Origin of the sequence: Pseudomonas sp. Z1-29 (assembly GCF_051131995.1) — a bacterium.
Taxonomy (GTDB): Bacteria; Pseudomonadota; Gammaproteobacteria; order Pseudomonadales; family Pseudomonadaceae; genus Aquipseudomonas.
Window position 1 is genome coordinate 3,606,561 of sequence record NZ_CP071645.1, and the last position, 56,257, is coordinate 3,662,817.

Sequence of the window (56,257 nt, forward strand, 5' to 3'; positions counted from 1 at the left end):
GAATGGCGTTCAGCTCCGCGTTGCGGGCGCTTGAAGCAGGGGCAGCGGGTTGATCGGAGTCAGCTTGTGTTTCAAGGTGAGCCTCGAAATGGTTATGAAGCCGCGTGCGCATTGCTACCCCGATATCGCCGAGGACCGGAGAGTGAGAGGCCCGCAGTGTTGTTTCCTGCTGTATCTCATCAGGTGCACGGGTCAGCCCGCGGCTTGCACCTACATTAATCGTATCCATGGCTTTGTCCTCTTGGCATCGGCAGATAGATGAATGCGAATGACCCCGGTATGAGCGGCGACATCCTCACACCTGAGTGGCCGTGCCGGAAGAAGCGTTCCAAGGATGTAATAAATTTGAAAAACCGACGGCCACAACTGAAAGGCTGACCGTTCTATTTTTTTCATCGTAGAAGGCGATGCGAAGGCCAGGCCGGTCCTTGGAAACAAGAATGTCGATGCGATAGCTAAAAGTCGCTGAGCAATGGAGCTACTGATAAGAAAGAACCCGTGGCTTTCCCCCAAGACGGGCCCTTCTCATCTGAAAATCTTGCATTCCATGCGCGATGCACACATATTTAGGCCATGAAAGATATGAAACTCGAAAACATAGTTGGGGCGCTGTCGCTGGCGATTTCTGACTCTATCCACCAAGGCACTCAAGACCAAGCTCCGGAAGTTGGTCCGGCAGCTGCGGCTATTGCCTTGCTCGGTCACGAGCCAGGCATGTCCATAGAGCGCTTGAGGCGAGCCTTGGGATTGTCTCATCCTGGAGCTGTGCGCCTGGTTGATAGGCTTGTCACCCAGGGTGTAGTGGAACGTAGACAAGCAGACGCTGATCGGCGTGCCGTTGCGCTCCACCTTACTACCGCAGGAAATGCGAACTGTGCTGCCGTGCTAGCGGTCCGCCATGAACGTATAGCTCGTGTATTGGAAGTGCTTGATCCGGATGAGCGCGAACTTCTCGGACGGATAACCGAAAAGCTACTCAACGGCCTGGTGAATGATCTCGATCAAGGCTATTCAGTGTGTAGACTGTGCGACCCTGCGTCTTGCACGAATTGTCCAGTCGCAGATGCGTTGAATGAAAATCCCTGCACTGGCCATCTCTAAGACTGGAAGGGCAAGTTGGTCTGTGATGATTCTGGTGGCTACAAAGCCAGCTTCGAACTCGGGGTGACCGACATCGGCTGTGTGGCCCATGCGCGGCGCAAGTTCTTCGAGTTGCACGCTGCCAACAAGAGCACGCTCGCCGAGCAGGCCTTGCGCTATATCCAAACAATTGGGCTGAAAACCAAAGCAGACCCTGGGTTCTTGGGCGCAAGAACTGGCATGCGCTCCGATTGACCGAAAGAATAAATATCGGCGGTGTCTATGAAGTTGATCCCTTGCGCCAGAGCGTGGGCGATCAACCTGTTGGCTTCGCCCTGTTCAACCGCGCCGATTGCAGCCCACATACCCGCGTTGGCATTACCACCGAGCGTCATCGTGCCCAGGCACAGCTCGGATACATACAGGCCCGTACGGCCAAGTCGCTTGTATTTCATGACTTCTCCTTCGAGATCGATGGATGAAAATGAGCACAGCAGCGGGCCAGTATCGTCGACGCGAGTGGACATCAGACAGACTGAGATTTACCGGCTCGGAACTGTCCGGCAATCAATGCGACGCGCGCGCCATACAGACGCGCGGTCTCCAGATCTCCCGATGACATCTCGTCAGGAGAGGCATCCGCCGGCGTCTGCGCCATAGGCGCGATATAAGAACCCATGCGGTTCAAATCGTCGCGTTTCGACGCCTTGACGTTCGCTGGTTTGATGTCCAGACCAACCCAGATCCCGGCGTGCTGCCCAGAGAGCAGGAAGAAATACTCAAGAGTATTGAGCTTGTCGCCGTTGATGCTCGCGCTATTGGTGAAGCCGCCAAAGATCTTGTTTTGCCATGCGCCTTCGAACCAGGGCTTGGAAGAGGCGTCCGCGAATTTCTTGAACTGCCAGCTAGGGCCGCCCATGTACGTAGGCGAACCGAAGACGATTGCGTCTGCGTCTGCGAGTGTTTGCCAGGCATCCTCGGGAATATTGCCCTCGGGGTCGATTGCAACCAATACAGAGTCGGTGCCAGCGCCTTCAGCGACGGCAGCTGCCATTCGTACGGTGTGGCCATAGCCTGAGTGATAAATGATGACCGTTCGGATTGGCGTGGAAGTTGAGTTCATGAGTGCTCCCTTACAAGTTCTGGAGTTGTGGACAACCTGAGAGTTACTCTACTGAGTCAAAAATGAGTTATAAATCACCCAAATCCGAACGCACTGTTATCCAATCGGTGAACAATGCCCAATCTTCAGGCACTTTTGATTTTTGCCCGCGTTGCGGAAATGATGAGTTTCACGCGTGCCGCTGAAAGCTTGGGAATCCAGAAGGGACGGGTGTCGACGGTGATTCGTGAGCTGGAACGGGACATGGGCGCGACCCTCCTGCACAGAACAACACGCAGCGTGCAATTGACCGAAGACGGTCGTAGTTTTTATGCCCGTGCGCGTGACCTGCTGGCCGAAGCTCAGGACGTGCAGTCCATGTTCGCGAACAACGGCGCCCCCCTGAGGGGGAGATTGCGCGTAGATATGCCGACTGAGTTGGCAAAGACCGTCGTGATTCCCGCTCTACCGCAACTACTCAAGGCCAATCCTGAGTTGGAGCTGGAACTATCCAGCACGGATCGCCGTGTCGATCTGGTTCAAGAAGGGTTTGATTGCGTGATTCGTCTCGGGCCGATCATGGACGACAGACTGATCGCCCGCTCGCTCGGCAAACTGCGCATGATGAACGTGGCGAGTCCAGGCTATCTGGCAAAGTACGGCATACCGCAAACACTCGACGACCTCCTCATCCAGGGTCACCAGATGGTTCACTACACGCCGACACTCGGCGCCCGACTCGCTGGTTGGGAATATCCGGAGGGAGACAGCTACGCATCACTTGCATTGCCAGGGGCGATGCAAGTGAATAACGTGCAGACCTATCATGCTGCGGGCCTGGCGGGGATTGGACTGATTCAGGCCGGCTATTTGGCCCTTGCGCACCACATCAAAAGCGGCGATCTGGTGGAAATTCTGCCGGATCTACGACCAGAGCCGCTGTCGGCGTCGCTCGTAGTCGCGCATCGGCGCAACCTTTCCCAACGCGTCCGGGCCTTCATGACTTGGATTGAGAGTGTTTTGGAACCCTATTTTGATTAGCCGCTAGAGTGGGCAACATACGCTGCAGCCCCTCGGTGAGGATCACCAGGCTCACCCCTAACAACGCAACGTCTTTTATCAGGAACGTGCCCAGGAAGTTCAGCCATGGAAAACCTCCCGATCCGGCCTCCCATATCGGCAATACCAACATCATGGAAATGGTCGTAAAGAAGGTCAGCGATGCTAACAACCCACCTGCGATAGCTGCTCGAGCAGACCAGGGTGAAGCGATGAGCAGCAGTGCAGTCAGTATCTCGACTACACCCAATAAGTACGAGGTACCGGCTTCGCCAAGAACTGGATAAAGCCAGGCCAGCCATGGGGTGCCACTGATCAGGGGTATGAGTACCTGCACCTCGATCTGCGTGAACTTGAGTAGACCAATCATTAGCAGGGGAAGAACAACGCCGGACAAGACAATTGCCCGATTTACGTTCTCGACTCTCGAAATACTGGAAGTGAGAGCAGTCTGGCTGCTGGTGACGCTCGTGATGTGCTGCATGGGATTCTCCGATTGCCGATATGTGCTCGAAGCATATATCAGCGATTGGCAAAATGCATGCGTCACGCATATAATATTTCGCTATGAAGCCTAAGCATGTCGTAGATACAGCCGGTACTGGCTATTGAGCGGCTAAGGCGTACGAGGTGTCTCACACTGAACGCGCTTTATCTACCTTTATCCCAGCGATCACCGATGGTCACACTCACAAAGGTACTCATCATGCATAACCACGAGCGGTTCCATCTTGCGGCCCTACTGACAGCCGCCCTAGTCACGGGTGCAACCTACTCACCGTCGCCCACCGCCGCGCAAGCGTCACAGACGTCGACCGCAACGACGGCACCGCCCCATAAACCTGCACTCGCAGGCATCTACGCCTTCGCTCTGGGCAAGTTCCGCATCACCGCACTGAGCGACGGGACGCTGCCCCTCGATCTACATCCGCTGCTTAGAGGCATCAGTCCAAAGCAGATCGACGCAATGCTGCAACGCGGATTTGCTCGCAACCCGCTGGAGACGTCTATCAATGCCTACCTCGTCGATACTGGCTCACATCTAGTACTGATCGATACCGGTGCCGGTGAATTGTTTGGTAACGTTGGCGGCAAGCTACCCGAAAGCCTGGCGGCTGCGGGCTACCAGCCGGCACAGATCACCGATGTGCTGATTACCCACATCCATACCGATCATTCCGGTGGCCTGACACGCGGCGGCCAGATGATGTTTCCCAATGCGACCATCCACGTCGGCCAGGCCGACGTCGACTTCTTCCTGGACCGCGCCAACCTGGACAAGGGGTTAACGCCGGCTTATCTGGAGCAAGCGCTGAATACGGTTGGCCCGTACCAGCGCGAAGGCAAGCTGAAGCCATTCGCAGCCGAATCCGAAATCCTCCCGGGTATCACCGCCATTCCCACGCCGGGACATACGCCGGGCCACAGCTTTTTTCGGGTCACAAGCGAAGGCGAGAGCATCGATTTCTGGGGCGACATCATGCATGTCGGCCTCATCCAGTTCTCGCGGCCGGAGGTGACAATAACCTTCGACGTCAATCAGAACGCCGCTCGCGCCCAGCGATTACGACAATTCGAGGCTGCCGCGAGTGAGCAACGGTTGTCAGCAGTCGCTCACTTGCCATTTCCGGGCATAGGCCACATCAGGCGCGAAGCCGGCAGGTATGAGTGGGTACCCGTCCAATACCGCAATCGCGACTGAAGGCCTTACACGCCTGCTTACCAGTTGTAACTCACTTTGGCGGTAATCTCGCGACCCGGGTTGTAGAAGTTCGCTGTGCCGGAACCGACCACGTGCTGCTCATCCAGCAGGTTGCTGACGTTCACCGCAAGGTCGGTGCCCTTGGCGATCTCGTAGTTGAAGGCGGCGTCGAACAGTGTGGTGCCATCGCTTTTGCCGGAGTTGGCTGCATCGAAGTAATAAGAGCCGACGTAGCGCGCACCCAAGCCAACGCTGACATCAGTACCGGGCACGTCGTAATAACTCCAGAGCGAAGCGGAATGCTTGGGCGCCGTGGAGAACTCATTACCTTTCAGGGAGCTGCCGTCGTACAACGAACCGCGCAGTACCTCGGACTCCATATAGGAATAGCCGCCTATCAGGCTGATGTTCTGCGTCACCTGCGCCTTGGCCTCCAGGTCGAGGCCACGCGCCCGCGATTCGCCCACCGTCTGTTGCTCGATGATGCCGCTCGGCAGCACCACGGCGATGGTGACGTTTTCCTGGGTCAAGTCATAAACGGCTGCGGAGAACAGTGCGTCCATCCCCATCGGCGCATACTTCACGCCCACTTCGTACTGCCTGCCCGTCTGCGGTGTTACGCCAACCTGAGGCGGCGAGACGGATTCCACCATACTCACATAGGTGGACACCTCGTCGTTGACGATATAAGTCAACGCACCTCGGTAGGAGGTTTCGGAGAAGTTGTCCTTCTCAGTGGATTGCAAGCCTTTGCTGGTAAGGTCCATCGAGTCGTTGCGCATACCCGCAGTGACGATGAAACGCTCGTAGAACGACAGGTTCTGCTGAAGGAAAACAGCCTTGGTGGTCGCGTCTCGCTTGTTGACGGCATACGGCGTGATTGAGCCTGGGACGCCCGTAAACACGGGATTTTTAATGTCAATCGGGGTCGTCATGGCGTAGACCGAGCTTTCCTTGGTGGTCGAGTCGAGGTACTCCACGCCCACCAGGCTGCTGCTGTCGATGTTCTCGAAGCGGGCATCGTATTGCAGCATCAGATTGCCGTTGAACTGGTCGGCCTCAGTGTCCGTTCCAAACAGATACCGGTCAACGGTGGTACCGACACGTCCGGCGCTGTCGCTGAGGTAAACGTAGCCGAAGTCATCGGTCAATTTGCTGTAACGCAGATTGCTGCGCAGTACAAAGCCGTTGTCGAAGTCATGGGTGACGTTACCGCTGAGGCTGGTGCGCTCGACATCGTGGAAGTTGTAGCTGGGCTCTCCATAAAACTTGCTGCGGTCGTACTCTTTGTCCAGCGGATAGCCGCCACTGTTGGGCGAACTTTCAGTTTTCAGATAGTCCAGAATCACGGTGGCTGACGTGTAATCCGTGGGTGCCCAGGTGAGGCCACCCATCACCAACCGGTTGTCGTCCTGTGAGTGGTCGTATTCGCGGTCGCTGTTCTGGCCTTTGGCAGTAAAGCGGCCAGCCACGGTTTTCTCGTCGTTCAGCGCATCCCCCACATCGATGCCTGTCTCCACATGGTCAAACGAACCGTAGGTCACATAGCCTTGGCCAAACTGTTCGAAGCGCGGCTGTTTGGTCACGAAATTCACCGAACCGCCCGGGTCCGCTGGGCCAAACAGCGTGGAGTTGGCGCCACGCAGAATCTCTATGCGTTCATAAGCGAACGGATCTTCGCGTACGCCGCGCATCGAACTCAGGGTCAAGCCGTCACGGTAGGTGGTGGCCTGGAAGCCCCGGATCTGGAAATAGTCGTTGCGGTCATCCGTACCATAGAAATCACTGATCACGCCCGGCGTGTATTGCAGCGCCTCTTCCGTGGTGCTGACGCTGCGTTGTTCCATTTCCTTGTTGGTAACAACCGACACCGATGCCGGCGTATTGAGAATGCTGGTTGCCACCTTGCCGCCAACCCAGAGCTCCTTGGCAACTACCGAGTTGGCGTCGTCGTCGGCACTGACCCTGACCTTGGCATTGATGATGAGGGGTGCAAGGCGGTATTCCTCGACGTCCGTTGCGTCGAGCTCCAGCGGGCCGGCGGGCTTTGGTTGAGGGAGCAGTAGATAGGCATTCGGGCCCTGCTGTTCGATTTGCAATTCACTCCCCTGCAGCAACGATGACAGCGCTGCCGACGTATCGAGCGTGCCATCCACGCCAGCAGTGGTGCGGTTCGCGACACTCGACGCGTCGAATGAAAGACTGATGCCAGCCTCGCGCGCAAAGCGGTCAAGCGCCGGCGCCAGTGGGCCGGCAGCGATGTTCCACTGCTTGACTGGGTTGCTGTGGTCAGCGCTCGATGTTTGCGCCAGCGATGGCAATGCATAGCTGCTTACGATCAAACCCAAAATCGCAGCGTGCAAGGCACGATTTAATGGATGGCGCTGTGAAACAGGGGACGAACTCATTTTCTCGCTCCAAGAAAGGACATCGGCAGGCTGGCCTGTATTCCGGCCTTCCTTAGAGGTCGAACGAGAATGAGAAGCTACCTCATTATTTTTCAGCTAGCACAACTTTTTTGATGGGCTCAGGTGGCAGCGGTCACGGTGACCCAATAACGGGTTCGATAATCAATGTTCAAGTGCAGTGACTGCGCGACCAATGCCAGGACCTGATCGTTGTCGGCGAGCTGGAAGGTGCCGGAAACGCGACGATCAGCAACCTCTTCGGCGCACCGCAGTACCCCAGGGCGATAACGCGACAACTCCACGATGAAATCATTGAGGCGCATATTGCGCGCACTGATCACCCCGTCCCCCCAGCTCCATAGATCCAGGCCGTTGTCCCTGAACATTCGGGTGCCACTTGATGAGAACAGCAGCTGGCTTCCTGCCTGGACGCTGCGGCTCGCAGGAGTTTGACTGGAGCCGGGGAAAACCGTGACTGACCCTTCCTGAGCCGCGACCAGAGTGCCATCATCCAGCTCCCGTGCCAGGAAGCGGGAACTCTGAGCGCGCATGATCCCGTCACGTGATTGCACCCAGAACGGTCGCGCTCGAGGCGAGTGTTGATCCGCGCCGACATTCACGATGATTTCACCACGCCGCAGGATTATCAGGCGGCGCTGGGCGTCGAAATCGCTGTCGACGGCGCTATCGCTATTAAGCTGGATAAGGCTGCCATCATCGAGTTGGAAGCGTCGTTGCTCGCCGGTACTGCTGCGCTGCTGCGCAAGCATGGCAGGTACGGGCGTATAGTCCCGGCCGAGCCAGGCTGCGGTGCTAACAGTAGCCAATAGGCCCAGTAGCTTCAGGCTTTCCCGCCGCCGCATTCCATGATGGGTACCCTCAAGGGTTTGTCGGGCCAATTGAGCTGGCACGCCCGCAAATTCATCCCCAAGCGTTTCCACACGCTGCCACGCCAACACATGCTCCGGGCACTGCTGCAGCCAGTGCTCGAAAGTGCGCTGTGTTTGTTCATCAGCTTGATTGAAGCGAAGGCGCACCAGCCATTGGATCGCCTGCTCGACAATGGCCGGATCGAGCGCCTGCGGCTCATGCCTCGACATAACGCAAGCGATAGCAGTGCTGCAGGGCCGTGGCCAGGTCGCGTTCCACCGTCGCACGGGAAACCCCCAGCTTTTCGGCTATTTGCGCGCAGGTCAGACCGTCGAGTCGGGCAAATAAAAATGCCTGGCGAACTCTGGGTTTCAGCATACCGAGCATGCGGTCTATGCGCTCGAGCGCATCGAGAATCAACAGCCGGCTTTCTTCCGAGGGGACCTCGTGCTGAGGCAGCAACGTGACGCTTTCCAGGTAGGCACGTTCGAGTTCACGACGACGATACTGATCGATCATCAGTCCGCGGGCGATACTGCTCAAATAGGCGCGTGGTTCGCGCAAGGGGCTGGACTGACGGGATTTAAGCAGACGTACGAAGGTGTCCTGCGCCAAATCTGCTGCGTTATCGCGACATCCGATGCGTCGGACAAGCCAGCCGTGTAACCACGAGTGGTGGGTTCGATAGAGCAGCCCTAGATCTGCATTACCTAGCGTTTCATCGCTGCGCATCGGAATCCCGGCAAGTACATGATTGATAATTAATCGCATTCTACTCACGCGATAGGCCTTAGGCAAACTTGGCTCATCAAGCCTTTAACAAACATCAACTCACATCGAACGCTTCTCCACCCAACGCCGATACTGACGCGTGCGAAATGCCAGGGCGAGCTGCTGCAGGATCAGCGCACGAAACGGCGACACGCTCGGATCGGGCTGTTTGGCCCGACTCAGTTTGTGCAATTGAAACTTCACCACCGCCATGTTCGCCAAGGCCGCAAGGGTCTTGTTTTTCCAAGTGATCGGCGGCAATTGCGGGGCGTTGTCTTTGCCCTGCAGCCAGTCACGCGGCAGGTAAGGATCAATGGCCAACGCCGTACCGATGCCCACCATGTCCACACCGCTTTGCACGACGCTTTCGGCAACCGGACGTCGACGTATGCCACCGGTGACCATCACCGGCATTTTGGCGACGGTCTGGATCTCACGGGCAAACTCGAGAAAATAAGCCTCGCGGGCCAAGGTACGCCCATCACGCGCCTCACCCTGCATGGCGGGGACTTCGTAACTGCCGCCAGATAATTCCACCAGGTCCACCCCCAGGTCGTTGAGCAGCCCAACCACTCTTTTGGCGTCATCGGCCGTGAACCCTCCGCGCTGGAAATCGGCGGAATTGAGTTTGACTGCTACTGCGAATCCCGCCGAAACCACAGCCCTGACCGCCTTGACGACTTCGAGTAACAACCGCGCCCGGTTTTCCAGAGAGCCGCCCCACTCGTCCGTCCTTTGATTGGTCAGCGGCGAAAGGAACTGACTCAACAAATAACCATGGGCGGCGTGGATTTCCACGCCGGTGAATCCGGCTTGTTCGCCAAGGCGTGCAGTGTTCGCGAAGCGCTGGATGACCTCTTCAATCAAACCAGGGGGCATGGCGTGAGGCGTGGCGAAACGCTTGGACATGTTGCCCAGTGCCAACGGCACAGCTGACGGCGCCCAGGTTTTTTGCCCAAGGTTGGCCTGCATCTGTCGACCTGGGTGGTTGATCTGCAACCAGAACTGCGCACCGCCGGATCGGCCAATACGCGCCCAGTGCTTGAACTTGTCCAGCGGCTGATCATCCTGCAACACCACGCCACCCGGTCCGGTCATGGCGCGGCCGTCAACCATCACGTTGCCGGTGATGAGCAGGCCGGCACCGCCGTCGGCCCACGCCTGGTAAAGACGCATCAGTTCCTCGGAGGGCGCCTGGTCGGCGTCCGCCATGTTTTCTTCCATGGCGGCTTTGGCGATTCGGTTCTTGATGGTCGAACCGTTGGGGAGCATCAGGGTGTCGAACACATTCATGGAGCGGTCCTCAGCTGGGTATGAGGCACCTTAAGATTGAAGTCGACTTTAAGGTCAATCGCTTTTTTTTTGCGTGCTTTTGACGGGATCGAAATTTTTACGCCCGTCAGGCCCCGGAAGCCTGACGGGTATTTTTTCTCTTGGAGGACGCTGTCGCACGCTTGCCTGCTGAATAGACAACGCCTTCTTCGCGCAGTCGATTGATCAGCAACTGCGCGTTGTCCGCACACGCCATGCCTTCGGGCTTACCCTCGATGCCCTTGATGACGAGCAAAAGTTGCGCCTTGTTCTGGGCCAGCCGTTGCTGCAGTACGCCGATCTCCTCAACCTTCTGCTTGAGTCCACTGAGCAACTCGTCGTGTTGCCAACCGCCGGCATTCATCGGCATCAGTTGGCGGATTTCCTCCAATGAGAAACCGGCCGCCTGTGCGCCGGTAATGAGCTCCAGAACCCACTCGGTATCAGGTGCGTAATCCCGATAGCCATTGGCTTTGCGGCCGACGGACTTGATCAGACCGCTGGCTTCGTAGAACCGGATGCGTGACGGCGCCAACCCGCTTATTTTCGCCAGTTCGCCTATTCTCATAACACCCCCTGAAAAATCCGTTGCCCTTGAAGTCGACTTTAAGCCTAAAGCCAACCTCAAGGTCAAGCCGCTGCGATGCGAGGTATGCAAACTGCCCCACCGCTATCGCGAGCGCTCCCACAGGGGTGCGTCAGTGACCGAAAAACTTCGACCAGAAGCAATCAATGCCCAGCTGTCTCACCTTTGCGATATTCGCTGAAGCTCGCTGCATTTTGCTCCAGCGGCAATGCGAGGCCATTCGCAATGTAGGAAACCGTACGGTAAAAGCCCGCGAGCATCAGAACCTCCAGGATCTGATCGTCGTCGAAGTGTTTTCTGAGGTTAAAGAACGCTTCATCGCTTAAAGTCGCTCGATCATGAAGCGCATCGACCGCGGTCAGTAGCGCGGTTTCTTCCTCCTTCCACTGCCCGGGGCGAAGCGGATATTCCAACGTGCCGGCAAGCTCTTCCTTGGAGAGCCCGGCGGCCTGCGCGAAGGCCATCACATGCACCCCCCACTCGTACTCACACCCTGTGCGAGCACACACCCTATCGATGACCAGTTCTCTCTGGCGAAGTGTCAGCAACGCGCCATCCAGCAACGAACCTGCCTTGAATTTCCGCCATGCGCGATCGCTGCTTGCGATGGTCGAGAAAAGAGCGAGTGGCGGTACTCCTACGCCCATTATCTTGTCGAAATCCGCCCTGACGTCGGCTGGGTAGGGTTCATTGAGTGCTTTGATTCGTGGCATCGCGTATCCTCCGCTATTAAATATGTAGCAAGGATAGTCGCTACTGAATGTGTAGCAAGCAAAGGCGATAACGATGAGTGATGATCAGGGGTGCGTTTCATCAATACTCAGGGCACGCCGGCCAATCATGGCGCTCCTGGACTTGCTCGGACAAAAATGGGCGCTGAGGGTCCTGTGGGAACTGCGCCATGGCGCGATGAGTTCCAGGGCCCTGAGAAGTGCGGCGGGAGACATCTCTCCCACCGTGCTGCAAAGCAGAATCCACGAGCTGCGCGACGCGGGCATTGTCGAGCGAGTCGACGGCGGCTACAGCCTCACGCCACTTGGCTTGGAGCTATCGGAAGCATTCATGCCCCTCTACCGGTTTGCGGGCAAATGGGTGGACTGCCTGGAAACTCGACTCATCGAACAACCCGGTTCGTTGCATCAATGAGCTCTGCCTTACCGCCAGCAAGCGAAGGCGCTGAAGCAGCCACCTTATCGTGCGGGAATCCAAGGGGCATGGCGCTGGCAGCGTCCAGTTGTGCCAGTTGATCCGCCGTCAGCTGAACCTCGACTGACGCCAGGTTATCGGCCATCTGCTCCGGCGTGCGTGGACCAATGATTGGCAGTGTTCCCTTGGCCAGCACCCAGGCGATTGCGATCTGACCCGGTGTGTGGCCGGTCTCTTCGGCGATCGCTAACACGGCATCAACCGTCGAGGTCTTGCGCTCGCTGTCCTCATCGTGGATCACCGCCCCCAAACCCTGGGCGCGACCTGTTTCTCCTTTGCGGTATTTACCGGTCAGCAAACCACCGCCTAGCGGCGACCATCCGACGGTTCCGAGATTGAATGCCGCGGCCATCGGCAGGAGTTCGCGTTCGGCCGAGCGCTCCACCAGGCTGTGCTCCAATTGCAACGCCGATATCGCCGACCAGCCTCGAAGATCGGCCAGGGTGGCGGCCGTTGCCACACGCCAAGCCGGGAAGTTCGACAGTCCGCTGTAGAGCACTTTGCCAGAGCGGATCAGGTCGTCCAGCCCCCGCACAATTTCGTCGATAGGCGTTACGCCATCGGGCATGTGCACCCACAAAAGATCAATGTGATCCGTCTTGAGGCGCTTAAGGCTGGCTTCCACCGAGCTGCGCATGGCTTTGCGGCTGTTACCGGCGCGCAGGACGCCGGCACCGGGTGAATCACCCAGCGAGAATTTGGTCGCCAGCACCACTTCATCGCGCTCGGTCGCCGTGAAATCGCCGAGCATGGATTCCGATTGGCCAAATTGGTATTGATCGGCCGTATCGATGAAATTGCCCCCAGCTTCACGGTAACCGTCGTAGATTTTACGGGCCTCGTCCACCTCGGCCCCGTAACCCCATCCTTTACCGAAATTGCCAGTACCCAGCGCGAGCGAAGAGACCCGCAGGCCGGTATTGCCGAAAATGCGATATCGCATGGCGGACTCCTTCAAGGCAGGAGGCTTCGGCGACCTGCGCTGGGTTGAGAGTGAATGAGTGCGCATGGAGTCTAGACGGCTTATTGAGGACTTGCTGCGATGGGCTGGCTATTGGTAGTGAATGGCTACAATCGGCCAAAAGCAGCCAGTCGACATGAATGCCGGCATTTCTCAGGCACAAAAAAAACCACTCATCTGAGTGGCTTTTTCTGAATCTTGGAGCGGGAAACGAGACTCGAACTCGCGACCCCGACCTTGGCAAGGTCGTGCTCTACCAACTGAGCTATTCCCGCGTCTTGGTGTGGCGCATTCTATAGATTCATAACACGCCGTCAACCCTTTGATTCAAAAAAGTTTTATTTCGGATCAACGTCAGTCCGCAGGTGCGGCCAGGCGGCGCGCAGGTATTGGACCATCGACCACAATGTCAGGCCTGCGGACACCAGCAGCAATGCGTAACCCAACAGCACCCAGAAGCTGAAGTCCGAGGGGTTCGCCAGCAGGATAACCAACGCCAGCATCTGGGCGGCGGTTTTCCATTTGCCCAGGTTCGATACCGCGACCTGGGCACGGGCGCCCAGTTCGGCCATCCATTCGCGGAGGGCCGATACGACTATTTCGCGTCCGATGATCACCGCCGCCGGCAAGGTCAGCCAGAGGTTGCCGTGTTCCTGCACCAGCAGCACCAGCGCCACCGCGACCATCAGCTTGTCGGCCACCGGATCGAGGAACGCGCCGAACGGCGTGCTCTGCTCCAGGCGGCGGGCCAGGTAGCCGTCGAGCCAGTCTGTTGCGGCGGCGAAGGCGAAGACCGAGGCGGAAGCCACGTAGCTCCAGTGGTACGGCAAATAGAACAGCAATATGAAGATCGGGATGAGCAGGACGCGTAGAACGGTAATCAGGTTTGGGATATTCATCGGCACAACTGGCTACGAGGTTGACGGGCATTCTACTCGCTATGCAGGTTCGCATAAATCGACTCTGCGAGCTTTTTACTGATACCGGGTGCTTTGGCTATCTCTTCGATGCTGGCACGAGACAGCTCCTGCAAGCCACCAAAATGTTTCAACAGGTCGCGCCGGCGCGTCGGCCCAACCCCCGCCACGCCTTCCAGCGTAGACGTACGGCGGGTCTTGCCACGCCGGGCGCGGTGGCCGGTGATCGCGAAGCGGTGGGCTTCGTCGCGGATCTGCTGGATCAGGTGCAGCGCCGGCGAGTCTCCCTTCAGGGTGAATTCGTGGGCCGCGTCGTTCAGGTAAAGGGTCTCGAAACCGGCCTTGCGCGTGGCGCCCTTGGCAACCCCCAGCAGAATCAGATCCGGGACCGACAACTCATTGAGCACGTCGCGGGCCATGGACAACTGGCCCTTGCCACCGTCCACCAGCAGGATGTCCGGCAACTTGCCCTCGCCGTCCTTCAGCTTGCCGAAGCGCCGCATCAGCGCCTGGTGCATCGCCGCATAATCATCGCCCGGGGTAACGCCCTCGATGTTATAGCGTCGGTAATCGGACTTGATTGGCCCTTCCGGACCGAACACCACGCAAGAGGCTACCGTCGCCTCGCCGCTGGAGTGACTGATGTCGTAGCATTCCAGTCGCTGCGGTGGTTCATCCAGGTTGAGGACATCGGCAAGGGCTTCGAACCGCGCCGCCACATGCTGGCGGTTGGCCAAGCGCGCGCCTAGCGCCTGTTCGGCGTTGGTCACGGCCAGTTGCTGCCAGCGCGCCCGAGTGCCGCGCACACGGTGACTGATGGTCAGTTCGCGACCGCGGAGCTTGTCGATGGCCTCGATCAGGGTCGGGAAGTCTTCATGCACCACGTTGACAATCAACTCGCTGGGCAAATCGCGCTCCGGGCTGCTGACGTAGTACTGGCCGAGAAAAGCCGCCATGACTTCGGCCACGTCTTCCTCGATACCCACCTGGGGGAAGAAATTCTTGCTGCCCAAAACGCGACCGCCGCGCACGCTGATCAGGTGGACGCAGGCGCCGCCGGGGTTGATGAACGCCGCAACGACATCGACATCGCCGCTGCCGCCTTCCATGCTCTGCTGGTCCTGCACCCGGCGCAGCAGCCCGATCTGGTCGCGCAGCTCCGCGGCGCGTTCGAATTCGAGGTTGATCGATGCCTCTTCCATCGCTGCTGACAACTCGTCGGTCAGCGCATTGCTGCGCCCCTCCAGGAACATCACCGAGTGACGTACGTCTTCAGCGTAGATCTCGGGCTCGACAAGCCCGACGCACGGGGCCTTGCAGCGCTTGATCTGGTATTGCAGGCACGGCCGGGTGCGGTTCTTGTAGTAGCTGTCCTCGCACTGGCGAACGAAGAAGGTTTTCTGTAGCAGGCTCAGGCTTTCACGAATGGCCCCAGCGCTGGGGTAAGGACCGAAATACCGCCCCTTGGCCTTCTTGGCCCCGCGATGAATGCTCAGGCGCGGAAACGCTCCGTCCGACAGGAACACGTACGGGTAGGACTTGTCGTCGCGCAGCAGGATGTTATAGGGCGGGCGCCATTCCTTGATCAGCGTCTGCTCAAGCAGCAGTGCTTCCGTTTCGTTGGCCGTGATGGTGGTTTCGATCTGCGCGATGCGCCCCACCAGGGCCGCAGTCTTCGGCGCGAGGCCGGTCTTGCGGAAATAACTGGCCAGGCGCTTCTTGAGATTCTTGGCCTTGCCGACATAAAGCAGGCGCGCGTCGCTGTCGAACATGCGGTACACGCCAGGGCGACCGCTGCAGGTGGACAGAAAAGCACTGGGATCAAACTGTTCGGTCATTTTCAGGCGCTGGCATCGACCATGCCGTGGCGCACCGCCAGCAGCGTCAACTCGACATCACTGCTGATCGAAAGCTTTTCGAAGATACGGTAACGGTAGGTATTGACGGTCTTGGGTGACAGGCAAAGCTTGTCGGAGATGATCTGGACCTTCTGGCAGCCGACGATCATCAGCGCGATCTGGATTTCCCGCTCGGACAACGCATCGAAGGGCGAGTCGTTGGTCGGCTGGAAAGACTTGATCGCCAGTTGCTGGGCGATCTGCGGGCTGATGTAGCGCTGGCCGGCAAACACCAGGCGAATGGCCTGGACCATCTCGTTCAAGCCGGCGCCCTTGGTCAGGTAACCCGCCGCGCCCGCTTGCAGCAGCCGCGTCGGAAACGGGTCTTCTTCACAGACGGTCACCGCGACAACCTTGATGTCCGGATGGCTGCGCAGCAGTTTACGCGTGGCTTCGAGGCCGCCGATGCCCGGCATCTTGACGTCCATCAGCACCACATCGGGTTTCAACTCCCGCGCCTTGATCAGGGATTCTTCCCCGGACTCGGCCTGGCCAACCACTTGCAGGCCATCGATGTCAGCCAGCATCCGTGTAATGCCCGTACGGACGAGATCATGGTCGTCGACCACTAACACCCTAATCAAGCAGACACCTCACGATTTGGTCTTGTATGGGTTGCCTCACACCTTAGCAAAAAGCATTCGGCAGACCTAGCGCAAAGGGGCAGATAAAAGTTACAACGCATCTTCATGAAATCCGACATCCGCAGCCTCAAGCGGCAACGTCCCGCTGCATTCTCAGGAAACATTCATCCTCGCCGACGACCCGCAGCCCCATGCGTTCGTAGAGCTGCCTGGCCGGATTATCCTTGAACACGGTCAGGCGCAACGCGGGGCGACGCTCCACCGCCACCATCCCCCAGACCTGTCCGATCGCCCAGGTTCCGGCCCCCTGCCCATGAAACGCCTTGTCAATCTGCAACTCCCGGATATACAGCGCACGGGCGTCGCGGCTGAGGCTGACGAAACCCAGCGCCTGGTCACCTCGATGGATAATCCAGTTCTGGCGAATCACCCAGGCCAGGTCAAACGCTTCGTCCTGCCACAGCAAATCATGACGCAGATAATAGGGAAGCATATTGCTGCACGTCAGTTGTCGGGCGAATTCGATATCATCGACTTCAGCCGAGCGCCATTCGAACATCATTTTAGACCTCGTCAAAGCGGCACCACCTGCCCTACCCAGCCGCTGCCCCGGGGACGAGCCATGACCAGAAGCTCGCCGACGCCTGGCGCAGCGGCAATCAGCGAACCATCGGCCGCCCAGATCGCGCTGCGACCGGCCGACTCCCACCCTCCGGTAGCGCCACCGTGATTGGCCATCAGGACCGTCATGGCGTGCTGTCGGGCGTAACCTTGCAGCAACGTCGTGTCCGCTACATAGCCTCCCTCGGTTATCAACACGCCGGCTGCATATAGCGTCGCGCCCTGCTCCGCGGCTGCCGCCGCATGGCTGGCCTGGGAAAAATCGGCGCACACCGCCAACGCCACGCGATCCGCGCCCATCGCCAGGATCGAACCGCCGTGACCGGGCGCGAAAGCGATTTCTTCTCCCGCGTGCAGATGCTGTTTGCTGTAGACCCCAAGGGAGCCATCCGCACCGAGCACCAATGCGCCGATCAGCACCGGGGCGTCGGTCGCGAGGCGAATCGGCATGCCGACCACCGCAGTCAGGCCGAGCTCCCGCGCCAGGTCGCGCAGCGGCTGCAACACAAAATCCTCCGGCAAGATAGCCAGTTCTGCGGCCAGCCCTCGCTCGTACCCGGTGAGCGACAGTTCTGGAAACACCAGCAACCCCACATTCCGATCGGCGGCGGACTCCATGAAGCGCTGATGATGGATAAGGTTGCCGGCAATGTCCCCCGGAATGGAAATCGATTGGGCGGCAGCAAAGGCTCGGCTCATGGTGCGTCCTTGATGGAGGGGACAAAGCGCTGAGTTTGTCACAAAGCCCGCCGGACTCAAGCGGCGTGGACGGCGTCATCAATCCGATAGGATTTTCTTATTGAACCGGCGCGCCTCGCTCTAGTAAGCTGCGGGTCATTCATCGGAGACAGACCATGTTCAACGCCCTTGCACAGCTTCACACCGCCAGCGCCCTGCGCTCGGTTGCGGCTGCCCGGGTGAACAGCGTCCAGACTCCGGTCAGCTTTTATTTTGGGTATTGGTTTAGCCACTGGCGCGCCTGATACCCAACCGGCGCCCCATTTCAAACGGGTCGCCTACCAGAGTTTTCCAAACCCCCGGTCGGCCTCCCGACCGGGGGTTTTGTTTTTCAGGCCCCACACAATTGCAGCACCAGACAACTTGAGGATCGAACCATGAACTACGCCACTTATTACCGTTACGACAGTTTTGCCGCCTGGCGATTTACCAGCCACCGCTCGGGACAGCCTGCCGCCTCCGATCGGTCACCTACCGGTGGCATGCCTTCATTGCCGGCCATCACGGCCAATTGTCGAACACCCCAATAGGGCCGGCGCGCGGGAACGAACCCGCTGCTCGCCCAGGAAGCCAGATCATGAATTCGTCCGTTTCTGCTTTGCCACTGTCCACCCTCACGCCTGCCAATGAAGCGCTGACCCTGCGTCTGCCAAGCGCTCTGCAGCTCAAACAGCAATTGCCGCTCGCCACTGCGCTGAGCCAACAGGTCGACACCCATCGCCAAGCGGTGCGTGCGATCCTCGACGGCGAGGACTCGCGCCTGCTGGTCATCGTTGGCCCCTGCTCGATCCACGATCCTGAGTCTGCGCTTGAATACGCCGCCAACCTGGCGCGCCTCGCCCGCGAAGTGAGCGACAGCATGCTGCTGGTCATGCGCGCCTATGTCGAAAAGCCGCGCACCACCGTCGGCTGGAAAGGCCTGGCCTACGACCCCGATCTGGACGGCAGTGACGACATGGCTGCCGGCTTGAACCTGTCCCGGGAACTGATGCGTGAGATGCTGCGACTCGGCCTGCCGATCGCCACTGAATTGCTGCAGCCCATGGCCGCTGGCTACTTCGACGACCTGCTCAGCTGGGTCGCCATCGGTGCCCGGACCACGGAATCGCAGATCCACCGGGAAATGGCCAGCGGCCTCGGCATGCCGGTCGGTTTCAAGAATGGCACGGACGGCGGGGTCGGCATCGCCTGCGACGCCATGCGCTCCGCCGCCCACCCTCACCGGCATTTCGGCGTCGACAGCCAGGGACACCCGGCGATCATCCAGACCCAGGGCAACCCCGACACTCACCTGGTGCTGCGCGGCGGCCATCGCGGGCCGAATTATGATCGCCAGAGCGTGGCGCAGATACACGACGACCTCACCCGCCTCAAAATCCCGGCCCGGATCATGGTCGATTGCAGCCATGCCAACAGCGGCAAGGACCCGTTGCGCCAGCCGCAGGTGTTCAATGACGTATTGGAACAGCGTCTGCTAGGAAACCGCGCCCTCATTGGCATGATGCTGGAAAGCCATCTGTTTGAGGGTTGCCAACCATTGGGGCCGACGATGCGCTACGGCGTGTCGGTGACCGATGGATGCCTTGGCTGGGAGGCCACCGAGCAACTGCTGCGCCAGGCCGATCACTCGTTGCGATTGCAGGCCTGACGCACCCGACAGGCCCTCCGTGAAGGGAGGGCCTCGCTCAACCAGGCGTCCGGGTACGCACCTCGATAGTGATCTCCACAGACCGCTGGCTGACATCGTCCAGTCGTTCCACCTGATAAAACAGTTGCACCGACCTGTTTCGCTGTTCATGCCAATAGGCGGCCGGCACCTCGAAGACAAGCGGTTGGCCAACCATCGCCTCGGTGATTTCCCGCTCCTGCACATGGGTATAGGTCCCGTTGCATTGCAGGCCGACCCATTCGCCCGCCGCCAGTCCGGTGCCATCGATGACCACCGTCACCGGGCCTTGCAGCGTTTCGATGTCGAGCCCTCCTTCGTCCAGTCCCGTTACCCGGGGCGCCTTCAGCGCAGGGCGCACCAAGGGGCCGATATGCACCGACAAAGACTCGGCCTGGCGTGCCGAGCGGCCATGCCTGACAACATAGCCCAGGCTCAACCGGTGGCCCGTATACGGGGCCAGGTGCGAATAATCGACCCAGAATGACACTTCACGCCCCAATACATGTTCCTCGATGTGCAGCACGTCATGCCAAAGCGCCTTGGAATCCTGGCTGACACTCAAGGCCAGCCGATCACCGACCGCCATCCTCGAATAAGGCCGGACGGTCACCCGCGTTCCTTCCGGCACCCGGGCGGGATCGAGGCTGCCACCCACCGCATCATTGGCAATCGGTGGCAACAGCAGCTCGGGCCTGTCGCCGACTTCAAGTTGCAGGGCTTGCGACCTCAGCACGCCGGGGATCCACTTTCCGGCTACCTGATAGGAGATCTCCAGCGAACCTCCGTCGAGCTCGGCGATATGCGGTTCACGAACAACAAAAACCACGTCCCGTCCGACCTGCCGCTCGGTGATAAACCTGCTGGTTTCATGCCGGTAGGGGTCGCCTTCGTTATTGAGCCCATGCCAACGCAGCCGCACTTCATCACCACTCGTCATCGTCGGATACGGCTTGATCGTGATCACGGCCTTGTTCCAGGCCGGATCCACAACGCCTCCCTTGGCCTTAGCCAGGGAAGGCGCTGGCAGTCTTGCGCAGCACGGGTCGCTACTGTCCTGCGGCGATGGGTAAGTCTTCATTTTCACGTTCCAGTCCTTTGGAAAAGGCGCCATGCACATCACGGCGCCGCTGAAGTCATTTGAACCTGCCCGAGGCAAATGCGCAGTCAGACAAATCGGCCATGATCGGTGGGCTGTTGCGCCGAGCGTTGTAGCTGCCAGCCGCGACGGCTATCGGAAGTATCCCGGACCTTCGGCATCGTCCGTCTATCAAGTGAATCTTCCTGCTTTTTCTATTCCAGTTTCCCTGGCTTACCGCGGCTTGGTCCTACACCGCTCGCTTGTCGCCTGCATTAGAGTGGTGCCGGCAAATCCAGGTGAACCTCTTCGAAAAAGGTACGAACATGCAACGGAATGCAAACACTCACTTTCCTATCCTGCTGGTCCATGGGTTGTTCGGGTTCGACAAGATCGGCGCCTTCGGGCTCTTTCAGAACGTCAAACAGGCTTTGCGCACCGCCGGCGCGCGGGTCTTCATCCCGTATCTGTCGGCTACCCATTGCAATGAAGCCCGTGGTGAACAACTGCTGACGCAGATCGACCGGGTCCTGGAAGGAACCGGCTCCACCCGGGTCAACCTGATCGGGCATGGCCAAGGTGCGCTGGCGGCACGTTATGCCGGGGCAACCGCCCCCGAACGAGTCGCCTCGGTCACCTCGGTCAGCGGCCCCAACCAGGGCTCGGAACTGGCCGACTTCCTGCGCAAGGCCCTGACCCCCGGGCGATTGCCGGAGCATGTGGCGAACCGGGTCGCAACACTCTTCGCCGACTTCATCTCGGCACTCAGCGGCCAGGCTCGGCTTCCACAGAACGCCATCGCGGCGCTGGCGGCACTGACGACTGAAGGCGTGGGCGCGTTCAACGACCGATACCCCCAGGGCCTGCCCCGAAACTGGGGCGGCAACGGGCCGCAGCTGGTCAACGGCGTTCGCTACTACTCCTGGAGCGGCACGCTGCAAGACGCCCCTGGCGAAGCCTGCGGTGCAGCAGGTCCGCTGCATGATTTCTGCCGGGCCTTTTCCGAATACTTCATTACCGAAGCCGGACAGAACGATGGCATCGTCGGGCGCTTCAGTTCCCACCTGGGCAAGGTCATTCGCTCCGATTACCCACTGGACCACTTGCACGCCATCAACCACGCGAACGCCGGCGGGCACCGCAAGGGAACCGACCCGCTAGCGCTCTATATAAGGCACGCCGAGCGTTTGCGAATCGTCGGACTCTGATCGACACGTCGCATTTTTGACAACAAAGCCCTACTGATTCCGGTAGGCTGGACGTTTTGAAAACACTGAAGGAGATTTCCCATGGCCAAAGCCACTGCCCGCCACATCCTGGTATCCAGCGAAGACAAGTGCAACGAACTCAAGGCCCAGATCGAAGGCGGCGCTGATTTTGCCGAAGTCGCCAAGGCAAACTCCACTTGCCCGTCCAGCCGTCAGGGCGGTGACCTGGGCTCGTTCGGTCCAGGCCAGATGGTCAAGGAGTTCGACACCGTGGTGTTCAGCGCCCCGATCAATGTGGTCCAGGGCCCGGTCAAGACCCAGTTTGGCTATCACCTGCTGGAAGTCACCAGCCGCCAGGACTGATCCCGGTTTATCGACATGACGGCCCGCCCTTTGGTGGGCCGTCATGTTTGCGTGATGCGAGGGGCTGGCGATGAGCGCGCCGCTCGCGTACAAATCATGGTCATCGATCACCCGGCTCTAAGGCTGACAATGCGACTGGCGTTTCCCTCCTGGCTACTCACTGCCGTGGTCCTGCTGACAGGCGCCGCAGGTGTGAGCGCCGCCCCCCAACATGCCCTGACTGTTTATGGCGAGCCGGCCAAATACGCCGAAGGCTTCGGCCACTTTGCCTATGCCAATCCCCAGGCCCCCAAGGGCGGCACGATGCGCCGCTCGGCCATCGAGATCGGTCATTTCGACCATATCCTGCCCTATATCGACAAAGGCATCGGTGTCAGCCAGGTCGACGGCATGCTCTATTCGCCGCTGGCCCAGCGTTCGCTGGACGAGCCCTACACCGTCTACGGCCTGGTGGCCGAGAAAATGGAGCGTGCCGAGGATGGTCTGTCGCTGCGCTTCTACCTGAACGCCAAAGCCCGCTTCGCCGACGGCAAGCCCATTACCGCCGAGGACGTGCGCTACAGCTTCGAGCTGCTGATGACCCAGGGCAGCCTGCGCTACCGCACCCAGTTCGCCGCAGTCAAAGGCGTCGTGGTGGAATCGCCTCGCAGCGTTCGTTTTGATTTCAAGAACAACGAAAACCGCACGCTACCATTGGATATTGCCACCCTGCCGGTGTTTCCCGAGCATTGGTGGAAAACCCGCGACTTCGCCAATGGCGGCGGCTACGAAGCCCCGCTGGGCAGTGGTCCGTACCGGGTGAGCAAAGTCGACTCGGGTCGCAGCATCACTTTCGAACGCAATGCAGACTGGTGGGGCAAGGATCTGCCGGTCAGTCGCGGCTTGTATAATTTCGACCATTTCAGCATTGAATATTTCGGCGATACCGATGTGGCCCGACAGGTCCTGCGTGGCGGCGCCTACGACTACAACCGCGAGTTTTCCGCGACCGGTTTTGCCATCGGCTACGACAGCCCGGCCCTGCGCGACGGTCGCCTGCAAAAGGCCCACCTCGCCACCGAAGCGCCGCAGCCGGCACAGGGCTTCGTGTTCAACCTGCAACGCCCGCAGTTCCAGGACCGCCGCGTACGCCAGGCGCTGGCCATGCTCTGGGATTTCGAATGGAGCAATCGCCAGATGATGCGCAATGCCTATGTGCGTCAGCAGAGTTTCTTTTCCAACACCGACCTCGCCGCCCGGCAACTCCCCGATGCGGCGGAACTGGCGATCCTCGAACCGTTGCGCGGCAAAGTCCCGGATGAGGTGTTCATGCAGGTATTCGAGGCGCCGAAAACCGACGGCAGCGGCGTGATCCGTGACAAACAGCTGCAAGCCCTGGCGCTGCTCGAACAGGCCGGCTGGAAGCCCCACGGCGACCGGTTGGTGAATGCCGAAGGCGAGCCCCTGAGCTTCACGTTCCTGAATACCCAGAACGGTATCGACCGTCTGTTGCTGCCCTACAAGCGGACCCTGGCCCAAATCGGCATCGACATGAGCATCCGGCGCATCGACTCGTCCCAGTACGTCAACCGCCTGATGAGTCGCGACTACGACATGATCATCACCGGTTACCCCGTGAGCACCTCGCCCGGCATGGAACTCTATAATTATTTCGGCTCGGCGGCCGCCAATGACCCGGGCGCAAACAACTACATGGCCCTGCAGAACCCAGCCGTGGATGCCCTCATCGACGGCCTGGTCAAGGCCACCACCCAGAGCGACATGCTCCGCCATGCCCACGCCCTGGACCGGGTACTGCAATGGAATTACTACTGGATCCCCAACTATTACCCACCCGGCAGCTCGACCGTGTGGTGGAATCGCTTCGGCATGCCGAAGGTCCAGGCCAGCAATGACGAAGCCATCGAAAGCTGGTGGGAAGTCAGCACCACGCCGTTGACCAACGAACAGATGACCGCCGAACGCATCAAGCGCAGCGCACCAGGAGGACATCACTGATGTGGGCTTATATTGCACGGCGCCTGCTGCTGATCATCCCGACGCTGATGATCATTCTGCTGGTGAACTTCGTGATCGTGCAGGCGGCACCGGGCGGGCCGGTCGAACAGGCCATCGCCCACCTGCAGGGTATCGGCGGCGCCAGCGTCGGCAGTTCGGGCAATGCCATGGCCGGCAGCTCGCGCGCCAGCCGTGGCCTGGACCCGCAACTGATCAAGGACATCGAGAAACAGTACGGTTTCGACAAGCCCGCCCACGAACGCCTGTGGCTGATGCTCACCAGCTATGCCCGCCTGGATTTCGGCAAGAGCTTTTTCCGCGGCGCCACGGTCACCGACCTGATCCTGGAAAAGATGCCGGTGACCATTTCCCTAGGGCTGTGGGCGACGCTGATCACTTACCTGGTGTCGATTCCGCTGGGCATTCGCAAGGCCGTGCACCACGGTTCGGCATTCGACGTGTGGAGCAGCACCGCGATTATCATCGGCTATGCGATGCCGGCGTTCCTGTTCGCCATGTTCCTGATTGTCATGTTCGCCGGCGGCACCTCCCTCAACTGGTTCCCCGTGCGCGGACTGGTGTCGGACAACTTCGAATCACTATCGACGCTGGGCAAGATCGCCGATTACTTCTGGCATTTGGTGCTGCCCGTCACGTCGCTGGTCATCGGCGGCTTTGCCACCCTGACGATCCTGACCAAAAATTCGTTTCTCAACGAAATCACCCGTCAATACGTGGTGACGGCCCGGGCCAAAGGCATGAGCGAACGGCGCGTGTTGTACGGCCACGTGTTTCGCAACGCGATGCTGCTGGTGGTCTCGGGCATTCCCCAGGCATTCATCAGCGTGTTCTTCGCCGGCTCGTTGCTGATCGAGGTCATTTTCTCCCTCGATGGCCTGGGGCGCATGAGTTATGAAGCCGCCGTGTCCCGAGACTATCCGGTGGTGTTCGGCTCGCTGTTCATCTTCACCCTGTTCGGCCTGCTGATAAAGCTCATCGGTGACCTCTGCTACACCCTGGTGGACCCGCGTATCGACTTCGCCGCGAGGAACGCCTGATGTTCAAGTTCTCGCCCTTGGGCCGGCGGCGTTTCGAGCGCTTCAAGAAAAACCGTCGTGGCTGGTGGTCGCTGTGGCTGTTCATCGGCCTGTTCGCCCTGACCCTGGGCGGTGAACTGATCGCCAACGACAAGCCATGGGTGGTGAGCTATCAGGGCTCGCTGTACTTCCCGGTTTTCAAGCGCTACACCGAGCAGGAATTTGGCGGTCAGTTGCCGTTCCAGGCCGACTATCGCAGCAACTATGTACAGAACCTGATTCACCAGGATGGCGGCTGGCTGCTCTTCCCGCCCATTCCTTTCAGCGACGACACGCCCAACTACGACCTCAACCAGCCGGCGCCAAGCCCGCCGTCGACGGTCAACTGGCTGGGCACCGATGATCAGGCCCGTGATGTGCTGGCGCGGGTGATCTTCGGCGCGCGGGTGTCGATCCTGTTCGCCCTGGCCTTGACCGCCATCAGTGCGCTGATCGGAATTACCGCCGGCGCCTTGCAGGGCTATTACGGCGGCTGGGTGGATCTGCTCGGGCAACGGTTGCTGGAAGTCTGGTCCGGGTTGCCGGTGCTCTATCTGCTGATCATCCTGTCCGGTTTCGTGGAACCGAATTTCTGGTGGCTGCTGGGGATCATGGCGCTGTTCTCCTGGCTGGCGCTGGTGGACGTGGTGCGCGCCGAGTTCTTGCGCGGGCGCAACCTGGAGTACGTGAAAGCGGCACGGGCCTTGGGCCTGACCGACCGCAAGGTGATCGTGCGACACATCCTGCCCAACGCCATGAACGCGACCTTGAGTTACCTGCCGTTCATCCTCACCGGCGCGATATCCACGCTGACGGCCCTGGACTTTCTCGGCTTCGGCATGCCGGCCGGCAGCGCGTCCCTGGGTGAGTTGATCGCCCAGGGCAAACAGAACCTGCAAGCGCCGTGGCTGGGATTGACGGCGTTCTTCACCCTGGCACTGATTCTGTCGCTGCTGGTGTTCATTGGCGAGGCGTTGCGCGACGCCTTTGATCCCCGGTCTTGAAGCGGAGCTTTTAGATGAGCGACAACCTGATCGAAATCCGCAACCTGAACGTGGCCTTCAACGACCAGCCGGTAGTGCGCGACCTGTGCCTGGATATCCGCCCTGGCGAATGCCTGGCCCTGGTGGGCGAATCCGGCTCAGGCAAGTCGGTGACGGCTCACTCGATTCTGCAATTGCTGACCGACAGCGGCGCACGCACCACCGGCAGCATTCGTTATCGAGACCAGGAACTGGTGGGCGCCGAGGCCAAGACCTTGCGCGAGTTGCGCGGCAATCGGATCGCAATGATTTTCCAGGAGCCGATGACGTCGCTGAATCCATTGCACAGCGTCGAAAAACAGATTGGCGAGACATTGATGCTGCACAGGGGACTGGGCGGCAAAGCGGCGCGCCAGCGGATCCTGGAACTGCTCGACCTGGTGGGTATCCAGAACCCGGCCGAACGGCTCAAGGCCTATCCCCACCAACTATCGGGCGGTCAGCGCCAGCGGGTCATGATCGCCATGGCCCTGGCCTGCGAACCGGAGTTGCTGATTGCCGACGAGCCAACCACCGCCCTGGACGTGACGGTGCAACGCAAGATCCTCCTGCTGCTCAAGTCATTGCAGCAGCGGCTCGGCATGTCCCTGCTGCTGATCAGCCATGACCTCAACCTGGTGCGCAGCATCGCCCAGCGGGTGTGCGTGATGAAGGCGGGAGAAATCGTCGAGCAGGCGCCTTGCGAAACGTTGTTCAGCGCACCGCAACACCCCTACAGCTGCGAACTGCTGCACGCCGAGCCGGAAGGCGAAGCCCTGCCCCGGGACGAGCGCGAAGACGTGTTGCAGGTTGAGGATTTGCGGGTCAGCTTCCCCATCGGTGGCGGGCTGTTGCGGCGCAAGCAATACCTGCGCGCCGTGGATGGCATCAGCCTGAGCATCCAGCGCGGCAAGACCCTGGGCATTGTTGGCGAATCCGGTTCCGGCAAGTCCACGCTCGGCCAGGCGATCCTGCGGTTGATCGAATCCGAAGGCAGCATCCGTTTTAGCGGCGCAGCCCTTGATCAGCTGTCGCAGAAAGAACTGCGGCCCTGGCGCAAGCAGATGCAGATCGTCTTCCAGGACCCGTTTGGCAGCCTCAGCCCGCGAATGTCGGTGCAGCAGATCATCAGCGAAGGCCTGGAGGTCCACAGCAGGTCCAGCGCCGAGCAATGCGAAGCCCAGGTGATCCAGGCGCTCAAGGAAGTCAGCCTCGACCCGCAGAGCCGGCATCGTTACCCGCACGAGTTTTCCGGCGGCCAGCGCCAGCGCATCGCCATCGCCCGGGCGCTGGTGCTCAAGCCCGCGCTGATCCTGCTGGACGAACCAACTTCGGCGCTGGATCGCACGGTGCAGAAACAAGTGGTCGCCCTGCTCCGCCAGCTCCAGGAAAAACACGGCCTGACCTACCTGTTCATCAGCCACGACCTGGCGGTCGTGCGAGCCCTGGCCCATGACATGATCGTGATCAAGGACGGCAAGGTCGTCGAGCAAGGCGCCAGCCACGACGTATTCGACTCGCCCCGACACCCTTATACCCGGGAGCTGCTGGCGGCGGCCCATCCGGGATAAGCCTGGCCCGGTCAGGCTTCGCGGCGCTGGTCCAGGGTCTGGGCGAATTCGCCCATGACTTCCACAACCTGCTTCGCGCCCCGGTGGATGTCGAGGATGACGGTGCCGGCCTGGTTCGCCAGCTTCACGCCTTGCTCGGCCTTGGCGGTACTCGATTGCATGCTGCCCACCGCCTGCCTGGCCAGGTCGCGGTTCTTGCCGACCACTTCGGTAATGGCAACGGTCGCCTGGCTGGTACGCCGGGCCAGATTGCGCACTTCATCGGCAACCACCGCGAAGCCGCGACCCTGCTCACCGGCACGAGCGGCCTCGATGGCCGCATTGAGCGCAAGCAGGTTGGTCTGTTCCGCGATTCCCCGGATGGCATCGACAATGTTGCCGATCTCTTCGGACTGCGCGCTGAGGGCGCTGATCCCGGTAGCGACCTGTTGCAGTTCATCGGCGATACTTTGCACTACGGTCACGGTCTGCTGCACGACGGCGGTGCCCAATTGGGTGTGCTCATCCGTCTGCCGGGACGTCTCGAAGGCCAACTGTGCCGCCTTTGATTCGGTCTGGCGTTGCTCGACTTCACGCGTGCTGTCGGTGGCAAACTTGACCACCCCGTACAAATGGCCTTGGGCATCGTAGAGCGGGTTATAGGTGGCCTGCAGCCAGACGGTGTTGCCGTGCCTGTCGACGCGCTGGAAAAGCCCGCTCTTGTATTCGCCACGGTTCAGTCCAGCCCAGAAATCGCGATAGGCTTCGCCTTGAACTTCGCCAGGCTCGCAGAAAATCCGATGGTGCTGGCCGCGAACCTCCTCCAGGCCATAACCCATGACCTTCTGGAAGTTGACGTTGGCATTGATGACATGACCGCCCAGATCGAACTCGATCACCGCCATGGAGCGATCGATCGCCTGCATGAAACTCGACTCGGCCTGAGCCCGTAGCACGCGGTCGTTGATGTCGCGGCTGACCTGGATGATGCGTTCGACCCTGGCGCGCTGATCACGCACAGGAATGTAGCTGGCCTGCACCCACGACCCAAGGCCATCGCGTGCCAGATGAAGGTACTGCTGTTCGCTACCCTCACCCTGGGCCAGTTGCTGCCATAACACCGCATATTCGCGGCTGCCGGCGTACTCAGGCGCGCAGAACATCCGGTGATGCTTGCCGAGGATGTCATCCAGCACGTAGCCGGTCATGTTCAGAAACAGCGCGTTGGCGCCAAGTATTTCGCCTGAAGGCGCGAACTCGACGATCGCCATCGATTGGTGAAAAGCCGCCCGCTCGGCTTCGAGAGAGGCCAGTGCGCCCTGGGTCTCGTGCAAGACGTCCTGATGTTTGCGAGTGCGAATGAACATGGGTGCCGCTCCCGGTGACATGAGTGCTTGGCCGTAGCCGTCTGAAAGGCGGAATGCCTTTTCTGAAGAGGCACCATTAAGCCATCATCGTCGCAAAAGTTGTACATAATTTTTTATATGTACAATTTCTGAAGGAAAATTCGCTTACCTGTCCAAGACTCAATGCCAACCGATTTTCCACCGTTCGCTGTCGGTCAGATCACCCCAGTCCAGCACGGCCACCCGTCCGCTATACACCGCCTGCAACTCGACCTGAACGGGGCAATCCTGTTCGTCGCAGAGCAATTGGGTGACGAGAAAATGCTTTTCCCGGTTGACGGGCTGGCAGGCGGTCCACTTGGAAAGCTTGAGTTTGCGAGGGTTGAATTTATTCATGGATCCTCCAGTACAGTCGCGAACAGGCCTAAAAACATGTACAGAGTATTTCATACGTACAGCTTTTCTTGTGGCAATTCTGGCGGTAAAAACAGCCCTCTCCACCGGCTTGGCCCCACTACAGAACGCCGAGTTTGATCAGGCATAATGCCGCGACTCATCCGAGGGTGCCGGCAAGCCCACCTCTTTTTGGAATGCCTGATGAATCCCACCGAAAGTCTCAAGGACTACAAGCGCGTACGCACGCTGGCGATCCGCTCGCTGTTCGAGATCATCGAGCAGTCCAGCGAAGGCACGGTCATTGTCGATCGCGATGCGAATATCGTCTGGATGAACGAGCGCTACGCCCGTCGTTTCGGCCTGAATTCGGCGCAGGAAGCCATCGGCCGCGCCTGCGAAAGCGTCATCCCCGGCAGCTTGCTGCGTGAGGTGGTGCGCACCGGACGGCCGATCCTGCTGGACATGCAGGACACGCCCAAGGAACCGCTGGTGGTGATGCGCCTGCCGATCCACGACAACGCCGGCGCGGTGATCGGCGCCATCGGTTTTGCCCTGTTCGATGAGTTGCGCAGCCTGTCGCCGATGCTCAAGCGCTATCTGAGCATGCAGGAAGAACTGGCCTCCACCCGCTCGTTGCTGCGGGCGCGGCAGACCAAGTACAACTTTGCCCACTTCATCGGCACCAGCAGCGCCGGCCTGGAGGTCAAGCGCCGCGCCCGACGCAGCGCCAGCACCGATTCACCGGTGCTGCTGCTCGGCGAAACCGGTACCGGCAAGGAGTTGCTGGCCCAAGCGATCCATAGTGCTTCACCGCGGGCGCACAAGGCCTTTGTCAGCATCAACAGCGCTGCCATCCCCGAATCGCTGCTCGAAGCCGAGTTCTTCGGCACCGCGCCAGGCGCTTTCACCGGCGCCGACCGCAAGGGCCGCGCCGGCAAACTGCAGATCGCCCAAGGCGGCACGCTGTTCCTCGACGAGATCGGCGACATGCCGCTACCGCTGCAAAGCAAACTGCTGCGGGTGCTTCAGGAGAAAGAATACGAACCGGTCGGCTCCAACGAGGTGTTGCAGAGCGATGTGCGGATCATTGCCGCGACCTCCACCGATCTTGAAGCGGCAATCAAGCGCGGCGAGTTCCGCGCCGACCTCTATTACCGTCTCAACGTGCTGCCGATCCAGGTCCCGCCGCTGCGTGAGCGCCTGGATGATCTGCCGGCACTGAGTGAGGCGATCCTCGAAGAACTGCGCAGCCAGCACGAACTGCACCGCGACGCCCTCGATCTGCTGGGCCAACATGCCTGGCCGGGCAACATTCGGGAGTTGCGCAACGTGCTGGAACGAGCCGCGTTGCTCAGCGACGACCTGATGCTCAGCGCTGCTGACATCCGCGCGGCCATCGGCACTTTCATCCCGGTTGAGCGCACGACAGGCCCGACCCTGGAGCCGTTATTGGCGCAGGAAACCTTCAGCCAGGCCCGGGCTCGATTTGACCGGCACTTGATCGAAACTACCCTCGCGAAATGCGATGGCAAGGTAGTCGAGGCGGCCGAGCGGTTGGGGCTGGGAAGATCGACGTTGTACAAGAAGATGGTGGCGCTGGGGATTGCGGAGTCTCAATAAAGAGACTGAGATCTCTTTTTTTAGACTGGCGATCTTGGAGCGCTTCGGGCTCTTCGCGAGCAGGCTCGCTCCCACCGGTACAGCGTTCTGTCAGTCCATCACTGTCTCATGTGGGAGCGAGCCTGCTCGCGAAGAGGCCGGCCCCTCCAACAAAAATCTCAAAACAGAGAATAATCCTTCTCCCTCGCCTATCAGTAACAAAAATTATCCTTATCTATCAGCGACTTAGCTATCTGGCACAGATATCGCTATAGCCCTCCTCAGAGCATCACCCACAAAAATAACAATCCCAGGAGACACACCATGAGTGTGATCATTGCCTTGGCAGCCCTCACGCTGTTGATGGTTGCCGCCTACCGTGGCTACAGCGTCATTCTCTTTGCCCCGATCGCCGCCCTCGGCGCGGTCCTGCTTACCGATCCATCCGCCGTCGCCCCTGCATTCACCGGGGTGTTCATGGACAAGATGGTCGGTTTCATCAAACTCTATTTCCCGGTGTTCCTGCTTGGCGCGGTGTTTGGCAAGCTGATCGAGTTGTCGGGTTTCTCCCGCTCCATCGTCGCCGCGGCGATTCGCCTGCTGGGCACGCGCCAGGCCATGCTGGTGATCGTGCTGGTCTGCGCGTTGCTGACGTATGGCGGCGTGTCGCTGTTCGTCGTGGTGTTCGCGGTGTACCCGTTCGCCGCGGAGATGTTCCGCCAGAGCAATATCCCCAAGCGGCTGATTCCGGCCACCATCGCCCTCGGCGCATTCTCGTTCACCATGGACGCCCTGCCCGGCACGCCGCAGATCCAGAACATCATCCCCAGCACCTTTTTCAACACCACCGCCTGGGCGGCGCCGTGGCTGGGCGTGATCGGTACGATCTTCGTCTTCTGCTTCGGCATGCTGTTTTTGCAGCGCCAGCGCAACAAGGCCCAACGCGCCGGTGAAGGTTATGGCACCGAACTGCGCAACGAGCCGGAAACCGCTGAGGATATCAAGCTGCCCAACCCGTGGATCGCCGTTTCGCCGCTGCTGGCGGTGGGGATCATGAACCTGCTGTTTACCCAGTGGATCCCGCAGTGGTACGGCAAGACGCATAGCCTGGCGCTGCCGGGCATGGCGACACCGGTGACCAGCGACATCGCCAAGCTCACCGCGATCTGGGCGGTACAGGCCGCTTTGCTGGTGGGTATTGTCATGGTGCTGCTGTTCGGCTTCCGCGCGATTCGCAGCAAACTGGCCGAAGGTAGCAAGAGCGCAGTGGGCGGTGCCCTGCTCGCGGCGATGAACACCGCTTCGGAATACGGTTTCGGTGCGGTGATCGCCTCATTGCCGGGCTTTCTCGTGCTGGCCGACTGGCTCAAGAACATTCCCGATCCGCTGGTCAACGAAGCAGTCACCGTAACGCTGCTGGCCGGCATCACCGGATCCGCGTCGGGGGGCATGAGCATCGCCCTGGCGGCGATGTCCGAAACCTTCATCAGCGCCGCCCACGCCGCCAACATTCCCCTGGAAGTGCTGCACCGGGTGGCCGCCATGGCCAGCGGCGGCATGGACACCCTGCCCCACAACGGCGCGGTGATCACCTTGCTGGCCGTCACCGGCCTGACCCACCGTGAAGCCTACAAAGACATTTTCTGCATTACGCTGATCAAGACCCTCGCGGTGTTCTTCGTGATCGGTGTGTTCTACGCCACTGGCATTGTGTGAGGTTTCCATGACGACATTTCTTTCGGGCAAGACTGCCCTGGTCACCGGTTCCACCAGCGGCATCGGCCTGGGCATCGCCTTGAGCCTGGCCAAGGCCGGCGCCAACCTGATCCTCAATGGCTTCGGCGATGCCTCGGCGGCGGTCACCGAAGTCAAGCAGTTCGGTGGCAAGGTCGGCCATCATCCGGCCGATGTCAGCGACCCGGCACAGATTGCCGACATGCTCGCCTACGCCGAGCGCGATTTCGGCGGCGTGGACATCCTGGTGAACAATGCCGGGATCCAGCACGTGGCGGCCGTGGAGGATTTCCCGGTGGAGCGCTGGGATTCGATCATTGCTATCAACCTGTCTTCGGTGTTCCACGCCACTCGCCTGAGCCTGCCGGGCATGCGCGCCAAGGGCTGGGGACGGATCGTCAACGTCGCCTCGGTGCACGGTCAGGTCGGTTCGGTGGGCAAGGCCGCCTACGTCGCCGCGAAGCACGGGGTGATCGGGCTGACTAAGGTGGTTGGCCTGGAAACCGCTACCAGCAACGTGACGTGCAATGCAATCTGCCCAGGCTGGGTGCTGACGCCACTGGTGCAGAAACAGATCGACGACCGCATCGCCAGCGGCGTCGACCCGCAACAGGCCCAGCACGACCTGTTGGCCGAGAAGCAACCGTCCCTGGAATTCGTCACCCCGCCGCAGCTGGGTGAACTGGTGCTGTTCCTCTGCAGCGAAGCCGGCAGCCAGGTGCGGGGCGCGGCGTGGAATGTTGATGGAGGGTGGTTGGCGCAATAACCCTCCGCGATCCCCGTGGCGAGGGAGCTTGCTCCCTCGCCACAGAAGCGCTTCTCGCCATAAATAACGCCGTGTGCTGCAATGTTCGCAAGCCCCGGAAAAACAAGAGGCACCCCATGTCCGACATCCTCTGGCAACCCAGCCCCGAACGCATCGCCCGGTCGCGCATGGACGCCTTGCGCCGGTTCGTCAACGAACGGCACTCGCTGCAGTTGAACGATTACCCGGCCCTGCACGCCTGGAGCATCGACCAGCGCGAGGCTTTCTGGCAGGCCATCGTGGACTTCTTCGACATCCGTTTTCACCAGCGCCCCACCGCAGTGCTGGTGGAGGGCCCGCACATGCCCAGCGCACGCTGGTTCCCGGGGGCCACGCTGAGTTTCGCCGAACATCTGCTGCGCCGTCGCGATAACACCGTGGCGGTGGTTGCCGTCGATGAAGACGGCATCGAGCAAATGCTGACCTGGGCCGAGCTCGCCGCCCATGTCGCCGGCCTGCAGAAAAGCCTGCAAGCCGCCGGCGTGACCCAGGGCGACCGGGTCGCCGCTTGCATGCCCAACACCTGGCAGACGCTGGTGGGCATGCTCGCCACGACGAGCCTAGGGGCGATCTGGTCGTGCTCATCGCCGGATTTCGGCACCCAGGGCGTCATCGACCGGTTCGGCCAGATCGAGCCCAAGGTTTTGATTACCTGTGCCGGTTATCGTTATGCCGGCAAGGTCATCGACCAGCGCCCGAAGGTGAACGAGATCCTTGCGCGGCTGCCGTCCCTGCAACAGTTGATCGTGCTGCCTTACGCCCGACCCGATGCTCGCGTCGAGGATTTCAACACCCAGGCCGGCGTCGCGCTGTGGGAAAACTTTTATCAAAGCGGTGGCGCGCCGGAGTTCGCCAGCGTGCCGTTCGATCATCCGTTGTATATCCTCTACTCCAGCGGCACCACCGGCGTGCCGAAGTGCATCGTCCACAGCACCGGCGGCGTGCTGCTCCAACATATGAAGGAACATGGCCTGCACGTTGATCTCGGCCCCGGGGATCGGCTGTTCTACTACACCACCTGCGGCTGGATGATGTGGAACTGGCTGGTCTCGGCCCTGGCGGTGGGCAGCTCGGTGGTGCTGTATGACGGCTCGCCGTTTCACCCTGGTCCCGAACGCCTGCTCGACCTGATCGACCAACAGCGCATCAGCGCGTTCGGCACCAGCCCGAAATACCTCGCCGCCCTGGAAAGCCAAGGCATCCAGCCACGCCAGAGCCATGACCTGGGCAGCCTCAAGACCCTCCTGTCCACAGGCTCGGCTCTCGCCCCCCACAGCTACGATTACGTTTACCGCGATTTCAAGGCCGACGTTTGCCTGGCCTCGATGTCCGGCGGTACCGATATCGTCTCCTGTTTCATCAACGGCAACCCGCTGTCCGCCGTGCGCCGGGGCGAGATGCAGGGCAAGAGCCTGGGCATGGCGGTGCAGGTCTGGAACGAGGCCGGCGAGGCGGTGGTCGGCGAGAAAGGCGAGCTGGTCTGCACCCGGCATTTTCCAGCGATGCCCATCGGGCTCTGGAACGACCCGCGCCAGGATAAACTTCGCGCCTCCTATTTCAGCCAGTTTCCCGGAGTGTGGGCCCAAGGGGACTACGCCGAAGAACTGGCCCACGGCGGCTTGCTGATCCACGGACGCTCCGACGCGGTGCTCAACCCCGGTGGCGTGCGCATTGGCACGGCGGAAATCTATCGGCAGGTGGAAAAAGTCGAAGAGGTCCTCGACAGCGTCGCCATTGGCCAGCAATGGCAGGGTGACGTACGAGTGGTGCTGTTCGTGCGCCTGCGTGATGGCGTCGTGCTGGACGATACCCTGGAGCAAAAGATTCGCCAGGTCATCCGCGCTAACACGACGCCGCGCCATGTACCGGCGAAAATCCTCGCGGTCAGCGACATTCCGCGCACGATCAGCGGAAAAGTGGTGGAACTGGCCGTGCGTAACGTGGTGCATGGCGAGGCGGTGAAGAACACCGATGCGCTGGCCAATCCCGAGGCGCTGGAGCAGTTTCGCGGGCGGCCGGAGCTAGCGTCCTAAGCATCGCAAACGATCTTCGTGGCGAGGGGATTTATCCCCGCTGGGCTGCGAAGCAGCCCCATGCTGACGTCTGACATATCGAGGTGGCTGGTTTCGGGCCGCTACGCGCCCCAGCGGGGATAAATCCCCTCGCCACAACGGGTCACCTCAATCCATCAGTCCCCACTCCCCCGCCGGCGGATCGGCCGGCGGCGCGGCCCCCGTCTCCGCATGCAGCTTCAAGCGCAAACGCAAGTTGTTCGCCGAATCGGCGTTTTTCAGCGCTTCTTCCTCATCGATGGCGCCTTCGACCACCAGGTTGAACAATGCCTGGTCGAACGTCTGCATGCCCAGTTCCTCGGACTTTTCCATGATGCCCTTGAGCTCGCCCAGCTCGTTGCGCCGGATCAGGTCGGCCACCGTCGGCGAGCCCAGCATCACCTCCACCGCCGCCCGCCGCTGACCGCCGCGAGTGCGCACCAGGCGCTGGGAAACAAACGCCTTGAGGTTGTTGCCCAAGTCGTGCAGCAGTTGCGCCCGGCGTTCTTCCGGGAAAAAATTGATCACCCGGTCCAGGGCCTGGTTGGCGTTGTGGGCATGCAGGGTGGAAATCACCAGATGGCCGGTGTCGGCGAAGGCCAGGGCATGCTCCATGGTTTCCCGGTCGCGGATTTCGCCGATCAGCACCACGTCCGGCGCCTGGCGCAAGGTATTCTTGAGCGCGGCATGAAAACTGCGCGTATCCACCCCGACTTCGCGCTGGTTGACGATCGATTTCTTATGCCGATGGATATACTCCACCGGGTCCTCGATGGTGATGATGTGGCCGCTGCTGTTGCGGTTGCGGTAATCGATCAGCGCCGCCAGGGAGGTCGACTTGCCCGAGCCCGTCGCACCGACGAACAACATCAGCCCCTGCTTCTGCATGATGGTTTCCAGCAGCACCTTGGGCAGCTTCAGGTCTTCGAAGCGCGGGATGTCCAGCTTGACGTTGCGTATCACCATGGACACGTCGTTGCGCTGTTTGAAGATGTTGACCCGGAACCGCCCGACACCGGCCAGGGAAATCGCCAGGTTCATTTCCAGTTCCCGATCGAACTCAAGGCGCTGTTCGGCGTCCATCAATGACTCGGCGAGCCCGGCGATCTCGCCGACCTTGAACGCCTGGTTGCTCAGCGGCTTGAGCACACCTTCAAAACGCGCGCAGGGCGGTGCACCGGTGGACATGTAGAGGTCGGAACCATCCTGGCTTGCCAGGATGCGTAACAAGGGATCAATTTCCATGGCCTGAAAAACTTCCGCAAACTTCAATGGACACGTTGACCCGAGCCAGAAAAACTTCAGATCAACCCGCGCTTACCTTCTCCAGAGGATAGTAGAAGCCGCCGCATCGATATGAACATCCAGGAACTCCCGTGATGAATGCAATACCCGCCGGCAGCGACACACAGCAATTGATCGCCCGTCAGGACTGGACCGCCAGCCCCTTGGGCGCCATCGATACCTGGCCACAGAGCCTGCGCACCGCCGTGGACATCATGCTCCACTCGCCCATGCCGATGGCCGTGCTGTGGGGGCCGCAGCTGACCCATCTGTACAACGACGCCTATGCCCGGCTGGTCGGCGACAAGCACCCCAGGGCCTTCGGCCAGCCCACCCACACGGCCTGGCCTGAACTTCGGGGCGAGACCGAGGGGATTTATCACAGCGTGTTGCAAGGGCGCATGTACGCCTGCCGCGACAAACGGTGGCGCATGCCCTTCAGTGGCCGCCTCTGTGACGTGTGGCTCGACCTGACCTACAGCCCGATACACGACGAAAGCGCCAGTGTTGCCGGCATCCTGGTCACGGCCATCGAGACCAGCGAAAGACGCCGGCTGGCCCAGGAATTCGAGCGGCGTTCCGAGGCCAGCCTCAAGGCTCAGCAGGAAAGCGAGGAGCGCTTGCAACTGGCGCTGGCGGCCACCGATGCGCTGGGGACCTGGGACTGGGACATCAGCGAAGACCGCTTCATCGCCGATGCGCATTTCGCCCTGCTGCATGGCGTCGATCCGAGCCTGTCGCGGCAACTGCCGATCAGCGCGTACCTGGAAGGCGTGCACCCCGAAGACCGGGCGATGGTCGCGCGCAGCATCAAGCATTGCATCACCCACGGCACCGAATATGCCGAGGAGTACCGGCTGCTGCAGCCCGACGGTGAACTGCGCTGGGTATTCGTGCGCGGGCGCTGCTACAAGGATCGCCACGGCCGGCCCAAGCGCTTCCTTGGCGCGGCGCTGGACCTGACCGAGCGCAAGCGCACCGAGCACGCCCTGCGCCAGAGCCAGACCGAGCTGCAACTGATCATCAACGCCATGCCGGTGCTGATCAGCTATGTCGATCGCGAAGAGCGTTTCCGCCTGAACAACAGCGCCTACCTGAACTGGTACGGGCTGACCCCGCAGGAGCTGTACGGCAAGACCATTCGCGAGGTCATCGGCGACGAAGCGTACGCGGCGCGCGCCGAACAGATCGCCGGCGCCCTGGCGGGCAAGCCGTGCAGTTTCACCGTGCAGTCAGCCCATCGCGATGGCCGGCCACGGCATGCATTGATCAACTACCTGCCACGCCATGGCAGTGACGGCGCGGTGAACGGCTTCTACATCTTCGTGATCGACGAAACCGAGCGCAAGAAAACCGAAGAAGCGCTGCGTAATCTCAACGAAACGCTGGAGGAACGGGTAATCGCCCGCACCCAGCAACTGGCCGAGGCCAACCATCGCCTGCAAAGCGAGATGTTCGAGCGCGAACGCGCCGAAGAAGCGCTGCGCCATGCGCAGAAAATGGAAGCGGTGGGCCAGCTCACCGGCGGCATTGCCCATGACTTCAATAACATGCTCACCGGCATTCTCGGCAGCCTGGACCTGATGCAGCGCTACATCGCCTCGGGCCGCGCCGCCGAGATAGGCCGGTTTACCGAAGCGGCCATCTCCTCGGCCAACCGTGCCGCGGCCCTGACCCATCGCCTGCTGGCCTTTTCCCGGCGCCAGTCGCTGGACCGCAAACCCTTGGACGCCAATGGCCTGGTGCGCTCTCTCGAAGACCTGTTGAGCCGTACCACCGGCGATCACATCGTGCTGCGGCTTGAACTGGCCGGTGAGCTGTGGCCGGTCAGTACCGATGCCAGCCAACTGGAAAACGCCCTGCTCAACCTGGTGATCAACGCCAGGGACGCGATGCCCGACGGCGGCGAGTTGACCATCGAAACCGCCAACGTCTACCTCGACGGCAGCGACATCAGCACGCTGGAACCGGTCAAGGCCGGGGATTACGTGATGATCGCCGTGCGCGACAACGGCAGCGGCATGACTCCCGCCGTGCTGGCCAAGGCCTTCGATCCGTTCTTCACCACCAAACCCATCGGCCAGGGCACCGGCCTCGGTCTTTCGATGATCTACGGCTTTGCCCAGCAGTCCGGCGGACACCTGAGCCTGGACAGCGTGCCAGGCCAGGGCACGCGAGTGCAGTTGTACTTGCCGCGGCTGCGCGTTGCCGCGACCGAACAACCCGCAGCGCCGGCGGCCACGGACGCGCCGCCGGCCATTGCCGGGGAAACCGTGTTGCTGGTCGAAGACGAACCGGCGGTGCGCATGCTCGTGCTCGACCTGCTGGCCACCTTGGGCTACACCGCCCTCGAAGCCGAGGACGGCCGGCAGGCTCTGCTGTTGCTGGAATCCGGGCAGCGCATCGACCTGCTGGTGACCGATGTCGGCCTGCCAGGCATGAACGGCCGGCAGCTGGCTGAAATCGCCCGTCAGCACCGGCCTGATTTGAAAGTCCTGTTCATGACCGGTTATGCGCAGAAAGCCACCGAGCGCCAGGGGTTCCTCGAGCAAGGCATGGACATGGTTGCCAAGCCGTTCACCCTCGATCTCCTGGCCAACAAGATCCGGACGATGATCAACCATGGCAGCTGACTTGAGGCATAATCGCCGCCCTTTCGCACCGCTCAGGTCACCGCTGCAATGAAAGCCCAAGCCCGCCATATCCTGGTGAAAACCGCCGAAGAAGCCGAACAGCTCAAGCAACGCATCGCCAAGGGCGAAGCGTTTGACGTGTTGGCAAAAAAGTACTCCACCTGCCCCTCCGGCAAGCGCGGCGGGGATCTGGGTGAGGTACGTCCTGGGCAGATGGTCGGCGCGATCGATGCGGTGATTTTCAAGAAACCGCTGCGGGTGGTGCACGGACCGATCAAGAGCAAGTTCGGCTATCACCTGGTGCAGGTGTTTTACCGCGACTGAAGCGATGCCGGGCGCGGACCGGCCCTTTGTGGCGAGGGAGCTTGCTCCCGCTCGGCTGCGCAGCAGTCGCAAAGGATGGGCCTGCTGCGCAGGCCAGCGGGAGCAAGCTCCCTCGCCACAGGGACGTGATGTCACTGCCGGGGTATCAACGCCCCCGGCACCTGGATCACCCGGCTTGCCAGCAAATGCCCGGCCTCGGCGGCTTCCGCCGGGCTGCCGCCGAGCAAGCGGTTCGCCAGGTAAGCGGCACTGAACGAGTCTCCCGCCGCCGTCGTGTCCACCACCCGCTCGACCCGCAGGGCAGGCACCTCATATGACCGGCCGTCGCAACGAATCAGACAAGCCTCGGCGCCGCGCTTGAGCACCACTTCAGGCGTTCCCAACTGTGCATAGGCAGCGAACACCGCCTCGCTGTCGGCATGGCCGAACAGCGCCTGTTCGTCGTCCACGGTCAACAACGCCAGCTCGACGTAGGGCAGCACGCTGCGATAAGCCGCACGGGCCGCCTCGACCGAGGCCCAGAGCCTTGGCCGGTAGTTGTTGTCGAACACCACCTGGGCCCCGCGCCGACGCGCCTCGACCAGCGTGTCGATGAGTTTGCGCCGGCCCTGCTCGCCAATCACTGCCAGGGTCACGCCGCTGAAATACAGCACATCGTAGTCGGCCAACGCTGCGAGAATCGGCGCGGCGGCTGGCGAGGTGAAGCAATCACGCACCGCCGCCTCGTTGCGCCAGTACAGGAAGCGGCGCTCACCCGTCGCGTCGGTCTGGATGCAATACAGGCCCGGCAGGCGCCCGGACAAGCGCTGGACCATGCCCAAACCAATGTTTTCGGCGGCCCAGCCCTGGCACATGGCATCGCTGAAACTGTCGTCGCCCAGCGCGGTGACGTAATCCACAGCGCCGTTGTCGCCCAAGGCCCGGGCCAGGTAGACCGCGGCGTTCAGCGTATCGCCGCCGAAGCTTTGCTGCAGGCTGCCGTCGGCGCGGTGTTGCAGTTCGATCATGCATTCGCCGATGAGGGCGATGCGGGGTCTGGTGTTGCTCATGAGTTATCCTGATATTTAAGCGGTGTGTTGCGGGCCGCTTTCGCGAGCAGGCTCGCTTCCACAAGTGATCGCTTGGTCACCCGCGATCCAATTGTGGGAGCGAGCCTGCTCGCGAAGGCCGCGACTCGGTCTCAACTCTTAAAAACAAGTCTCCATGCTCTCGACCACCCGCAACCCCTCATCCACCAGGCACCCCACCCGCCACTTGTCGAACGTCAGGCACGGATGGGACGTGCCGAACGCAATGATGTCGCCCACCCGCAGTTCAACGCCCGGCGCCACGCTCATGAACGCATGCTGGTCCATCACCGCGGTCACCTTGCAGCCGCTGACGTCGTCCCCCGTCGCCGAGTCCGAACCCGGCGTGTAGCGCTTGAGCGGCACCGGCAACCCGGCGTCGTAGGCCACGTCGCGCTTGCCCAGGGCAATCACCGCAAAGCCCGGCTCCGGCAGCGATTGCACGTGGGCCCAGACTTCCAGCGCTGGACGCAAGCCTTCGTGCAGGTCACTGCGGCGCTCCAGCACACAGCATTGCGCCTCCTTGTAGATGCCATGGTCGTGGGCCACATAACTGCCGGGTCGCAACACGCTGAGGAAGCGCCCGTGGGCATTGCGCGCCTCGAAGGATTCGGCGATCAGGTCGTACCAGGCCGAACCCGAGGCGGTGATGATGGGTTTGTCGTTGGCAAACGCGCCGCTGTCCTGCAACTGCATCGCCAGCCCGACGAGGGATGCGGCGAACGCCCGGATGCCGCTGATGGCGTGATCGCCGTGGATCACCCCTTCGTAACCTTCGATACCGGTCAAGGCCAACGCCGGTTGCGCACCGATGGCCTCGGCCAGCGCAAGTACCTCGGCTTCGGTCCGGCAACCACAACGACCGCCGACCACGCCGTACTCGATCATCACGTTCAACCGTGCGCCGCGCGAAGCGAAATAAGCCCCCAGTTCGGCGACGTTGTCTGGATGATCCACCAGGCAATGGAATTCGAACGCCGGGTCGGCCAGCAGGTCGGCGATCAGCGCCATGTTCGGCTGGCCTACCAATTGATTGGCCATCAGCACCCGGCGCACGCCATGGGCGTAGGCGGCGCGGGTCTGCACTGCGGTGGCCAGGGTCAGGCCCCAGGCACCGGCCTCAAGCTGGCGACGAAACAGCGCCGGAGTCATGCTGGTCTTGCCGTGGGGCGCCAGCTCGGCGCCGCTGTCGCTGACAAACTTTTGCATCCAGCGAATGTTGTGCTCCAGTGCCTCGCGATGCAGTACCAGGGCCGGCAGGCTGACATCGCGCAGCAGATGGGCGCCCAGGGAAGCGGCGCCCTTTTCGACACCGGCGTTATCAATGGCAGAAGACATGTTCGAACTCCTCATACAGCCGCGGCTGTCTATTCGTTGATGCGACGGGCCAGGTTGTTGGCGCTCTCGATCAGCACCCGGCGGTAGTCGGCATAATTGTTCTTGGCGTCAGCCCTCGGGGCGACGATGCACAGCGTCGCGATGGCCACGCCACTGGGGTCTTTGACCGGCGCGGCGAAGCAATGCGTGAAGGTGTCGGCCACACTGTCGAAGGAGAAAAATCCATCGACACCGGCCTGGCGGATTTCCTTGAGAAACTGCTCCAGGGGCAAACGCTCGCCGCCCGGCAGGATGAAGTCGTCGGGGTCGATCAGGTCGACGATCTGCTGGTCGCTCAGATGCGCCAGCAGCAGGCGCCCGGACGCGGTCCAGGGGATCGGCGCGTTCTCCCCGATGTCCGAGGAAATGCGAAAATGCCGCTCGCCTTCCTTCATCAGCGCGACGGTGTATTTGCGCCCGTTGAGCAGGCACATCTGCGCGGTTTCGCGGGTCTGGCGGACGATCTCCTGCAAGGCCTGGTCGGCCTCGCGGCTGAGGTCGAAATGCCGCAGGTGCGCCTGCCCGAGAAAATACAACTGCCGCCCCAGGTAGACGTGGCCGTCCTTGCCGACCGGCTCGAGAATGCGCCGCTCGAGCAGCGACGCCACCAGTTCGTAGACCGTGGACTTGGGGCTGCCGATGCCGCTGGCAATATCGTTCGGGCGCAGCGGCTGGCCGATTTCCTTGAGGAAATCGAGGATATCGAACGCCCGATCCAATCCCCTGGCCCGGCGTTTGATGGTGTCTTCGGTCATTTCGTTGGTTCCTATTCAATTGCCGCGAGTGTACCCAGACTGCAAGCTGTCCACCGCTCCTTGTGGCGAGGGGATTTATCCCCGCTGGGCTGCGAAGCAGCCCCAATGACCTTGATCGCAGCCCAACCTGATACCCCACTGTGGCTTGTTGGGGACTGCTCCGCAGTCCAGCGGGGATAATCCCCTCGCCACAGGTGTCACTTTTTCTTGTAGGCGATGCAATCGATCTCGACCTTGCAGTCAACCATCATGCTCGCCTGCACACAGGCCCGGGCCGGGGCGTGTTCGGGGCTGAAGTATTCGCCGAAGACCTTGTTGAAACTCCAGAAATCCCGCGGGTCATCCAGCCAGACGCCGCAACGCACAACATCTTCCAGGCCATAGCCGGCCTCTTCGAGAATGGCGATCAGGTTCTTCATGGTCTGGTGCGTCTGCTCGACGATGCCGCCAGCGACGATCTCGCCGTTCACCGCGGGCACCTGGCCGGACACGTGCAACCAGCCATCAGCCTCCACGGCGCGAGCGAAGGGCCGCGGCTGTCCGCCGCCCGCGGTGCTGCCGGTGCCATAGCGCGTAATGCTCATGAGTTACTCCTTATTGGATGGACTTAAAAACGGGTGTTCTTGAGAAATTCCGCCAGGCGCGGCGATTGAGGGCGCTCGAACAATTCCTTCGGCGGCCCCTGCTCTTCGATGCGGCCCTGGTTCATGAAAACGATCTTGTCGGAGACCTCGAAGGCAAAGCGCATCTCGTGGGTCACCAGCAGCATGGTCATGCCGTCTTCGGCCAGGCCCTTGATCACGTTCAGCACCTCGCCGACCAGCTCCGGATCCAGGGCCGAGGTCACTTCGTCGAACAACATCAGGCTGGGGTTCATCGCGATCGCCCGGGCAATCGCCACACGCTGCTGCTGGCCGCCGGACAACTGACCGGGAAAGTGATCGCGCCGTTCCAGCAGGCCGACCCGCTGCAGCCATTTCTCGGCCAGGGCCACCGCTTCGTCCTTCGGCAGTTTTTTCACCTTGAGCAGGCCCAGGGTGACGTTCTGTAAAGCGCTCAGATGCGGGAACAGGTTGAATTGCTGGAAGGCCATCCCGGTCATGGCCCGGTGCCGGGCGATGACTTTTTCGGCGTGACGCACGCGCTTGCCGTCCACCTCGTCATAGCCGATGGACTCGCCGTCGAGCACGATCCGCCCACCCTGGAATTCTTCGAGCATGTTGACGCAACGCAGCAGCGTGGTCTTGCCCGAGCCACTGGAGCCGATCAGCGTCACCACGTTGCCGCGCTGCATGCTCAGGTCCACGCCCTTGAGCACTTCCAGCGGGCCGTATTGTTTGCGCAGGCCACGGATATCCAGCAGCGGTTGCGCGTTTGAAAGGGAAACGTCAGTCATGGCAAGGCCACCCGCTTTTCAATGTGCCGCCCGAGCAATTCGATGGCGTAGTTGATGATAAAAAAGAGAAAACCGGCGAACAGGTAGAACTCCAGGGTCATGAAGGTCCGGGCGATGATCTGCTGGGTGCTGAGCAGCAGTTCGGCGACACCGATCACCGACAGCAGCGTCGAGGCCTTGACGATCTCGGTGGAGGAGTTCACCCAGGTCGGCAGGATCTGCCGCAACGCCTGGGGCAGCAGCACATAACCGAGCGACTGGAAGAATGTCAGGCCGATGGCCTGGCTCGCTTCCATCTGCCCGCGGGGCAGAGCCTGCAACGCACCGCGCACGATCTCGGCCACGTGGGAGCCGCAGAACAGCGTCAATCCGAGGACGCCAGCCTCGAACGCACCGATCTGCCAACCCAGGGCCGGGGCCATGTAGAAGCAGGCCAGTACCAGCACGAACACCGGCGTGCCGCGAATCAGGTCGACGTAGAAACGAAACGGCGCGCGCATCCAGACCCGGCCATAAGTCAGCGCCAACCCGGCGACGACACCGATCAAGGTGCCCAACACAATCGCCAGGGCCGAACATTGCACGCTGGTCAGGAAACCGGCCCACAAAGTCTCTCGGGCGACCCACAACTCCTGCAACCAACTAGGGGATTGGTACATGGAACGCTCCTAACGGCGGATTGCCAGGCGCTGCTCGAAGTAACGCAGCAACATGGCAATGAGGTAACAGGCCGCGACATACAGGGCCGTGGTGACCAGCCAGGTTTCAATTACCCGGTAGCTTTCCACGTTGATCTTGCGGGCATAGTAGGTCAGCTCCGGCACGGCAATCGCCGCCGCCAGCGAGGTGTCCTTGAACAGCGAAATGAAGTTGTTGGACAACGCCGGCAGCACGTTGCGCAGCATCACCGGCACGGTGACGTAGGCCTTTACCTGCCATTCGCCCAGGCCGATCGCCAGACCTGCCTCCCGCTGCCCTTTGTGAATACTCACCAGGCCGCCACGGAATACTTCGGTGAGGTAGGCCCCGGCGTACAGCGAAAGCGTGATGACGAACGACGGCAGCTTGTCCAGGCGAATACCCAGGCTCGGCAAGGCGAAGTAGATCAGCAGGATCAGCACCAGGATCGGCGTATTGCGGATCACCGTGACATACACCGAGGCCAACAACCGCAGTACGCGGTGCTTGCTCAACAGCGCGAACGCCAGCAGCAGGCCGATCACACAACCGATCGCGATCGACACCAGCGCGAGGGAAAGCCCCAGGCCAAGCCCCGCCAGCAGCGTGTCGAAATCGCGCCAGACGGCGGCAAAGTTCAACTGATAATTCATGGTCGGCAGTACCTTCGACGGGGCGCCCGACGGCGGCGCCCCGGGCTCACTGGGTCATTTGTATTCAACGGGGAAACCGATGGCCGGCGATGGCAGCTCGACGCCGAACCACTGTTTGAACGATGCGGCATAGGTCGGGAATTCCACACCGGTCATGGCTTCATGCAGCGCAGTGTTGACGAAGTTCAACCAGTCCTGGTCGCCGCGCTTGACCGCGCAGGCATAGGTTTGCGGACTCCAGGCGTAGGCCGGGCTGCGGTAGCGACCGGGGTTCTGCACCATCAGGTATTTGACCGAGGACTGGTCGGTGGCAGCGGCATCGGCACGGCCGGAGTTCACCGCCTGATACATCAGGTCGACGCTGTCGTACTGGTCGACCTTGGCCTGGGGCAGCGCCTGGTGCACCAGCTCTTCGGCGTAGACGTTCTGCAGCACCGCCACGGTGACGTCATCGCCGGCAGCCTTGAGGTCTTCGATTTCCTTGAACTTGCTGTTGGCCGGCAGTAGCAGGCCTACCCCTTCGCGGTAGTACGGCAAGGTAAATGCCACCTGTTGGGCTCGGCTGGCGGTGACCGTAATGAACTGGCAGCTCATGTCGACCTTGTCGGTCAGCAGGTTGGGAATCCTTGCATCGGAAGACTGCACCACGAATTCGACTTTTTCCGGGTCATTGAACAAACCCTTGGCGACGATCCGCGCGATATCGATATCGAACCCCTGCAACTTGCCATCCGCTCCCTGGAAGTGCCACGGCGCATTGGTGCTGCCCGTGCCCACGATCAATTTCCCCCGTTGCAGCACGCTGTCCAGCTTGCTGTCGGCCGCCTGAGCGACACCCATGGCAGCCGTCGTGGCCGCGAAGAGAAAAACACACGCTTTGAACAAGGAAGGTCGGCATTGCATGGCAAGCACTCCAGGATGAGTTTATTCCGCTATACCGGAACATGGTATGTAACAACGGAATAGACAGCAGAAAGTGTGCCACAGGCTTGGTGCGCATGGGTGAGAAAAAAGGAATGTGAGGAAAATCAGCGAGATGGAAAAACACAACGATCGAGGGTATCCCGGCGGCTCGCTGCGTGATTGCTACCGTTGGCCACGGATGCGGGTAGCGAGGCCCCAAATCGGTGCCGCTGCGGGTGGCTAGCCCTGTGGGAGCGAGCCTGCTCGCGATGGCGGTGTTTCAGCCGACAACGATGCCGACTGACCTGACGCTTTCGCGAGCAGGCTCGCTCCCACTTGGATTCGCGGCGCCTTGGGAAGGAGTTGGTCTATTCCATGGAGGTAACCAGACGATTTACCGCTTGGCAGCCTCGTCATAAACCTGGCCACGCTCGCGCTTGCCCACCGCAATCACCGTAACGACCAACCGATCATCTATCACGCGATAAACCAATCGATAGCCCGCGCTGCGCAGCTTGATTTTATAGGCATCTTCCAGCCCATGGAGCCGGTCCGCCTGGACATGCGGATTGCCCAGCCGCTCCTCCAGCTTTTTCTTGAACTGAGCTCTTAACGTTGCTCCCAGTTTTTTCCACTCTTTTAATGCCTTATCAGAAAATTCCAACTCATAGGTCATCAAGAGAAACCTTAATCGTTGGGTCATTCTCCCGCTCGCGGCAAAGGGCAACCAGCTCGATGTCCTCAAGCCGCTCCATCATGGCTTCATACTCTTTGGCAGGGACACAGTAAAAAGCCGGCTCGTTACGGTTGAGGATCGCTACAGATAATCCTCCGCCTGCAGCAACGGTGCCCATGGGGTTTTTCTTGAGTTCGGAGATGCTGGCTACCACTTGAGAAAGCACGATATGGGTCATGAGATATCCTCGAGCACTTTTAATGGTGCTAAAAATAGCACTCCAAACCGGCTCTCGCTACTGCTCAACGCCCGCAAAACCTCACCCTGGACAACATTCGCAAATCCCCCTCGCGGTAATAATCGTCGCTCCAGCTGTCATCCACCGCCAGCGGCTTGACCTGCTTGAGGGCGAGTTTTTTCGCGAAGTAACGAAAGCGGTAATGCTCGTAGAAACGCAGCAGTTCGAGCCCGTAGCGGTCGGCCAGGTCGGTGTCGCCCTGGATGATGAGATAGTTCTCGTCGTTGCCGTTGCTCGCCGCGATGCTGAGATTATGGCTGCCGCTGATGATGGTCGGCGCATCGCTGGTGAAATCGGTGACCACCGCTTTGGTATGCACCAGCAGGTTGCCTTTCTGACCTTTCATGTTTTCCCTGAGCCAACCTTCCAGGCCAGTATTGAGCAGCGCGGTGGCGGCGAATTCGGCGGTGCGGTCGGCGTGAAAACCGCTGATGCGGCTGGTGGTATTTTGCAGGCCGTAGCGCAGCACGTCGTCATTGGGCTGGCCGAGCAAGGCATCGAGGATCCGGTCGGGCAAGGCAAACGCCGTGACGAACAGCAGGTCCTTGCGCGCACCGTCGATGATGTCGACGAAGCGATCCAGATCGCCGTGCCCGGTACGCGGCGAGAAACCGGCAAACAGTTTCTCGTCTGCATCCATGGGGTTGTTGCGGGTCAGCCATTGGCGCGTGGCATCGACATCCTCCGGTGTGGCCCAGATCTGCTCGAACACCTGAAGGTAACTGGCGCTGATGCGCGGGTCGTCCAGCACATGAATGACATTGGCCTGGCGGTAGATGCCGTTGGCGGTGAAATTGGTACTGCCGCACAGCACCGCCTCGGGTTTCAGCGACGCGTTCCCTTCGACTTTGCTCAGCACGATGAACTTGTCGTGGAAGATATTGTGGGTGACCCGCCCACGCTTGTTCGCCGCTGGCAGTTTTTCCAGGCTGGCTTCGTTGCGCAGCGTACCGTCATCCCCCGGTTCGGCGTGGTACAGCACCCTGACCCGTGCACCACGGGCATGGGCAGCGTTCACCGCATCGACGATCACCGGTAATTCGTACTCATAAATGGCGACGTCCAGCGCCCAGCTGGCATCGAGCGCCCGATCGATGAAGCCGGTGAGGCGTCCCAGCAAGCCGTTTTCCAGCCAGCGCCGCGGCGCGTCGGGCCAGTCGTCGATGGACAGGTTCTTGTTGGCGTCAATGAGTGCGTCCAGTTCGGGAAATTTGCGCTGGAACGCCTGGCTGGCGGCCACCGCGCGATTGAAGATGACCCGCTGGTTGGCCGGCTGGCCGTCATCGCTGGTCACGCTCACTTCGAGGGATTCGCCCAGTTGCGGCGCATCGGCGCTGCCGTAGGCCAGGTGCACGCGATAATGAATCGTCACGCCAGGGTTGACGGCGTAATCGGCCCAGCGAAATTTCTGCAAGGGCGCCTTGTCGCTGGGCGTGGCATGGAACTGGGGAAAGATGTGGGCCTTGTCGGGGAACGTCAGGCTGTTGAACAGGAACAACCAGGGCTTGGCGCCCTGCTGCTTCTCGATGGCAAAACCCAGCAGCCCCTTGCGCCGGGGCTCGGCCAGGTCCATGGCGAGCAACACGCCGTTGGTGCCGGCATAGGCCTTGACCCGGAAATCGTCCTTCGCGTTGGTGACCAGTACGCGCATGGTTCACTCCTGTGGAGACTGCCTGAGCATAGAGCAGTGATGCAGATTGAACATAGAGGTCCTGGACCGAGGTGATGCCTTCGCGAGCAGGCTCGCTCCCACATTGGTTTCGCTGTGGGCACATAACCAATGCAAACACCGTCACCCTGTGGGAGCGAGCCTGCTCGCGAAGGGGCCTGTCGTTACACCGCAAAGTTCAGTCAGTGCGCTTCATCGATATGCCGATACTCAGCGCCCAACTGCTCCGCCAGTTGCCTTGCCCTACCCAGGCGAATCGGGCCGCGCTCGATGTCTATCAACAGGCACGGGCATTCGAGAGGCGGCACGCCCAGCCCGTCCTTGACTCGTCCATCGGTCATCAGCAACACCCGCTGCTGCTCCGCCGGATAGCGTTTGCGCCGAACCATGAGCCAGCGCTGCGCCTCGTCCAGCGCCGCCAGCAACGGCGTGCCGCCGCCGGCGCCCAGCGCGTCGAGCCAAGCGTCCAGGCCAATGGAGGCCTTGAGCCCCTGCACTTGCCACCTCGGCGCGGTGCCGCTGGCGGTCAACAGCGCCAACCGTGCACGTTGTCGGTAGGCGTCATCGAACAGTTGGGCCAGCAGGCCCTTGCCGTCACTCAAGGCGCGATGGCGACGGGTCGAGGCCGACGCATCGACGATCACCAGCCACAGCTCATGGGCTGAACGCTGCCGCCATTTGAAACGCAAATCCGCCAGCAGGCGTGGACGTCCCTTGAGCAACGTGCCCGGCCAATCCACCGCGCCGCTGGCGGCCGCTTTGCCGTGGCCTTGGCGGCCCTGGTCGAGCCGTCCCGGAAGGGGTCTGGCATTCGCCCCCGCGGACGACCGGGAGCGAATGCCTAGGACTTTTTTGGCCAGCTCGGCACGTCACGCCGGGCACCGCTCGGCAGCGCCCGGGCCGGCAGGTCACCCCATTGGCCCTGGCCTTCGCCGGACTCGCTCGCTTCATTCCGGCTCGGCGACGGTGCCTGGGACGGCGCGGGGGCCGGGGACGCAGGGTCGCGGCGCCGATGGCGCAAGGCAAACTCGGCGACGGCGTCGATGTCTTCGGCTGCGATGGCGTCCGCGCCACGCCAGGCGGCATGAGCACGGGCGGCCCGCAACCAGACGAGGTCGGCGCGCAAGCCATCGACCCCAGCGGCGAAACAACGCTCGGTAATCTGCTCCAGCGCCATGTCATCCAATGGGATCCCGGCCAACCGCACGCGCGCCTGTTGGCAGCGCTCACGCAACTGTCGTTGGGCGGTTTCCCACTCGGCGCAGAACGCCGCCGGATCGCTGTCGAAATCCAGCCGCCGCCGAATGATCTGCCCGCGCTCGGCAGGCGCCGTGTGGCCATCAAGCGCCACGTTCAGGCCGAAACGATCGAGCAATTGCGGACGCAGTTCGCCCTCTTCCGGGTTCATGGTGCCGATCAGCACGAAACGCGCCGGATGCCGGTGGGAAATGCCGTCGCGCTCGATCAGGTTGGTGCCGCTGGCGGCGACGTCCAACAGCAGGTCCACCAGGTGATCCGGCAACAGGTTCACCTCATCGACATACAGCACGCCACCGTCGGCCTTGGCCAGCACGCCGGGGGAAAATTGCGCGCGCCCTTCCCCAAGTGCGGCATTCAGATCGAGAGTGCCCACCAGCCGCTCTTCGGTGGCGCCCAGTGGCAAGGTCACGAACTGACCGCTTGCCAGCAGATCCGCCAGGCCCCGGGCCAGCGTGGACTTGGCCATCCCCCGTGGACCTTCGATCAGCACACCGCCGATCTTCGGATCGATCGCCGCCAGGCACAGGGCCAGTTTCAGCGCATCGGCGCCGACCACGGCGGAGAGGGGAAAATGGGCGGTGTCGGTCATGTTGAATGTCTCATGGATGATCGGTGAAGTTCAGGCAAAACAGCATTTTGTGGCGAGGGGATTTATCCCCGTTGGGTTGCGAAGCGACCCTCTTCTATCAGCCGCCTCGGTGTGTCAGCTGTATGAAGGGAAATTGGGGCTGCTTCGCAGCCCAGCGGGGATAAATCCCCTCGCCACAGATAACTCCCCTGTCACAAAAGAGCTGCCAAAAAAATTGAATAGTCAGCCATCTTCTTCGATATCCAGCAACAGATTCTCCAGCGCCTCGCGATAGTCGCCCGGTTCCTGCCACATCCCCCGCTGCTGGGCTTCGAGCATTCGCTCGGTCATGTCCCGCAGGGCGTCGGGGTTGTGCTGGCGGACGAAGTCCCGGGTATCCGGATCGAGCAGGTAGGCATCGGCCAGCAACGCGTACTGGTGATCATCGATCAGCTGCGTGGTAGCGTCGAAGGCAAACAGGTTGTCCACCGTCGCCGCCAGTTCGAACGCGCCCTTGTAACCATGGCGCTTGACGCCGTCGATCCACTTCGGATTGGCCGCGCGGGATCGGATGACCCGGTTGAGCTCTTCCTTCAGGGTGCGGATTTTCGGCAAGTCCGGCTGGCTGTGGTCGCCGTGGTAGCTGGCCGCGGCTTCGCCACTCAAGGTTTCGACGGCGGCGAGCATGCCGCCCTGGAACTGGTAGTAATCGTTGGAATCGAGCAGGTCGTGCTCGCGGTTGTCCTGGTTCTGCAACACCGCTTGCACCTGGCTCAGGCGCCGGCTGAACTGAGCCCGCGCGGCGGTGCCTTCATCACTGGCGCCGTAGGCGTAGCCGCCCCAGTTGAGGTACACCTCGGCGAGGTCTTCGCGGCTCTGCCAGAGACGTCCGTCAACAGCGCCCTGCACGCCCGCGCCATAGGCGCCGGGCTTGGCGCCGAAGATCCGCCAGCCGGCCTGGCGCGTCGCGTCTTCCAACGGCAGTCCGGTTTGCCGCAAGGCTTCGCGTTCGCTGCGGACTTTCGCCGCCAGCGGGTTCATGTCGTCCGGCTCATCGAGGGCCGCAACGGCCTGCACCGCCGCATCGAACAGGCGGATCAGGTTGGCGAAGGCGTCCCGGAAGAACCCCGAGACCCGCAGCGTCACATCGACCCGGGGCCGGTCCAGCAGGCTCAACGGCAGGATTTCGAAATCGTCGACGCGCTGGCTGCCCGTGGCCCACACCGGGCGCACGCCCATCAGCGCCATGGCCTGGGCAATGTCATCGCCACCGGTGCGCATGGTCGCGGTGCCCCACACCGACAGACCGAGCTGGCGCAGGTGATCGCCATGGTCCTGCAAGTGCCGTTCGAGGATCAGGTTGGCCGATTGGAAGCCGATGCGCCACGCCGTGGTGGTGGGCAGGTTGCGCACATCGACGGAGAAAAAATTGCGTCCGGTGGGCAGCACATCCAGGCGTCCACGACTCGGCGCACCGCTGGGGCCGGCCGGCACGAAGCGCCCACCCAGGGCATCAAGCAAGCCGCGCATTTCCGCCGGACCACAGGCGTCCAGGCGCGGCGCGACGACGCCGCGCAGGTGTTCGATGATGCAGCCCACCGCGTCCCAGCCCGGCGCGTCGAGCTGCTCGACCGGACCTTCCAGGGCCTGTTCGATCAACCGCGCGGCGAACAGCTCCAGGCGCTCGCGGGTGTCGCCGACGCTGCGCCAAGGCTCGGCGCTGACCTCGCCCAGGGCCTCGGGTCGCGTCCCGGTCCAAGGCTCGGCCAAGGCACAATCGAGCGGATCGAACCCCAACCCGAACGCCTTCGCCAAGGCCCGCAACAGGCTCGACTGCGCACCCTTGCCGTCGCCACGGGGAATACGCAGCAACGCCAGCAAGGTGTCGATACGCAACCGTCCGCCAGGCGACTCGCCGAAGATATGCAGGCCGTCGCGAATCTGCGACTCCTTCAGGTCGCACAGGTAGGTGTCCAGGCGTGGCAGCCAGATCGCCGCGTCGGCGTCGCTGTCGAGGGCGGCGTCGAGTTGCAGTTCGCGGTCGATGTGGGTCTCGCGCACCAGGTTGAGGATATCCCGTTGCAGCTCCCGGGCGCGGCGCGGGTCGAGCAGTTGCGCCTCGTAGTATTCGTCCGCGAGCAGTTCGAGGTTGCGCAGCGGCCCGTAGGTTTCGGCCCGGGTCAGCGGCGGCATCAAGTGATCGATGATTACCGCCTGTGTGCGTCGCTTGGCCTGGGCGCCCTCGCCCGGGTCATTGACGATGAACGGGTAGATGTTCGGCAGCGGTCCGAGCAGCGCATCCGGCCAGCAATTTTCCGAGAGCCCGACGCCCTTGCCCGGCAGCCATTCGAGGTTGCCGTGCTTGCCGACGTGAACCACTGCATGAGCGCCGTAGGTGTGGCGTAACCAGAAGTAGAACGCCAGGTAACCGTGGGGCGGCACCAGGTCCGGGTCGTGGTAGACCGCGCTCGGGTCAAGCTGATACCCGCGCGCCGGCTGGATGCCGATAAACGTCAGGCCCAGGCGCAACCCGGCGACCATCAGCCGACCTTGGCGGAACATGGGGTCCTGCTCGGGCGCGCCCCAACGGGCCAATACCGCGTCGCGATTGGCCTCGGGTAGCGCGTCGAACATGGCTTGATAGGCGTCCAGGGCCAGGCTTTGATGACACGGTCGCAAATCCAGGCTGTCGAGATCGTTGCTGACGCCGCCGAGCAATTGCTGGATCAACGCGGTGCCGCTGGCCGGCAGCTCGGCCGACAGCGGATAGCCCTCGGCCTGCAGGGCGCGGAGGATATTCAGCGCCGCCGCCGGCGTGTCCAGGCCGACACCGTTGCCGATGCGCCCATCACGAGTCGGGTAGTTGGCGAGGATCAGCGCCACGCGCTTTTCGCGGTTGGGCAGACGCGCCAGCGCCGTCCAGCGCCGGGCCAGCTCGGCAACGAAATCCATGCGCTCGGGCACCGCCCGGTAGCAGACCACATCGCTCTGGCTGCGCTCGCTGCGCCAGGCCAGGTCCTTGAAACTGACAGGCCGGCTGATGATCCGTCCATCCAGTTCCGGCAGGGCGATGTGCATCGCCAGGTCGCGTGGCCCCAGGCCTTGTTCGCTGGCGCGCCAGCCGGGCTCATTGTCCTGCGCGCAGATCGCCTGGATCACCGGGATGTCGCGGCGAAACGGCCGCAGATGCGGTGCTTCAGGGCTGGATTGGGCGAAGCCGGTAGTGTTTAGAATCACCCCCGCCGCTGCCTCGTCCAACCAATCTTCCACCTGTGCCAGACAACCGGGTTCCTTGAGACTCGCCACGGCAATCGGCAGCGGATTGAGCCCCGCCGCTTGCAGGCGCTGGCAGAATACGTCGATGAAAGCAGTGTTCGCCGCTTGCAGGTGTGAACGATAGAACAACACCGCCGCCACCGGTTCGTCGGCGCGCCAGTCGGCTTGCCAATGATCGAGGGTCGCGTGGGTTTGTTCGGGGTGGTAGATCGCTGTGCGCGGCAAAGGCTCCGGTTCGGCCCACGGATAATCGCGCGCAAACCATTGGCTGCCGAGGTGATTGAAAAGGTTCAGGGCATTGGCCAATCCGCCCTGGCGCAAGAACTGCCAGAGCCGGTCGCGATCCTCGAACGCTACGTTGCTCAGGTCGCTGAGCTCCGGGTCGGGGCGATCATCCCCCGGTACCAGGATCAGCTTCACGCCGCGCGCGGCCAGTTCCATCAGGCGCTCGATGCCGTAGCGCCAATAGCCGATGCCACCGTGCAGCGACAACAGGATGACCTTGGCGTGGCGCAGTACGTCGTCGACATACAGGTCCACCGAGGCGTGGTTCTGCACCTGCATCGGGTTGGCGAGGCGAAACTGCGGGTAGTCGTCCGGCAACTGCCGCGCCGCTTCGGCCAGCAGCGCCAGGCTGGAATCGCCGCTGCACAGGATCACCAGCTCGGCGGGGGTTTGTCCGAGGTCGGCGATGTTGTCATCCGAGACAAAACCGCCGGGCTGGGTCCTGAGCAGGTGCATGGCTTAGACGCTGAGGGCGGCGCGCAGCTGCGCTTCAAGCAGCCCGGCATCCAGCGCCTGGCCGATCAGCACCAGCCGCGTCACCCGCGCTTCGTCGGCGCCCCACTGGCGGTCGAAGTGTTTGTCGAAGCGCGTGCCGACGCCCTGGATCAACAAGCGCATCGGCTTGTTCGGGATCGCCGCGAAACCCTTGACCCGCAGCACGTCATGCTGGATCACCAGTTGCGTCAGCGCGTCCAGCAGCAGGCTTTCATCGGCCTGGGGCAGTTCGAGGGAGATCGAGTCGAAGGCGTCATGATCGTGGTCGTCATCATCACCGTCATGGTGGTGATCGTGGTGGCTGTGGCGACTGTCGATGTGCTCTTCGGAGCCGGCGCCCAGGCCGATCAGCACGTCCAGCGGCAGGCGACCGCTGCTGGCTTCGATGACCTTGACCGCTGGCGGCAATTCTTCGGCGACTTCCAGGCGGACTTTTGCCAGGTCTTCAGGGCTGATCAGGTCGGCCTTGTTGAGGATCACCAGGTCGGCGCTCGCCAGTTGATCGGCGAACAGCTCGTGCAGCGGCGATTCGTGATCCAGGTTCGGGTCCAGTTTGCGCTGGGCATCGACCTGATCGGGGAACGCGGCAAAAGTACCGGCGGCCACGGCCGGGCTGTCGACCACGGTAATCACCGCATCGACCGTGCAGGCGCTGCGGATCTCCGGCCACTGGAAGGCCTGGACCAAGGGCTTGGGCAGGGCCAGGCCAGAGGTTTCGATGAGGATGTGGTCGAGGTCGCCGCGACGGGCCACCAGTTCGCGCATCACCGGAAAAAACTCTTCCTGCACGGTGCAGCACAGGCAACCGTTGGCCAATTCGTAGACCCGGCCGTTGGCTTCTTCTTCGGTGCAACCGATGGAGCACTGTTTGAGAATCTCACCGTCGATACCGAGCTCGCCGAATTCGTTGACGATCACCGCGATGCGCCGGCCCTGGGCGTTGTCGAGCATGTG

At 61.4% G+C, this 56,257-nt stretch carries 52 protein-coding genes, 1 tRNA gene and 3 pseudogenes (2 of these 56 only partly in view); 19 read left to right on the top strand and 37 right to left on the bottom strand.

The features are described 5' to 3' along the window. Positions 1-229: the start of a RopAA-2 gene (locus J3P84_RS16160; RefSeq protein WP_434624373.1), read on the bottom strand. The gene continues 1,424 nt to the left of window position 1, outside the view; only the first 229 of its 1,653 coding nucleotides appear in the window; its start codon is at positions 227-229; the stop codon falls past the left edge of the window. Positions 230-714: 485 nt separating this feature from the next. On the opposite strand from J3P84_RS16160, the gene J3P84_RS16165 reads away from it, so the two are divergent. Then, positions 715-1,101, top strand: coding sequence for a MarR family winged helix-turn-helix transcriptional regulator (locus tag J3P84_RS16165; RefSeq protein ID WP_434631370.1), 387 nt, complete (start codon positions 715-717; stop codon positions 1,099-1,101). Between the two features lie 3 nt (positions 1,102-1,104). After that, a pseudogene (locus tag J3P84_RS16170) lies at positions 1,105-1,272 on the top strand (IS66 family transposase); the annotation flags it as partial. Here the strand turns inward: J3P84_RS16170 and J3P84_RS16175 are convergent. After that, positions 1,257-1,607, bottom strand: a complete 351-nt coding sequence (locus J3P84_RS16175) for an aldo/keto reductase (RefSeq protein ID WP_434624375.1) — start codon at positions 1,605-1,607, stop codon at positions 1,257-1,259. The pseudogene J3P84_RS16170 and the gene J3P84_RS16175 overlap by 16 nt on opposite strands. Beyond that, a complete protein-coding gene (locus tag J3P84_RS16180; RefSeq protein ID WP_434624377.1) occupies positions 1,607-2,203 on the bottom strand; it encodes a flavodoxin family protein in 597 nt (198 codons plus the stop codon). The genes J3P84_RS16175 and J3P84_RS16180 overlap by 1 nt, the downstream gene beginning before the upstream one ends. 114 nt (positions 2,204-2,317) lie before the next feature. On the opposite strand from J3P84_RS16180, the gene J3P84_RS16185 reads away from it, so the two are divergent. After that, positions 2,318-3,223, top strand: coding sequence for a LysR family transcriptional regulator (locus J3P84_RS16185; RefSeq protein ID WP_434624379.1), 906 nt, complete (start codon positions 2,318-2,320; stop codon positions 3,221-3,223). Here J3P84_RS16185 and J3P84_RS16190 read toward each other — a convergent pair. Then, the gene (locus tag J3P84_RS16190; protein WP_434624381.1) at positions 3,180-3,725 is read right to left on the bottom strand and encodes a YkgB family protein; all 546 of its coding nucleotides are present in this window, start codon (positions 3,723-3,725) and stop codon (positions 3,180-3,182) included. The genes J3P84_RS16185 and J3P84_RS16190 overlap by 44 nt on opposite strands. A gap of 222 nt (positions 3,726-3,947) precedes the next feature. Between J3P84_RS16190 and J3P84_RS16195 the strand changes: the two genes are divergently transcribed. Continuing rightward, complete coding sequence (locus tag J3P84_RS16195) at positions 3,948-4,943, top strand: MBL fold metallo-hydrolase (RefSeq protein ID WP_434624383.1); 996 nt, start codon at positions 3,948-3,950, stop codon at positions 4,941-4,943. Positions 4,944-4,960: 17 nt separating this feature from the next. Here the strand turns inward: J3P84_RS16195 and J3P84_RS16200 are convergent, their stop codons facing one another. From J3P84_RS16200 to J3P84_RS16225, 6 genes are all read right to left on the bottom strand, one after another. Next, positions 4,961-7,351, bottom strand: coding sequence for a TonB-dependent siderophore receptor (locus J3P84_RS16200; RefSeq protein WP_434624385.1), 2,391 nt, complete (start codon positions 7,349-7,351; stop codon positions 4,961-4,963). Positions 7,352-7,470: 119 nt separating this feature from the next. Further along, complete coding sequence (locus tag J3P84_RS16205; RefSeq protein WP_434624387.1) at positions 7,471-8,451, bottom strand: FecR domain-containing protein; 981 nt, start codon at positions 8,449-8,451, stop codon at positions 7,471-7,473. After that, on the bottom strand, positions 8,438-8,953 hold the full coding sequence (locus tag J3P84_RS16210) for a sigma-70 family RNA polymerase sigma factor (protein WP_434605091.1): 516 nt from the start codon (positions 8,951-8,953) through the stop codon (positions 8,438-8,440). The genes J3P84_RS16205 and J3P84_RS16210 overlap by 14 nt, the downstream gene beginning before the upstream one ends. A 99-nt stretch (positions 8,954-9,052) precedes the next feature. Continuing rightward, positions 9,053-10,285 (bottom strand): NADH:flavin oxidoreductase/NADH oxidase family protein, encoded by a 1,233-nt coding sequence (locus J3P84_RS16215; protein WP_434624389.1) that lies wholly within the window; start codon positions 10,283-10,285, stop codon positions 9,053-9,055. 106 nt (positions 10,286-10,391) lie between these two features. Then, the gene (locus J3P84_RS16220; protein WP_434624391.1) at positions 10,392-10,871 is read right to left on the bottom strand and encodes a MerR family transcriptional regulator; all 480 of its coding nucleotides are present in this window, start codon (positions 10,869-10,871) and stop codon (positions 10,392-10,394) included. Positions 10,872-11,032: 161 nt separating this feature from the next. Continuing rightward, entirely contained in the window at positions 11,033-11,602 is a 570-nt protein-coding gene (locus tag J3P84_RS16225; protein ID WP_434624393.1) for a carboxymuconolactone decarboxylase family protein, read from the bottom strand. A 73-nt stretch (positions 11,603-11,675) separates the two neighbouring features. On the opposite strand from J3P84_RS16225, the gene J3P84_RS16230 reads away from it, so the two are divergent. Next, on the top strand, positions 11,676-12,035 hold the full coding sequence (locus tag J3P84_RS16230) for a winged helix-turn-helix transcriptional regulator (protein WP_434624395.1): 360 nt from the start codon (positions 11,676-11,678) through the stop codon (positions 12,033-12,035). Here J3P84_RS16230 and J3P84_RS16235 read toward each other — a convergent pair. From J3P84_RS16235 to J3P84_RS16265, 7 genes are all read right to left on the bottom strand, one after another. Next, complete coding sequence (locus tag J3P84_RS16235) at positions 12,004-13,038, bottom strand: aldo/keto reductase (protein ID WP_434624397.1); 1,035 nt, start codon at positions 13,036-13,038, stop codon at positions 12,004-12,006. The two genes, J3P84_RS16230 and J3P84_RS16235, sit on opposite strands and share 32 nt — an antisense overlap. Before the next feature lie 217 nt (positions 13,039-13,255). Continuing rightward, a tRNA-Gly gene (locus J3P84_RS16240) sits at positions 13,256-13,331 on the bottom strand. A 63-nt stretch (positions 13,332-13,394) separates the two neighbouring features. Continuing rightward, on the bottom strand, positions 13,395-13,955 hold the full coding sequence (gene pgsA / locus J3P84_RS16245) for a CDP-diacylglycerol--glycerol-3-phosphate 3-phosphatidyltransferase (RefSeq protein ID WP_030141409.1): 561 nt from the start codon (positions 13,953-13,955) through the stop codon (positions 13,395-13,397). A 32-nt stretch (positions 13,956-13,987) separates the two neighbouring features. After that, positions 13,988-15,811 carry an excinuclease ABC subunit UvrC gene (uvrC, locus tag J3P84_RS16250; RefSeq protein WP_305495279.1) on the bottom strand — a complete coding sequence of 608 codons (1,824 nt, stop codon included), beginning with the start codon at positions 15,809-15,811 and terminating at the stop codon, positions 13,988-13,990. Between the two features lie 2 nt (positions 15,812-15,813). Next, the gene (gene gacA / locus J3P84_RS16255; RefSeq protein WP_003200277.1) at positions 15,814-16,455 is read right to left on the bottom strand and encodes a response regulator transcription factor GacA; all 642 of its coding nucleotides are present in this window, start codon (positions 16,453-16,455) and stop codon (positions 15,814-15,816) included. 127 nt (positions 16,456-16,582) lie between these two features. Next, on the bottom strand, positions 16,583-17,017 hold the full coding sequence (locus J3P84_RS16260; RefSeq protein WP_434624399.1) for a GNAT family N-acetyltransferase: 435 nt from the start codon (positions 17,015-17,017) through the stop codon (positions 16,583-16,585). A gap of 11 nt (positions 17,018-17,028) precedes the next feature. Then, a complete protein-coding gene (locus J3P84_RS16265) occupies positions 17,029-17,775 on the bottom strand; it encodes a carbon-nitrogen hydrolase family protein (RefSeq protein WP_434624401.1) in 747 nt (248 codons plus the stop codon). 155 nt (positions 17,776-17,930) lie between these two features. Here J3P84_RS16265 and J3P84_RS16270 point away from each other — a divergent pair, with 155 nt between their 5' ends. Both J3P84_RS16270 and J3P84_RS16275 read left to right on the top strand, forming a co-directional pair. Further along, positions 17,931-18,059 carry a hypothetical protein gene (locus J3P84_RS16270; protein ID WP_434624403.1) on the top strand — a complete coding sequence of 43 codons (129 nt, stop codon included), beginning with the start codon at positions 17,931-17,933 and terminating at the stop codon, positions 18,057-18,059. Positions 18,060-18,391: 332 nt separating this feature from the next. After that, positions 18,392-19,462, top strand: coding sequence for a 3-deoxy-7-phosphoheptulonate synthase (locus J3P84_RS16275; protein WP_434624406.1), 1,071 nt, complete (start codon positions 18,392-18,394; stop codon positions 19,460-19,462). A gap of 37 nt (positions 19,463-19,499) precedes the next feature. Here the strand turns inward: J3P84_RS16275 and J3P84_RS16280 are convergent, their stop codons facing one another. Beyond that, on the bottom strand, positions 19,500-20,471 hold the full coding sequence (locus J3P84_RS16280; RefSeq protein WP_434624408.1) for a hypothetical protein: 972 nt from the start codon (positions 20,469-20,471) through the stop codon (positions 19,500-19,502). A 413-nt stretch (positions 20,472-20,884) separates the two neighbouring features. Between J3P84_RS16280 and J3P84_RS16285 the strand changes: the two genes are divergently transcribed. From J3P84_RS16285 to J3P84_RS16310, 6 genes are all read left to right on the top strand, one after another. Then, positions 20,885-21,766: an esterase/lipase family protein gene (locus J3P84_RS16285; protein ID WP_434624410.1), complete on the top strand. Its 882-nt coding sequence runs from the start codon at positions 20,885-20,887 to the stop codon at positions 21,764-21,766. An 81-nt stretch (positions 21,767-21,847) separates the two neighbouring features. Beyond that, positions 21,848-22,129, top strand: a complete 282-nt coding sequence (locus J3P84_RS16290) for a peptidylprolyl isomerase (RefSeq protein WP_007912303.1) — start codon at positions 21,848-21,850, stop codon at positions 22,127-22,129. A gap of 129 nt (positions 22,130-22,258) precedes the next feature. Beyond that, positions 22,259-24,127 (top strand): extracellular solute-binding protein, encoded by a 1,869-nt coding sequence (locus J3P84_RS16295; protein WP_434631373.1) that lies wholly within the window; start codon positions 22,259-22,261, stop codon positions 24,125-24,127. Then, positions 24,127-25,185 carry a microcin C ABC transporter permease YejB gene (locus J3P84_RS16300; protein WP_434624413.1) on the top strand — a complete coding sequence of 353 codons (1,059 nt, stop codon included), beginning with the start codon at positions 24,127-24,129 and terminating at the stop codon, positions 25,183-25,185. The genes J3P84_RS16295 and J3P84_RS16300 overlap by 1 nt, the downstream gene beginning before the upstream one ends. Then, entirely contained in the window at positions 25,185-26,207 is a 1,023-nt protein-coding gene (locus J3P84_RS16305) for an ABC transporter permease (protein ID WP_434624415.1), read from the top strand. The genes J3P84_RS16300 and J3P84_RS16305 overlap by 1 nt, the downstream gene beginning before the upstream one ends. A gap of 14 nt (positions 26,208-26,221) precedes the next feature. After that, positions 26,222-27,796 carry an ABC transporter ATP-binding protein gene (locus J3P84_RS16310; protein WP_434624417.1) on the top strand — a complete coding sequence of 525 codons (1,575 nt, stop codon included), beginning with the start codon at positions 26,222-26,224 and terminating at the stop codon, positions 27,794-27,796. An 11-nt stretch (positions 27,797-27,807) separates the two neighbouring features. On the opposite strand, the pseudogene J3P84_RS16315 reads toward J3P84_RS16310, so the two are convergent. From J3P84_RS16315 to J3P84_RS16325, 3 genes and pseudogenes are all read right to left on the bottom strand, one after another. Next, positions 27,808-28,179 (bottom strand): annotated as a pseudogene (locus J3P84_RS16315) (methyl-accepting chemotaxis protein); the annotation flags it as partial. Between the two features lie 231 nt (positions 28,180-28,410). Then, a pseudogene (locus J3P84_RS16320) lies at positions 28,411-29,163 on the bottom strand (PAS domain-containing protein); the annotation flags it as partial. Between the two features lie 138 nt (positions 29,164-29,301). Then, positions 29,302-29,517, bottom strand: coding sequence for a TIGR02450 family Trp-rich protein (locus J3P84_RS16325; RefSeq protein WP_434624419.1), 216 nt, complete (start codon positions 29,515-29,517; stop codon positions 29,302-29,304). Between the two features lie 201 nt (positions 29,518-29,718). On the opposite strand from J3P84_RS16325, the gene J3P84_RS16330 reads away from it, so the two are divergent. From J3P84_RS16330 to J3P84_RS16345, 4 genes are all read left to right on the top strand, one after another. After that, entirely contained in the window at positions 29,719-31,137 is a 1,419-nt protein-coding gene (locus tag J3P84_RS16330) for a sigma-54 interaction domain-containing protein (protein ID WP_434624421.1), read from the top strand. 303 nt (positions 31,138-31,440) lie between these two features. Next, entirely contained in the window at positions 31,441-32,832 is a 1,392-nt protein-coding gene (locus J3P84_RS16335) for a GntP family permease (protein WP_305495295.1), read from the top strand. Positions 32,833-32,839: 7 nt separating this feature from the next. After that, the gene (locus tag J3P84_RS16340) at positions 32,840-33,616 is read left to right on the top strand and encodes a 3-hydroxybutyrate dehydrogenase (protein WP_434624423.1); all 777 of its coding nucleotides are present in this window, start codon (positions 32,840-32,842) and stop codon (positions 33,614-33,616) included. Between the two features lie 116 nt (positions 33,617-33,732). Further along, a complete protein-coding gene (locus J3P84_RS16345; protein ID WP_434624425.1) occupies positions 33,733-35,688 on the top strand; it encodes an acetoacetate--CoA ligase in 1,956 nt (651 codons plus the stop codon). 147 nt (positions 35,689-35,835) lie between these two features. On the opposite strand, the gene J3P84_RS16350 is transcribed toward J3P84_RS16345, so the two are convergent. After that, positions 35,836-36,951 carry a PilT/PilU family type 4a pilus ATPase gene (locus tag J3P84_RS16350; RefSeq protein ID WP_434624427.1) on the bottom strand — a complete coding sequence of 372 codons (1,116 nt, stop codon included), beginning with the start codon at positions 36,949-36,951 and terminating at the stop codon, positions 35,836-35,838. A 134-nt stretch (positions 36,952-37,085) separates the two neighbouring features. On the opposite strand from J3P84_RS16350, the gene J3P84_RS16355 reads away from it, so the two are divergent. Continuing rightward, positions 37,086-39,623 (top strand): PAS domain S-box protein, encoded by a 2,538-nt coding sequence (locus tag J3P84_RS16355; protein WP_434624429.1) that lies wholly within the window; start codon positions 37,086-37,088, stop codon positions 39,621-39,623. A 48-nt stretch (positions 39,624-39,671) separates the two neighbouring features. Further along, complete coding sequence (locus tag J3P84_RS16360) at positions 39,672-39,947, top strand: peptidylprolyl isomerase (protein WP_019690952.1); 276 nt, start codon at positions 39,672-39,674, stop codon at positions 39,945-39,947. 131 nt (positions 39,948-40,078) lie between these two features. Here J3P84_RS16360 and J3P84_RS16365 read toward each other — a convergent pair whose 3' ends face one another. The 15 genes from J3P84_RS16365 to cobW all read right to left on the bottom strand — a co-directional run. After that, entirely contained in the window at positions 40,079-40,996 is a 918-nt protein-coding gene (locus J3P84_RS16365; RefSeq protein ID WP_434624431.1) for a sugar kinase, read from the bottom strand. A gap of 138 nt (positions 40,997-41,134) precedes the next feature. Next, complete coding sequence (locus J3P84_RS16370) at positions 41,135-42,352, bottom strand: amino acid deaminase (protein ID WP_434624433.1); 1,218 nt, start codon at positions 42,350-42,352, stop codon at positions 41,135-41,137. A gap of 29 nt (positions 42,353-42,381) precedes the next feature. Then, positions 42,382-43,146, bottom strand: coding sequence for an IclR family transcriptional regulator (locus tag J3P84_RS16375; protein WP_434624435.1), 765 nt, complete (start codon positions 43,144-43,146; stop codon positions 42,382-42,384). 197 nt (positions 43,147-43,343) lie between these two features. Next, entirely contained in the window at positions 43,344-43,730 is a 387-nt protein-coding gene (locus J3P84_RS16380; protein ID WP_434624437.1) for a RidA family protein, read from the bottom strand. A gap of 23 nt (positions 43,731-43,753) precedes the next feature. After that, positions 43,754-44,542, bottom strand: coding sequence for an amino acid ABC transporter ATP-binding protein (locus J3P84_RS16385; RefSeq protein WP_305495315.1), 789 nt, complete (start codon positions 44,540-44,542; stop codon positions 43,754-43,756). Then, positions 44,539-45,201, bottom strand: a complete 663-nt coding sequence (locus J3P84_RS16390) for an amino acid ABC transporter permease (protein ID WP_434568886.1) — start codon at positions 45,199-45,201, stop codon at positions 44,539-44,541. Before J3P84_RS16390 ends, J3P84_RS16385 begins: the two co-directional genes overlap by 4 nt. Before the next feature lie 9 nt (positions 45,202-45,210). Continuing rightward, positions 45,211-45,873 (bottom strand): amino acid ABC transporter permease, encoded by a 663-nt coding sequence (locus tag J3P84_RS16395; protein ID WP_434568887.1) that lies wholly within the window; start codon positions 45,871-45,873, stop codon positions 45,211-45,213. Between the two features lie 54 nt (positions 45,874-45,927). After that, entirely contained in the window at positions 45,928-46,776 is an 849-nt protein-coding gene (locus tag J3P84_RS16400; RefSeq protein ID WP_434568888.1) for a transporter substrate-binding domain-containing protein, read from the bottom strand. Positions 46,777-47,170: 394 nt separating this feature from the next. Next, a complete protein-coding gene (locus J3P84_RS16405) occupies positions 47,171-47,452 on the bottom strand; it encodes a type II toxin-antitoxin system RelE family toxin (RefSeq protein WP_434624440.1) in 282 nt (93 codons plus the stop codon). Continuing rightward, entirely contained in the window at positions 47,442-47,690 is a 249-nt protein-coding gene (locus tag J3P84_RS16410) for a type II toxin-antitoxin system Phd/YefM family antitoxin (protein ID WP_434603963.1), read from the bottom strand. The genes J3P84_RS16405 and J3P84_RS16410 overlap by 11 nt, the downstream gene beginning before the upstream one ends. 64 nt (positions 47,691-47,754) lie before the next feature. Continuing rightward, a complete protein-coding gene (locus tag J3P84_RS16415; RefSeq protein WP_434624443.1) occupies positions 47,755-49,401 on the bottom strand; it encodes a phospholipase D-like domain-containing protein in 1,647 nt (548 codons plus the stop codon). A 200-nt stretch (positions 49,402-49,601) separates the two neighbouring features. After that, positions 49,602-50,159 (bottom strand): vWA domain-containing protein, encoded by a 558-nt coding sequence (locus J3P84_RS16420; protein ID WP_434624445.1) that lies wholly within the window; start codon positions 50,157-50,159, stop codon positions 49,602-49,604. A gap of 101 nt (positions 50,160-50,260) precedes the next feature. Then, complete coding sequence (locus J3P84_RS16425; protein ID WP_434624447.1) at positions 50,261-51,268, bottom strand: ATP-binding protein; 1,008 nt, start codon at positions 51,266-51,268, stop codon at positions 50,261-50,263. Positions 51,269-51,490: 222 nt separating this feature from the next. Next, the gene (cobN, locus tag J3P84_RS16430) at positions 51,491-55,264 is read right to left on the bottom strand and encodes a cobaltochelatase subunit CobN (RefSeq protein ID WP_434624449.1); all 3,774 of its coding nucleotides are present in this window, start codon (positions 55,262-55,264) and stop codon (positions 51,491-51,493) included. Between the two features lie 3 nt (positions 55,265-55,267). Continuing rightward, positions 55,268-56,257, bottom strand: partial view of a cobalamin biosynthesis protein CobW gene (cobW, locus tag J3P84_RS16435; protein ID WP_305495327.1) — the 3' portion only. 75 nt of this gene lie beyond the right edge of the window; 990 of the gene's 1,065 nt are visible here — the last part of the coding sequence; its start codon lies off the right edge, out of view; its stop codon occupies positions 55,268-55,270.

Excerpts from the sequence above, each read along its gene's own strand:
- J3P84_RS16405 (WP_434624440.1), bottom strand. The coding sequence starts at position 47,452 with ATGACCTATGAGTTGGAATTTTCTGATAAGGCATTAAAAGAGTGGAAA.
- J3P84_RS16180 (WP_434624377.1), bottom strand. The coding sequence starts at position 2,203 with ATGAACTCAACTTCCACGCCAATCCGAACGGTCATCATTTATCACTCA.
- J3P84_RS16365 (WP_434624431.1), bottom strand. The coding sequence starts at position 40,996 with ATGAGCAACACCAGACCCCGCATCGCCCTCATCGGCGAATGCATGATC.
- J3P84_RS16410 (WP_434603963.1), bottom strand. The coding sequence starts at position 47,690 with ATGACCCATATCGTGCTTTCTCAAGTGGTAGCCAGCATCTCCGAACTC.
- J3P84_RS16270 (WP_434624403.1), top strand. The coding sequence starts at position 17,931 with ATGTTCAACGCCCTTGCACAGCTTCACACCGCCAGCGCCCTGCGCTCG.
- J3P84_RS16310 (WP_434624417.1), top strand. The coding sequence starts at position 26,222 with ATGAGCGACAACCTGATCGAAATCCGCAACCTGAACGTGGCCTTCAAC.
- J3P84_RS16325 (WP_434624419.1), bottom strand. The coding sequence starts at position 29,517 with ATGAATAAATTCAACCCTCGCAAACTCAAGCTTTCCAAGTGGACCGCC.
- J3P84_RS16390 (WP_434568886.1), bottom strand. The coding sequence starts at position 45,201 with ATGTACCAATCCCCTAGTTGGTTGCAGGAGTTGTGGGTCGCCCGAGAG.
- J3P84_RS16295 (WP_434631373.1), top strand. The coding sequence starts at position 22,259 with ATGCGACTGGCGTTTCCCTCCTGGCTACTCACTGCCGTGGTCCTGCTG.
- J3P84_RS16205 (WP_434624387.1), bottom strand. The coding sequence starts at position 8,451 with ATGTCGAGGCATGAGCCGCAGGCGCTCGATCCGGCCATTGTCGAGCAG.
- J3P84_RS16385 (WP_305495315.1), bottom strand. The coding sequence starts at position 44,542 with ATGACTGACGTTTCCCTTTCAAACGCGCAACCGCTGCTGGATATCCGT.
- J3P84_RS16290 (WP_007912303.1), top strand. The coding sequence starts at position 21,848 with ATGGCCAAAGCCACTGCCCGCCACATCCTGGTATCCAGCGAAGACAAG.
- J3P84_RS16285 (WP_434624410.1), top strand. The coding sequence starts at position 20,885 with ATGCAACGGAATGCAAACACTCACTTTCCTATCCTGCTGGTCCATGGG.
- J3P84_RS16395 (WP_434568887.1), bottom strand. The coding sequence starts at position 45,873 with ATGAATTATCAGTTGAACTTTGCCGCCGTCTGGCGCGATTTCGACACG.
- J3P84_RS16185 (WP_434624379.1), top strand. The coding sequence starts at position 2,318 with ATGCCCAATCTTCAGGCACTTTTGATTTTTGCCCGCGTTGCGGAAATG.
- J3P84_RS16190 (WP_434624381.1), bottom strand. The coding sequence starts at position 3,725 with ATGCAGCACATCACGAGCGTCACCAGCAGCCAGACTGCTCTCACTTCC.
- J3P84_RS16330 (WP_434624421.1), top strand. The coding sequence starts at position 29,719 with ATGAATCCCACCGAAAGTCTCAAGGACTACAAGCGCGTACGCACGCTG.
- J3P84_RS16265 (WP_434624401.1), bottom strand. The coding sequence starts at position 17,775 with ATGAGCCGAGCCTTTGCTGCCGCCCAATCGATTTCCATTCCGGGGGAC.
- J3P84_RS16210 (WP_434605091.1), bottom strand. The coding sequence starts at position 8,953 with ATGCGCAGCGATGAAACGCTAGGTAATGCAGATCTAGGGCTGCTCTAT.
- J3P84_RS16200 (WP_434624385.1), bottom strand. The coding sequence starts at position 7,351 with ATGAGTTCGTCCCCTGTTTCACAGCGCCATCCATTAAATCGTGCCTTG.
- J3P84_RS16360 (WP_019690952.1), top strand. The coding sequence starts at position 39,672 with ATGAAAGCCCAAGCCCGCCATATCCTGGTGAAAACCGCCGAAGAAGCC.
- J3P84_RS16415 (WP_434624443.1), bottom strand. The coding sequence starts at position 49,401 with ATGCGCGTACTGGTCACCAACGCGAAGGACGATTTCCGGGTCAAGGCC.
- J3P84_RS16220 (WP_434624391.1), bottom strand. The coding sequence starts at position 10,871 with ATGAGAATAGGCGAACTGGCGAAAATAAGCGGGTTGGCGCCGTCACGC.
- J3P84_RS16400 (WP_434568888.1), bottom strand. The coding sequence starts at position 46,776 with ATGCAATGCCGACCTTCCTTGTTCAAAGCGTGTGTTTTTCTCTTCGCG.
- J3P84_RS16215 (WP_434624389.1), bottom strand. The coding sequence starts at position 10,285 with ATGAATGTGTTCGACACCCTGATGCTCCCCAACGGTTCGACCATCAAG.
- J3P84_RS16335 (WP_305495295.1), top strand. The coding sequence starts at position 31,441 with ATGAGTGTGATCATTGCCTTGGCAGCCCTCACGCTGTTGATGGTTGCC.
- J3P84_RS16175 (WP_434624375.1), bottom strand. The coding sequence starts at position 1,607 with ATGTCCACTCGCGTCGACGATACTGGCCCGCTGCTGTGCTCATTTTCA.
- J3P84_RS16230 (WP_434624395.1), top strand. The coding sequence starts at position 11,676 with ATGAGTGATGATCAGGGGTGCGTTTCATCAATACTCAGGGCACGCCGG.
- J3P84_RS16340 (WP_434624423.1), top strand. The coding sequence starts at position 32,840 with ATGACGACATTTCTTTCGGGCAAGACTGCCCTGGTCACCGGTTCCACC.
- uvrC (WP_305495279.1), bottom strand. The coding sequence starts at position 15,811 with ATGACCGAACAGTTTGATCCCAGTGCTTTTCTGTCCACCTGCAGCGGT.
- J3P84_RS16425 (WP_434624447.1), bottom strand. The coding sequence starts at position 51,268 with ATGACCGACACCGCCCATTTTCCCCTCTCCGCCGTGGTCGGCGCCGAT.
- J3P84_RS16345 (WP_434624425.1), top strand. The coding sequence starts at position 33,733 with ATGTCCGACATCCTCTGGCAACCCAGCCCCGAACGCATCGCCCGGTCG.
- J3P84_RS16305 (WP_434624415.1), top strand. The coding sequence starts at position 25,185 with ATGTTCAAGTTCTCGCCCTTGGGCCGGCGGCGTTTCGAGCGCTTCAAG.
- J3P84_RS16370 (WP_434624433.1), bottom strand. The coding sequence starts at position 42,352 with ATGTCTTCTGCCATTGATAACGCCGGTGTCGAAAAGGGCGCCGCTTCC.
- J3P84_RS16355 (WP_434624429.1), top strand. The coding sequence starts at position 37,086 with ATGAATGCAATACCCGCCGGCAGCGACACACAGCAATTGATCGCCCGT.
- J3P84_RS16225 (WP_434624393.1), bottom strand. The coding sequence starts at position 11,602 with ATGCCACGAATCAAAGCACTCAATGAACCCTACCCAGCCGACGTCAGG.
- pgsA (WP_030141409.1), bottom strand. The coding sequence starts at position 13,955 with ATGAATATCCCAAACCTGATTACCGTTCTACGCGTCCTGCTCATCCCG.
- J3P84_RS16380 (WP_434624437.1), bottom strand. The coding sequence starts at position 43,730 with ATGAGCATTACGCGCTATGGCACCGGCAGCACCGCGGGCGGCGGACAG.
- J3P84_RS16275 (WP_434624406.1), top strand. The coding sequence starts at position 18,392 with ATGAATTCGTCCGTTTCTGCTTTGCCACTGTCCACCCTCACGCCTGCC.
- cobN (WP_434624449.1), bottom strand. The coding sequence starts at position 55,264 with ATGCACCTGCTCAGGACCCAGCCCGGCGGTTTTGTCTCGGATGACAAC.
- J3P84_RS16195 (WP_434624383.1), top strand. The coding sequence starts at position 3,948 with ATGCATAACCACGAGCGGTTCCATCTTGCGGCCCTACTGACAGCCGCC.
- J3P84_RS16165 (WP_434631370.1), top strand. The coding sequence starts at position 715 with ATGTCCATAGAGCGCTTGAGGCGAGCCTTGGGATTGTCTCATCCTGGA.
- J3P84_RS16375 (WP_434624435.1), bottom strand. The coding sequence starts at position 43,146 with ATGACCGAAGACACCATCAAACGCCGGGCCAGGGGATTGGATCGGGCG.
- J3P84_RS16300 (WP_434624413.1), top strand. The coding sequence starts at position 24,127 with ATGTGGGCTTATATTGCACGGCGCCTGCTGCTGATCATCCCGACGCTG.
- J3P84_RS16235 (WP_434624397.1), bottom strand. The coding sequence starts at position 13,038 with ATGCGATATCGCATTTTCGGCAATACCGGCCTGCGGGTCTCTTCGCTC.
- J3P84_RS16260 (WP_434624399.1), bottom strand. The coding sequence starts at position 17,017 with ATGATGTTCGAATGGCGCTCGGCTGAAGTCGATGATATCGAATTCGCC.
- J3P84_RS16350 (WP_434624427.1), bottom strand. The coding sequence starts at position 36,951 with ATGGAAATTGATCCCTTGTTACGCATCCTGGCAAGCCAGGATGGTTCC.